This is a genomic window from Methylobacterium sp. Gmos1 (genome assembly GCF_053764715.1).
In genome coordinates, this window is record NZ_JBSNCC010000001.1 from 1 (window position 1) to 57,671 (window position 57,671).

Genomic DNA, 57,671 nt, shown 5'->3' on the forward strand with positions numbered 1-57,671 from the left:
GCCGGCTGGTCAAGGATTACGAGCGCTACGCCAGCACATTGGCGGGCCTCCACATGGTTGCCTTCGTCTGCGATATGCTCAGCAAAATCGAACGTACAATAATCAGTTCATAACACGCTCTAGACGTGCGCACCGGTTTCGATCTCGTGAGATCGTCGCGGTGCCGGTGCGCTGAGCGCTCGCTCCCGGCCGGCCCCTGGGCTCACCCGTCCGCCGGCTTGATGAACTTGGCCTTGCCCTTGAACGACCACGGGCCCTCCAGTTGGTGCTCGGCGCAGAATGCATCGACCGCACGGCCGACCCCGGGGAATTTTCCGCCGAGGCGGTCGTAATCGTCGGCGATGAACAGGCCGCCGGGGCGCAGGACCGGCCACCACGCCCGGAGATCCGCCGCCACCGAGGCCTCCTCGTGGCCGGCATCGAGGTGGATCACGTCGGCGGTTACCCCGCGCAGGCGCATCAGCTCGGCGGCGTTCACCGAATCGAGCGGCAACGGCACGATCCGGTCGGCCATGCCCTCGCGCAGGACGTTGGCGAGGAAGGTGCGGTAGAGGCTCGGATAGCCGTTCTCCGTCGCGAGCTCCGAGAACAGCCCGGGATCGGCCCAGTGATCGACGGCGCCGAGCCAGGTATCGACCGCGATCACCGTGCCGGGAACGCCGCCCGCTTCCATCGTCCGGGCGAGGTGGAGCGCGCTCGCGCCCTTCCAGGTGCCGATCTCGACGACCACGCCGGGGCGCCACTCCTGCACCGCCTCGTCGAGATAGGGGTGGACGCTGCGCCAGCCCTGGAGGTCGAGGGGGCGCAAGTCTCCTGGCGGATCCGCGAACGGGTCGCGCCCGTGCCACAGCGCGTCGATGATGGTCTGGCGGGTCATGAGGCGGCTCGGGCTGCGGGGGATGGAAGGCGTGCGCCGGCGCGGGCCTCGGCGTAGAGGGCTTCGCAGGCATCGAGCCAGCGGTCGCGGGTGAACAGGCGCAGGACCCGCTCGCGCGGGACGAGGCGCGGGACGGCCAGCGCCGCCGGGATCGCCTCGGCGAGGGCCGCGGCATCCGCGGATCGAACCAGGCGGCCGGCCTCGCCGACGACCTCCGGCATCGCGCCCCGGTCGAAGCCGGCGACCGGCAGACCGCAGGCCATCGCTTCGACCGCCGAAAGGCCGAACGGCTCGTCCCAGCACGGGGTGGACAGGAAGACCGAGGCGCGCCCGAGCTCGGCGGCGAGCGCCGGTCCGGGCAGGTGGCCGCCGTAGCGGATCGATCCGCCGAGCAACGGGACGATCGCGCCCGCCCAGTAGTCCGGCTCCTCGACCGGGCCGAACAGGGTCAGGGGCAGGCCGGCGCGGCGCGCCGCCGCGATCGCCAGATGGGTGCCCTTCACGCGAGCCATGCGCCCGCTCCACACGGCGGAGCCGTCGCCGCGCCCGCTCCAGGGCCAGGCGGCGGGATCGATGCCGTTATGCAGGACGGAGGCCTCCGGCGGGGCGCCGTCGGGCCACCAGGCCCGCAGATGCGCGGCCGAGGTCGCGGTGAGGCGGTGGGTCGGGCCCGGGCTGTCGTGCACGAACCAGCGCAGAGCGTCGTAGGGCGGCGCGTGCAGCGAGGTGACGGTGGGGATCGTTTCCGTGCGTCGCCGCTCCAGCGGCAGGCGGCTCAGGGAGTTGTTGTGCAGGACGTCGAAGCCGCCGGCCGCGATCCGGTCGCAGGCGGCGTCGACATGCGCCCTCAGCCCCGGGTCGTTCCGGTGCTCCAGCCCCGGAAAGCGCGCCTCGTGGTGGACCGGACTTGCCGGATCGAGGGTGAAGCGCGGGTCGCTGTCGCCGGAGGCGAACAGCACGACCTCGTGCCCCCGCGCGGTCAGCCCCGCCGCGAGGTGCCAGCAATACGCCTCCAGGCCGCCCGCGAAGGGCGGCGCGATCGGGTGGCGCAGGTGGGCGAGGAGCGCGATCCTCACGCCGGCACGGCCGCGTCGCGGGCCTCGATGGCGCGGATGACGGAGGCCGAGTTGGTGTAGGGCTGGTGGCCCTGCTGGCCGGTGAGCGCGAGGTCGTCGGCGTCGGGACGGCGCAGGATGCGGATCGGCCGGTCCGGGGTGTCGTCGATCAGCCCCATCACCCGGAAGGCGTGGAGCCAGTGCCCCATGGTGCGGTAGCCCCACTTGGCCTCGAACAATTCGGCGTTGCGCACGACGCTGTCGAGGTGGTGGACCGGCGGCATGTGGTGCGGGTGGTACTGGTGATAGGCGAGCCCGCCTTTCATCCAGGCGATCGGCAGGCCGCCCTGGTCGAGGGCCTTGCCGAAGTCGGTGTCCTCGCCGCCGTAGCCGGTATAGCGCTCGTCGAAGCCGCCGCTGGCGAGGAAGGTGGCGCGCCGGATCGCGAAGTTGAGCGACCAGAAGCAGCGGTAGTCGCGGCAGATCTCGATTCCCGCGGCCGGGGGCCCGCGGCGGTCGGAATGCTTCTCCGCGACGTCTGCCAATCCCTCGTAGGTCCAGTCACCCGTTGCTGCGTGCTCGGGCAGGTGCAGCACCTCGCCCATCAGCAGGCCGTCGAGGGCCGCGAGCCCCGCCGCGTAATCGGCGACGAGGCCGGGTGCGGGAATGCAGTCGACGTCGAGGAAGACGATCGACTCGCCGCTCGCCGCCGCGACGCCGCGGTTGCGCGCGGCGGCGAGCGGCAGCGCCGCGCCCGGCACCCGGATCTGGCGCACCGGGAACGAGGCCTGCGGCAGGTCGTAGAGGTCGTCCTGCATCACCGCGACGATGAACTCGACGGGCGGGATCGTCTGGCGCTCCAGGCCGCGCAGGACGTTGGCCAGGTGGGCCGGCCGGCCCTTGGCCAGGGTCACGACGGAAACGGTGGACATGCGGGCTCCGGGCTCCGGCAAGGGGCAAAGGAGGAGAGGGAGGGTTCAGCCGGCCGCGACGACGCGCAGCGGGGCGCCGGAGCACGGCTCGGCCGCGCGGCCATCGGACACTGCACCGGCATCGTGCCAGAGGTCGTCGGTCAGCCCTTCGAGCCAGCCGGCGGCGCGGGCGGCGGCGTCCGGCGCGTAGAGGCTCCGCAGGGCCGCCCCGTCGAGGGCGCGGGCACGGGCCAAGAGGTCGCGCCAGCCCTCGAGGTCGCCGGGCCAGACGGGGGCCTGGACCGCCGCGCCGAGGCGCACCAGAGCCTCGGCCTTGCGGGTCTGCTCGCCGAAATAGCGCCATTCCGGCATCACGATCAGGCGACCGCCGACGCGGGCGACCTCGTGCACCGTGTTGTCGCCGGCCGAGGCCACCACGATGTCGGCCGCCGCCAGGTACTCGGTGACCGAGGGCACCCAGCCCAGTTCGCGCAGGTTGGAGAAGTCGGTTTCGTGGCCCTCGCGGTGGGTCGGCCCGAGGGTCAGCCACAGGGCGTCGGGCGCGGCGCGGGCCGCGACCGTGAGCGGCGCGTAGGGCGTGCCGCTGCCCCCGCCGCCGGTGACCGCGACGACGATCTCGCGGTCGGGATCGAGGCCGAGCCTCGTCCGCGCCTCGGCCCGGTCCGGCACCCGGTCGATGCTGGTGCACAACCCGCCGCTGTAGAACGTTCTGGCGCGCAGGCGCGCGGGGTAGTCGTCCTGCTCGAGCCTCGCGTCGAACGGCGCCAGCATCCCGACGCAGGCCTCGTAGGACCCGACATGGCCGATATCCTGGCGGTCGCCGTGCATGCGGATCTGCACCGCCGGCACGCTGGCGATGCGCGACAGAAGCGCGATCTCGGCCGAGACGTCGACGACGAACAGGCCGATGCCGCGCTCATCCAGGTGGTCGAGGATCTGGCGCATCGTCCGGCGCATCTCAGGTAGCCCGAGGGGAACGCAGTGCATCACCTGCGGCGTCGGCTCGGCGTGGAGGCGCGGGGTCGGCACCGCCGCGCCGATCATGTTCGGCAGGGCCACGATCTCGACGTCGCGGGAGAACCCCTCGAACAGGTGCGGGCCCGCGGTCAGCACCGAGACCGGGCGGTCGCGGGCGAACTCGGCCGCCACCGCCATCGTGCGGTTGGCGTGCCCCCGCCCCTGGTGGTGGACGAAGAACGCGATCGGCTTCTTCATGGGATCTCTCAGGAGAACAGGGCGTCGGGCCGCAAGGCGGCGGCGATCTCGGGCGCGGTCGGCGGGCGGACGAGGCGGATCGCGTCGGCGCCCTCGTCCCAGTCGATCAGCCCGGCATCGCGGAACTGGCCGAGCCAGTAGGTCATGCACCAGCGCCCGTGCCGGGCCCGGAAGCGCGCCGCGTTGGCGAGGATCGGTGCGAAGTGCTGCAAGGGCGGCACGTGGACCGGATGGTGCTGGTGGTAGGCCCGCGCCCCCGCGACCCAGAAGACCGGCAGGCCGCTGCCGGCGAGGCGGGCGGCCAGATCCGTCTCCTCGCCGCCATAGCCCGCATAGGCCTCGTCCATGCCGCCGACCGCGCCCCAGGCCCGCGCCGGCAGCGCGAAGGACAGGCCCCAGAGCTGGCCGGGATCGGGCTCGGGGCGGATCCCGGCCTTCGGGATCGGGGGCCGCGCCGGGTGGACGCGGCCGAGCCGGTCGAACTCCGCCTCGTCGCACGCGGCGGCGCCGGGGGGCAGGTACAGGACCTCGCCGAGGAACAGGCCGTCGGTCCGCGCGGCGGCCCGCGCGTAGGCCGCGACGAGGCCGGTGCCCGGGATGCAATCGACGTCGAGGAAGACCAGGAGGTCGCCGGACGCGGCCTCCGCCGCCCGGTTGCGGGCGGCGGCGAGCGGCATCGGCTCGCCCGGCACGTGCAGGTGGCGGACCGGGCAGCCGGGATCGGGCAGGTCGGGGGCGGGTTCGGCCTGCATCCAGGCGATCACCAGCTCGCGCGGAGGCGCGGTCTGGCGGGCGAGGCCGCGCATCAGGTTGCGCAGCCGGTCCTCCCGGCCGCGCACCAGGGTGAGCACGCTCGTCGCGGCGGCAGGGTCAGCCCGCATGGGAATCCACGGGCTGGGCGTGGGCCCGGCGGAAATGCCCCACGCCCTCGATGATCCCGCGGGCATGCGAGGCCCGGGCGACGTAGGAGTGCCGGAGCGCCGCGTGGCCGGCGAGGTCGTCGGAATAATTCGCCACGATGATCGACTGGGCGCGGGCGCGCAGCATCTCGACGTCGTTGCCCGAATCCCCGGCCACGAACAGGGCCCGCTCGGGCAGGCCGTAGAGGGCGCGGACGTGGTCGACGGCGGTGCCCTTCGAGGCCCGCTCCGGCAGGACGTCGAGGTAGCGGCCGTGGCTGTGGATCACGCTGGCGCGCAAGCCCATGCCGGCGAGGCGGGCCCGCACCGCCTGAGCCGCCGCCGCGTCGCCGAAATAGCTCAGCTTGAACGCGCGCTGCTCGAGCGGGCCCTGGATCTCGAGCCCGTCGAGGCCGGCGAGCGCGGCGCGCAACTGCTCCCGCTCCCAGCCGGCGGCGATGGCGCCGCGCCAGGCGGCATCCGCCGTGTAGGTCACGCCGTTCGCGTCGAGGTGGTAGATCTCGGAGCCGACCGAGGTGATCATCACCTGCGGCCGCGGGCTGTCCTGCTGCTCCAGCACCGCCATCGCGCTGTGGAACGAGCGCCCGGTCGCGACCCCGAAGGCCAGCCCGGCCTGCCGGCTGCGCCAGCGTCGGAAGGTCTCGAGAGCCGCCGCGCAGCCGACGAGCGTGTTGTCGATGTCGCAGATTAGGAGCTGGCGCGGCGCCCGCAGCGGCGGCACGGGGGTGCGCAGCGCCCGCAGCAGGGCGTGGTAGCGCGCCGCGTGCCGGTCCCAGTCGTAGGCGGCCGCCGCCCGCGCGCCGCCGGCGACGCAGGCCGCGTAGAAGGCCGGATCGTCGAGGATGCGGGTGCAGGCCGCCGCGATGGCGCCGGGGTCGCGCGGATCGACCAGGAGGCCGTTGCCGCAGGTCTCGACGATGTCGTTGGGGCCGCCGCTGTCGGTCGCGACGAGCGGCAGGCCGGCGGCGGAGGCTTCCAGCAGGGTCAGGCCGAAGGGCTCGTTGAGGGCCGGGTTGACGAACAGGCCGCCGCGCACCCGGGCATGGGCGTAGAGCGCCGGCACGTCCTCGGGCCGGTGGGTCTTCGGATAGGCGACGCGGCCGTAGAGGTCGTGGCGGTCGATCAGCACCAGGAGGTCGCGCATCGTCGCGGCCATGTCGCCGTCGAGGGCGTCGATGTCCTCCCGGGTGCCGGCGACGAGGACGAGGTTTGCCCGCGCCTGCAGCCCAGGGCTCTCGCCGTAGGCCCGCACCAGGGCGGCGAGGTTCTTGCGCGCCACCGGGCGGGCGAGCGCCAGCAGCACCGGCTTGCCGGGCTCGCGCAGGAAGCGCGCGATGGTGGCGTCGACCCGCGAGTCGGGCCGGCTGTCGGCGAAGCGGGCGAGGTCGCTGCCCGGCGGCAGCACCCGCACCCGGCCCGGGTCGTAGGCCGCGTACCCCGCATACTGCACCTCGGCCTCGTCGCGCGAGGAGGCGACGACGAGGCTGGCGCGGGCGAGCGCCGCCTCCTCGGTGGCGATCCGGCGGGCGAGATCGGGGTTCTCCGCCCCCTCCCCCAGCATCGCCGCCTTGACCCGGCCGAGGGAATGGGCGGTGAACACGAACGGGATGCCCAGGCGCGCCTCGACGATCGCCGCCACCGCGGCGGCATCGGCGTAGTGGGCGTGGACCAGGTCGGGCGCCTGCGCTTGCGCGGCGATCCAGGCGATCAGGCTCTCGGCGAAGCTCGCGACCTCGGCGTGCATCTCCTCCTTGGTGCGGTAGCCCGGCGACGCGCTCGCCAGCCGCACGAGCGCGACCTTGTCGCCGAGGCGCTCTTCGGGCACGGCGTAATCGGGCCCGGCCGGACCGTCGAACCGGCGCGTGGCCACCACGATCCGGTCGATCCCGGGATCCTGCGCCGAGGCGGCGACGAGGTCGAGCAGGTAGCGGATATGGCCGCCGGTATCGGCGGTGAGCCCGTAGACGACGTCCCGGCCGCGCAGGCAGCCCTGCAGGGCGACGTGAAGAACGAACATCAGGCTGCTGCCGCAGCGGAATATCCCGAAGGACAGGACGATTCAGGTGAGGTATAGTCTGTGATCCGCGTCGCCCAAATCGCCCCGAACATCTTTCCCATTCCCCCGGAGCATCACGGCGGCACGGAGCGGGTCATCCACGACCTCAGCACGGCGCTGCGAAGCTTGGGCGTGGAGGTAACGCTGTTCGCCCCTTCGGACAGTGCGACACACTTACCCCGTATTGGTAACTATCCGAGCCTCGCGGCGCTGGAGCGTCGCTACGGCAGCGTCGCGCCGGGCGTGCCGGCGGCGCTGGACGCCCTCCAGCTCGAGGCCCTGCGCCGGCACCTCGACGCGTTCGACATCGTCCACGGCCACGGCGAGTTCGCCCACGCCGCGCTGCTGGGCGAGCGCCGGCGCCGCAGCCTGACGACGATCCACTGGCGGGTCGACGAGCTCGACCGGGCCCTGTTCTTCGAAGGCTTCCCGGACCTGCCGGTGGCGGCGATCTCGGCGGCGCAAGGTGCCGGCATCCCGGCCGCGAACCGGGCCGGCATCGTGCATCACGGCATCGACCGGAACCGCTACGCCGCGTCGCTGGCGCCGGGATCGCACCTCGCCTTCCTCGGCCGGATGACCGACCAGAAGCGGCCCGACACCGCGATCCGGGTGGCGCGGGCCGCCGGCTTTCCGATCCGGCTCGGCGGCACGATCGACGTCGGCAACCCGGGCTACTTCGACCGCGCGGTCCGCCCGCTGCTCGCCGACGACGCGGTCTATCTCGGGCCGGTCGACGACGCGGCCAAGGGCGCGCTCCTGCGCGGGGCCGCCGCGCTGCTGTTCCCGATCGACTGGCCGGAGCCGTTCGGCCTGGTGATGATCGAGGCGATGGCCTGCGGCACGCCCGTGATCGCCTGGAACCGCGGCTCGGTGCCGGAGATCGTCGAGGACGGGGTGACGGGTTTCGTGGTGTCCTCGGAGGACGAGGCCGTGGCGGCGCTCGCCCGGATCGGGGAGATCGACCGGGCGGGGGTGCGCCGCCGGTTCGAGGAGCGGTTCACCGCCGAGCGCATGGCGCGGGACTACCTCGCCCTCTACCGGCGCCTGCTGGCCGCCTGATGCGCACCGCCCTCCTCGCCTGGGACTATCCGCCGGCCCCGAGCGGCCTCTCGACTGCGGCACGGGAGATCGCCGAGAGCCTGGCGGAGGCGGGCGCCGACGTGACGGTGTTCACCCTCGACCGCAGCGGCACCGGGTCGATCGGAGGGGTCACGGTGGCGGGCCTCGCCCTGCCGCCGGCGGGCGGCCTCGCCGCTCTGCGCCGCTGGGGCTCGGTCGGCCACCTCGCCGCGCCGCTCGCCTTTCGCCGCGCGGTGCTCGCCGCCCATGCCCGCGCGCCGTTCGACGTGGTCGAGGCGACGAACTGGTACGCGCCGGGCTCGCTCCTCGCCGGGCGCCCGGACCTGCCGCTGGTGACCCGCTCCTCGACCCCCGCGGCCTTCACCCGCGGGGCACCGCCTTCCCTGCGCGACCGCCTCGACGGGGCGACCGCCGACGCCCTCGAACGGCGCCAGGCGCGCGGGAGCGCCGGCCTCATCGCCAACACCGCGGCGCACGAGGCGGTGATCGCGCGGGCCTACCGCCTCCCGGGCCGCCGGCCCGCCGCGGTGATCGGCCTCAGCCTGCCGCCGGAGATCGCCGCGAGCGCCCGCGACGCGCCCTACCCGGCGGCGGAGGCGCCGGTGCGTCTCCTGTTCGTCGGGCGGGCGGAATCGCGAAAAGGCTTCGACGCCATGCTCGCCGCCGTCGCGCTCCTCGCCGCGGAGCAGGAGCGGGGCGAGGTGCCGCCGTTCCGGCTCGACCTCGTCGGGGTGCCGCCGGGCGACCTGCCGGCGGACCTGCCCGCGGCGGCGATGCGCCGCCTCCGGGCCCGCGGCCGGATCGACGCCGGGGCGCTGGCCGCGGCCTATGCCGGGGCCCATGCGGTGCTCGCGCCCTCGCGCTACGAGAGCTTCGGCCTCGTCTACCAGGAGGCCCTGGCCTATGGCCGGCCGGTGGTGGCCTGCGCCGAGGATGCCAGCGCCCGCGCCTTCGTCGGCCTGCCCGGGGCCGGGCCGCTCGCGGGCGCCGCCACCGGGCCGGCGCTCGCCGAGGCCCTGCGCCCGCTGCTGCGCGATCCCGGCCTGCGCCGGGCCTATCGCGCCCGCGCCCTCGCGGCGGCCGGGCGCTTCACCCGGTCGAGCCTGGGGCGTGAGACGCTCGACCTGTACCGGCGGGCGATCGCAGCAACCGGTCCTTACGCCCGGTAGGGCCGCAGCAGCGCCTCCTCCTCCTCGATGCGCCCGCGCCCCGGATCGAGCGCCTCGTAGGTCCGCGAGCGCGTCCGGACGTGGTCGCGGCTCAGGGCGTGGTCGATCGCGCCGTGGAGGGCGATGAAGCTGCGGCGCCAGCCGCCGTCGAGGACCGGGCGCTCGTGGACGCGGCCGGCGTAGCGCACGGTCGTCCGGTTCAGCCGGTACTGCACGTCCGGGTAGACGTCCGACAGGATCCCGTCGACGCGGTTGCGCCGTGGCAGCCCGACCGAGACGACGTCGCCGTCCTCGGCGAGCGCCGCGAGCGCCGGCAGGAGCCGGCCGGCCTCGGGGGCAAGCGTCTCGTCGGCGTCGAGCTGCAGCATCCAGGCGTGGCGCGCCAGGTCCTGGAGGGCGTTGCGCTGCCCGGCGAAATCGCCCGAAAGCGGGCGGGCGGCCACCCGCACTGCGCCGTCCGCGAAGCCCGCGACTGCGACCGCGCGGGGCGGCGCGGCCGCGCCGTCGAGGAGGATCGCGACGTCGTCGGTCCAGGCCGCCGGCCGTGCGAGGCCGGCCAGCACCCCGTCGAGCTCGGCCGGGCGGCAGAGGAGGCCGAGGGAGACCGGGGGACCCGCCGCGAGGTCGTAGAGCTGCGCTCGCGCCGCAAGCGGGCTGTGCGGCGCCAGGAGCGCGGCGCGGTCCTCCGGCCCGCAGGGCAGGACGCCGCGGCCGAGGCGGGTCGCGGCGATGCGCAGGGTGTAGAGGTCGAGGCCGTAGGGGGCGTCGAGATCGGGCACGAAGGTGGGGGCGGCGAGGCGGCGCCCGAGGTCGCGCCAGCACGCCGCCGGATCCGCGTCCCGCTCCGTCAGGACGCCGCAGGACCCGCAGGCCAACGGGAAGGCGCGCTCGCGCCCCGGGGAATCGGCCAGGCGGCGGTCGCTCGGCACCGGCATGGCGGCGGCGCAGACGAAGCAGCGGTGCGATGATACGAATTCCGGAAGGGATCTTCCGGAGTTCGTATCATCAGCCCGCGCGGCGCCTGAGCGAAGCCGATTTCTGTATCGCGAAGCGATCAATCGGAAACCATATGAGATCGTGAGGGGCATCGCTCAGAGGTTCCCTACCGGTCGGGGCTGGTCGCGCGGGCCGGGCGCCATACTTCCGGGGTCCATCCGACGAACCCGCTCGTCGGTCTCCCTGCATCGAGACATCTGCCGCGCGTGCCCGACGCCGTCGACCCCCTCCGCGCGGCCTGGGCCGGCCTGCCCGACCTCGGCACGGTCGCCGTCGTCGGCAACGCGCCCGGGACCGAGGCGACCGCATCCGACGCGGCTGCGACCGTCCTGCGCTTCAACAACGCCCCGGGCTTCGGCGGCCGGGGCGGGTCGCGCGTCACGCATCTCGCCCTGGTCAACCGCGGCGGGCAGATGCGCGAGTGGCTCGCCGATCCGGGCTTCCTCGACCGCCCGGTGGTGCGGCAGGCCGAGGCCTTCGTGCTGCCCTTCCCGATGCTGCCGGAGGCGCAGAACCGGCCCGAGCCGATCTGCTTCACCCGCGGGGCGCTGGCGCTGCTGCGCCCGCTCGGCCGGCCGGTCCACGTCCTGCCGGAAGCCCTCCACGACGAGGCCCGGCGCGTGCTCGGGGCCCGCGCCGGCGGCCGGCCGAACCCGAGCACCGGCTTCCTCCTGGCGCTCGCGCTCGTCCTCGGCCGCCCGGCGGGCGCTCCCGCCATCGAGGCCCACGGCTTCGGCTTCGCCGGCTGGCCCGGCCACCCCTGGGCGGCCGAGCGCGCCTGGTTCGACGAGGCCGCGGTGGCCGGCCGGCTGCGCCTGCACCCTCCCCCGACCGACGGATGAATCCCCCCATGGCAACCCTGATCACCGTCCTGCGGAGCGGTGGCCGCTACGACGCATCGTGGGTCGCGCGCCTCGCCCACGGGGTGCGGCGCCACGCGCCGGCCTTCGGGCGGATCCTCTGCCTCACCGACCTGCCGCTCGCCGTCGCGGGCGTCGAGCGGGTGCCGCTGCGGCACGACTGGCCGGCCTGGTGGGCGAAGATGGAGGCGTTCCGCCCCGGCCTCGCCGACGGGACGGTGCTCCTGTGCGACCTCGACACCGTCCTGACCGGGCCGGCCGACGCGCTGGCCGAGCCGGGTCTCGCGGCGATGGAGGATTACTTCCACAAGGGGCGCGTCTCGAGCGCGCTGCTGCGCTGGCACGGCGACGCGCTGGCCCCGCTCTACGCCGCGTTCGCGGCCGAGCCCGGGCGCTGGATGGAGCCGGGCTCCTGCGGCCCGGTCCCGAACGCGGTCCACGGCGACCAGGTCGTCATCGACCACCTGCTCGCCCGCCGGGAGCAGAGGCCGGCCTTCTTCCAGCACCGGTATCCGGACCTGCTCGACTTCTACGACCCGCGCCGCGACGCGCACGGCCCGGTCGTGATCTTCATCGGCGAGGCGAAGCCGGACAAAGCCCGCGGCAGGGTGCACGCGGCCTGGGCCAGAGAGGCAGGACCCGCCCCGTCGCGGCCGGAGCGGTGACGGGCCGTCAGCCCTCGGCCGCCCGCAGCGAGCGGGCGCAGGCCGACAGGATCGCCTTGGCGTGATCGGGGTACTTGGCGTGCTCGGGATAGTCGTCCTGCAGCACGGCCTCGAGGGTGCCGACGGTGTCGGCGAGCAGCGCCTCGCCGTCGGCGATGCCCTGCTTGTGCAGCGCCACCGCGAGCGCGGTCGCCAGGGTGGCGAAGGCCACGCCCACATCCTGATCGGTCATGAGGGAGATTTCCGTCGGCGAGGAGGGCAGAGGCAAGAGGATGATGGTGGGCGCGACAGGGATCGAACCTGTGACCCCTACGATGTCAACGTAGTGCTCTCCCGCTGAGCTACGCGCCCATCCGGCTCGCCCGGCGCAACGCTGCCCGGAAGCCTGGTTCGGCACTCCTCGCGAGCGAGGGGCCGTCACTTTCTCTTTCATCCAACCCGGACCAACCGGTCCGGCGCCGCTCCGGGGAGACGAGCTCCCGACATCCGGAGGGGCGATGGTGGGCGCGACAGGGATCGAACCTGTGACCCCTACGATGTCAACGTAGTGCTCTCCCGCTGAGCTACGCGCCCTCGGCGCCGCCGTGTCGCGGCCCCGGTGTGAGAGGGCGTATAGAGGCAGTTGCGGCGGGTGACAAGCGGGTTCCTTCGCCGGCTCCGGCGCAACGCAGTTTTCCATTCCCGCCCCTCGACGGCGCCGGCCCGGCGGGCCGACCATGCCCCGGCAACGGAGGCGGGCGAATCACATGGATCCGATGCGGGAGCACGCGGCGCGGATCTTCTGGGGCAAGGCCCGGCCCGGCCCGGGGGCGATCCACCCCACTCACCCGGCCTGGGCGCACGGCCTCGACGTGGCGGCGGCCGGCCGGGCGCTGCTGCGGGCGCGGCCCCGGGCGGCCCGGGCCCTGGCGGCGGGGCTCGGCCTCGAGGTTCCGGCCTTCGAGGCCCTGTGGCTGCATCTCCTGGCCCTGCACGACATCGGCAAGTTCTCGCACCTGTTCCAGGCCAAGGTGCCGGCGCATCGCCCCGCCCACCTGCCGCCGCCGGGGATCCCCGATCCCGGCCACCCGGCAGCGGGCCTGCGCCTCGTCGGCGGCCTCCTGATGGACCGGACCGCGCCGTCCGGCCTGATGCGGGGCTGGAGCGCGGCCCCGCGCAACCGGCTGCTCCAGCCGATCTTCGGCCATCACGGCCGCCCGGTGGCGATGTCGGAGAGCTGGCAGCCGGAGGATTGGCGCCCGCTCTTCCCGCCGGCCTCGGCGGCGGCCGCCCTCGCCTACTGGCGGGCGGTCGAGGCGCTGCTGCCGGCGCCGGAGGTGCCCGCGCCGCGGGCCGCCGCGGCGGCGCAGGCGAGCTGGCTGCTGGCCGGGCTGACCGCGCTCGCCGACTGGATCGGCTCCAACCAGGCCTGGTTTCCCTACGCCGCGCCGGAGGCGGACCTTACCGCCTACTGGGACGAGGCCGGCCGTCGGGCCGAGGCGGCCCTGCGCGAGGCCGGCCTGGTGCCGGCGCCGCCCGGCCCGCGCCTCGCCTTCGCCGAGCTGACCGGCCTCTCCCATCCGCCGACCGCGATCCAGGCCTGGGCCGGGACGGTCGCCCTGCCGGACGGGCCGCTCCTGATCCTGATCGAGGACGTGACCGGGGGCGGCAAGACCGAGGCGGCGCTGACCCTCGCCCACCGGCTGCTCGCCGCCGGCCGGGCCGACGGGCTCTACTTGGCGCTGCCGACCACCGCGACCGCCAACGCCATGGTCGACCGGCTCCTCCCCCTCGCCGACCGGCTCTACGCCGCCGGCGCCCGTCCGTCCCTGGCGCTCGCCCACGGCCGGGCCGGCCTGCACCCGCGCTTTCGCGCCGCCGCCGAGGGGTTCTCGGTGCCCGAGCCCGGGGCCGCGCAGGGTGAAGAGGCAGAGCTGGGCGAGGAGGCAGACCTGGGCGAGGAGGCGGAATCGGGCGCGGTCGCGTCGGCCTGGCTCGCCGGCGAGAGCCGCCGGGCGCTGCTGGCCGATCTCGGCGTCGGCACCATCGACCAGGCGGTGCTGGCGGTGCTGCCGAACCGCTACGGCACGGTCCGCCTCGCCGGCCTCGCCGGCAAGGTGCTGATCGTCGACGAGGCCCACGCCTACGACGCCTACATGGGCGCCGAGCTCGCCCGCCTCGTCGCCTTCCACGCCGCGGGCGGCGGCACCACCCTGGTCCTGTCGGCCACCCTGCCCGCCGCGGCGAAGGCCGAGCTGGTGGCGAACTGGCGCCGCGGCGCCGGCGCGGCCGGAGCGGTGCTCACGAAGGCCGACTACCCCCTCGCCACCCTGCTCGCTCCCGGGCAGGACCCGGTGGAGGAGCCCCTCGACGCCCGCGAGGACCTCCGCCGCACCCTCGCGGTCACCCGCCTGCCGGACCGGGACGCCGCCCTCGCGCGGATCCGCGCTGCGGCCGCCGCCGGGGCCTGCATCGCCTGGATCCGCAACAGCGTCGACGACGCGGTCGAGGGCGCGGCCGCCTTGCGGGCGGCGGGCCTCGATCCCGACCTCTTCCACGCCCGCTTCGCCATGGGCGACCGCCTCGCGGTCGAGGCGCGGGTTCTGGCCCGCTTCGGCAAGGCCTCGAGGCCGGCCGAGCGGCGCGGCCGGGTGCTGGTCGCGACCCAGGTCGCCGAGAGCTCCCTCGACCTCGATTTCGACCTCGTGGTCACCGATCTCGCGCCGATCGATTCGGTGCTCCAGCGCGCCGGCCGCCTGTGGCGCCACACCGGCCGCGAGCGGCCGATCCCCGGCCCGGAACTCGTCGTGGTCTCGCCCGATCCGGCCGGCACGGTGGCCGCCGGCTGGGCCGCCTCCGCCTTTCCCCGCGCCTCGTACGTCTACCGCGACCACGCGATCCTGTGGCGCACCGCCCGGGAGCTGGCGGCCCGCCCCGCCTTCCGCGTGCCGCAGGACGTGCGCCCAGCGATCGAGGCGGTGTTTGCCGCCGACGAGTCCGACATCCCCGAGGCGCTGCTGCGGATCCACTTCGACGCCGTCGGCCGCGCCGGCGCCGAGCGCGCCGCCGCCCGCGGCGCGCTGCTCGATGCTGCCGCCGGCTACTGGCCCGACCAGGCCTGGCCCGACGAAGGCCGGGTGCCGACCCGCCTCGCCGAGGAGAGCCGCACGGTGCGCCTCGCCCGGGTCGAGGACGGCCGGCTGGTGCCCTGGCACCGCGACCCCGACCCCCGCCTGGCCTGGGCCCTCTCCGAGGTCACGGTGGCGTCGCGCAAGCTGCGCGGCCACCTCGCCCCCGCTCCGCGCTGGAACGATGCCGTCGCGGCGGCCCGGGCCAACTGGAGCCGCTTCGACGACGCCGTGATCCTGCTGCCCCTGGAGCCCGGGCCGGACGACGCCCGGCAGGGGATCCTGGTGGCGGAGGATGGCGGGTCCCTCGTCCTGACCTACGGGACGCGGCTCGGCCTGATGCTCTGAGCCGGGCCGCGCCGGACCCTGGCGCCCGGCGCCGATCCGGGGCATCGTCGCGCCTGTTCCGGACGCCGAGTCGGGCCGGCGGAACGGAGCGGAAACGTCGGTAGGTTCTTTGACATCGTCAAACGCGAGGCGGATCAACCGCTTCCAGAAGGAGTGTTCCCCGCAGGCGCGGGGATGAACCGACCGCCGCGGACGACGAGGCTCGGCCGCTTGGGTGTTCCCCGCAGGCGCGGGGATGAACCGAGGGCGGCAACCTTGCTGTTGCCGCCGAGAGCGTGTTCCCCGCAGGCGCGGGGATGAACCGCTCCAGGCTGAGTTCGAGATGGAGCGCCAGCAGTGTTCCCCGCAGGCGCGGGGATGAACCGGCCTTGTGCGGCGTTCCCGGCCACGACGCCGGGTGTTCCCCGCAGGCGCGGGGATGAACCGGCGCTCGTGGCGAACGCGACCTTCCGCATCAGGTGTTCCCCGCAGGCGCGGGGATGAACCGCGCGCCAACCGTGGCGATGTCGGCCGCGGTCTGTGTTCCCCGCAGGCGCGGGGATGAACCGCACTCCATCACCTGATCCTTGTAGGTGTGGCCGTGTTCCCCGCAGGCGCGGGGATGAACCGATCATGTCGGCTGTCAGGCTGTGTGAGAGAACGTGTTCCCCGCAGGCGCGGGGATGAACCGTTCTTGGCAAAACAGGGAAACTCTATGCCCCTGTGTTCCCCGCAGGCGCGGGGATGAACCGGGCGTGGTGCGAAGCATGAGAGCCCGATCGACGTGTTCCCCGCAGGCGCGGGGATGAACCGAACCCCGCCGCGATCGGTTCGACCGCGTGGGAGTGTTCCCCGCAGGCGCGGGGATGAACCGAACCTCGGCCTCTATCAGGCCGCGGTACAGCCGTGTTCCCCGCAGGCGCGGGGATGAACCGCAGTGCGGGTTGTTGTTACCATTCCAGTAGGCGTGTTCCCCGCAGGCGCGGGGATGAACCGGCCGTTACGACGACCCTAGCCCACCCTTCCGGCGTGTTCCCCGCAGGCGTGGGGATGAACCGGGTGCCGGCAAGACCAACAAGACTGCCGAGCTGTGTTCCCCGCAGGCGCGGGGATGAACCGGAGTGGACGTTCGACGAGGTCCGCGCCCAGGCGTGTTCCCCGCAGGCGCGGGGATGAACCTTGGAATCAGGAGATGCACCTTCGGGTGGGGGTGTGTTCCCCGCAGGCGCGGGGATGAACCGTTCGCGGCGTGGATCGGAGTTCCGCTTAAGACGTGGCGCCAGTGGGGGCCTGGGGAGCATCAGGCCCAATCCGGCGGTCAACGCGATCCTGACACTGCTCGCCCGGGAGCCGGTGGCGACGCGCCGAAGCCTCGGCTCGGCGGCTTGAGTGGGGGCGCCATGGCCGGCGGTCGGCTTCATCTTCGGGCAAAGGATGGGTGTGAGTTCTTGGCCGCTCGACATGCAGCGAGACAGGAGTATGATGCGGCCGCCCGTAAGGAGTGTTCCCCGCAGGCGCGGGGATGAACCAAGATGGTGCAAGCCGCTAGGACGGGTGTGTTCCCCGCAGGCGCGGGGATTGAAGAGATGTTGGAACCCGCTCGGTCGGGTTTAAAAAGGTCGTTGACTCTGTCTACGAGGTAGTCTCTGATACACATCAGCCGGCAGAGAGGTTGCCCCCTGCCGGCTGGTGGTAAGGTCCGATCAAAGAAGCCGCCTCGGAGGCAGCGAAAGGAGGTCTGGGCATGTGGCTCATGACCCAAGCCAGAAGAGCCTGATTTGTCGGCTCGGACGCGCGGGACTGCACTCCCGAGCGTCCTCTTTTTTACACAAACCTAGACTCGCCGAAAAGGGGCTTTTGCACCTTCCGTTGGGTCGTGGGTTATGCAACCGTTACCTGAGCCGACTCCAGAACGATTCGCCCAGGGAGTGCCGTGGTCCCGCCCTTCTCCCTCCTGACCGAGGCCTGGATCCCTGTCCTGCGGGCGGACGGCACGCCGGACCTGATCCGGCCGGCCGCCATCACCGACGACATCGACGGCAACCCGGTCGTCGCGCCGGCCTGGGGCCGGGCGGATTTCGACGCGGCGACGCGGGAGTTCTGGATCGGGCTCCTGGCGGCGGCCTGCGGCGCCCGGGCGGACGAGGACGCGTGGCCGGCCTGGTTCGAGGCGCCGCCGACCCCCGCCGACCTGGACGCGGCCTTCGCCCCCCTCGCCCGCGCCTTCGTGCTCGACGGCGACGGGCCGCGCTTCGGGCAGGATCTCGAGGAGATCGCCGGCGAGACCGTGCCGGTGTCGCAATTGCTGATCGAGGCGCCGGGCGCCAACACGGTGAAGCGCAACCTCGACCATTTCGTCCGCCGCGGCGGGGTCGAGACCCTGTCGCGGGCCGGGGCCGCCATGGCGCTGTTCACGCTCCAGACCTACGCGCCCTCGGGCGGGGCCGGCCACCGCGTCTCGGTGCGCGGCGGCGGTCCCCTGACCACCCTGCTGATCCCGGGCGCCAAGGTGATCCCGGGCGCGAAGGACCGCACGGCGCCGGTGCCGCTGTGGCGCAGCCTGTGGCTCGCGGTGCCCTGCCGGGCGGACGGGCCGCCCGTGCCCGAGCGGGTGTTTCCCTGGCTCGCCCTCACCCGCGTCTCGGACAAGGGCCGGACGACCACGGAGAGCGACGTCGATCCGCTCCAGGCCTTCTGGGGCATGCCGCGGCGCATCCGCCTCGTCGTCGAGGCCAATCCCGAGGGGCGCCCCTGCGACCTTACCGGCCGCGTCGACCCGCTGGTGGTGCGCCACTACCGCACGCGGCCGCACGGCACGAGCTATGCCGGCTTCGTGCATCCGCTCTCGCCGCACTATCAGACCAAGGCAGGCGAGCCCTGGCTGCCCCTGCACGGCCAGCCCGGCCGCATCGGCTACCGCCACTGGGTCGGCCTCGTCGTCGGCGAGCAGGGGGATAAGACCGCGCGCGTGCCGGCCGCGTCGGTGCATGACGGCATCAAGCGCCTCCAGAACCAGGACGATCCCGCGGCCCGCCTCGGCACCCGCCTGATCGCCGCCGGCTACGACATGGACAACATGAAGGCGCGGGACTTCGTCGAGAGCGAGATGCCGCTGCACCTCGTCGGCGCGGCGGAGTTCCGGCCCTACGACGAGACCGTGCGCCGGATGGTGCGGGGCGCCTTCGACGCCGAGTTCATCCTGCGCGTGTCGCTGAAGCAGGCCCTGGCGATCGACAAGGGCGGCCTCCTCGATCTCGGCCGCGGGCGCTTCTGGGAGCGGACGGAGGCGGCGTTCGGCAGAACCCTGGGAGAGCTGGCGACAGCCCTGCCGGGGGCGGGCCTTGCCGCCGACACCCCCCACGCGCCGACGCTCGAAGCCTGGCTCGGCCACCTGCGCGAGGCCGCGACGGCGGTGTTCGCCGGGCTCGTGCCGGTCGAGGACCTCACGGATCTCCGTCCGAGCGTCGCGGCGGAGCGCGTCAAGGCGCAGATCGGCCTCGACTGGGCGATGCGCGGCTACGGCAAGCTCGGCCGGACCTTGTTCGACGCCCTCGGCCTGACGCCGCCCGAGGCCAGGCCCAAGGGCGCCAAGCCCGACCAGGATCCCCAGGGCGGCAAGACGACTACCGGCAAGACGACGGGCAAGACCGGAACCGGGGGCAGGAAGGCCAAGGGAGGCCACGGATGAGCGCAGGGGATGGGAGCGCGTCGGGCCCGGGCCGGCGTCCGCCGGTCGATCCGGACGACATCCGGGAGATCCACCGCGACCGGCGCTGGAAGATCCGGCGCTGGTGGGAGCGCCTGCCGCCGGGCCATAACGGGATCGAGGCGTGGCGCCTGTTCGACCGCGGCGCCCTCGCGCGCCTGCGCCGCGCCGCGACGCCCCTCGACGTCCTCGACGAGGCGGTGGTGTTCCACCTCCATGACGCCCTCGGCTACGGGCGCCGGCACGCCGCCGACACCCTGGTGCCGGTGGCGGTCGCGGCCTGCGTGCTCGCCCGCCTCGCCGCCGACAACCCGGCGCGCCCCCTCGCCGCCGTCCTCGGACCGCCCTACGGCGAGGCGAACGCCCAGCCCCTGCTCTCGCCCCTGCGGCTCAAGCGCCTGACCGCCGCCCGCGATCCCGACGACCTGCTGCGCCAGATGCGCCGCGCCGTCGACCTCGCCGGCGACCGCCCGGTCGACGTCGCCGGCCTCGGCGAGACGATCCTCGACTGGCTGCATCCGGAGCGCGGCGACCGGGCCCGGGCGACCTTCGCCTTCGAGTACCACGCCGCCGCCCACCGGCCCCCCGGCCGGGCGCCCGAGCCCGCGAGCCCCCCGGCCGCCTGACGCCCCCTCTCCCCCAGAGCCCGCCATGACCACCTTCGTGCAGCTGCACCTCCTCACCGCCTACCCGCCCGCCAACCTCAACCGCGACGACACCGGCCGGCCGAAGACCGCGCGGTTCGGCAACGTCGACCGGCTGCGGGTGTCCTCGCAGGCGCTCAAGCGGGCCTGGCGCACCTCCCCCGCCTTCAAGGCGGCGCTGGAGGGCCATCTCGGCGAGCGCACCCAGCGCCTCGGCGAGGAGATCGAGGCGCATCTCCTGACGCAGGGCGTGGCGGAAGGCTCCGCCCGCAAGGCGGCCCGCGAGGTCGCCGACGTGTTCGGCAAGATCAAGGGCGAGGGCGAGAAATATCCGACCCGGATCGAGCAGCTCGCCTTCGTGTCGGCCGACGAGCGCCGGGACGCCCTGGCCCTCGCCGAGAGGATCGCCGGCGGCGAGAGCGTCGATCTGACCAAGACCCCGCTGCTGCGGCCCGTCGACGGCGCGGTCGACATCGGCATGTTCGGCCGCATGCTGGCCGACGACCCGGACTTCAACCGCGAGGCGGCGGTGCAGGTCGCCCACGCCGTCACCACGCACCGGGCGGTGGTCGAGGACGACTACTACACGGCCATCGACGACCTGAAGACGCCGGCCGAGGATGCGGGCGCGGGCTTCGTCGGCGAGGCGGGGTTCGGCGCCGGCACCTTCTACCTCTATCTCTGCATCGACCGCGACCTGCTGGCCCGCAACCTCGGCGGCGACGCCGACCTCGCCAGGCGCGGCCTCGCGGCGCTGATCCACGCCGCCGCGACGGTGGGGCCGAAGGGCAAGCAGGCGAGCTTCGCCAGCCGGGCGCTGGCGAGCTACGGCCTCGTCGAGGTCTCCGACGGGGCGCCCCACACCCTGGCCTCGGCATTCCTGAAGCCCGTCGGCGGCGAGGACGTGCTCGCCGGCTCGGTCGCCGCCTTCGAGGCGACGCGCAACGGGTTCCGCGCGGCCTACGACCTGCCGGAGAGCCGGCGCGACAGGGATCCCGGGGGCTGGCGCGGCAACGACGATCCCTGGCCGGTCTTCAACGTGCTCACCGGCGAGGGCAGCCTCAAGCGCCTGATCGCCTACGCGACGCGCTGATGCCCGCCGGCCTCGCCTTCACGCTCTACGCGCCGCTCGCGGCGCTGGGCGACCTCGCGGTGGGGGAGCGCCGCGGCGGCTTCGACCGGCCGGGGCGCTCGGCGGTCCTCGGCCTCGTCGCGGCGGCCCTCGGCTACGACCGGGCCGCCGAGGCCGAGCACGCTGCCCTCGACGCCGGCTACGGCCTCGTCCAGCGCGTGCGGCGCGCCGGCCGCCTGATGACCGACTACCACACCGTCCAGGCGCCGCCGGCCGAGCGCAAATCCGCCTGGGCCACCCGCCGCGAAGCCCTGGACCGGCCCTCGCACCGGCTCAACACCCTGCTGTCGAGCCGCGACTACCGCGAGGATCTGTGGGTGGAGGTGGGGCTGGTGCATCTCCGCGACGCCGAGGGCCCTCCCCCCGAGAAAATCGCCGAGGCCCTGCGGCGGCCGGCCTACACGCTCTATCTCGGCCGCAAGTCCTGTCCCCTCGGCCGCCCGCCGGCGCCCCGCTGCCTCGGTGCGGTGACGAGTCTGGCCGCCCTCCTCGACCTCGCGGGCGAGCCGACGCGCCTGATGGCCGGGCCATACCCGTTCGAGCCGCTGCGGCTGTGGGAGGAGTGGGACGACGCCACGGTCTACGCCGATGCCGCGCTCGAAGGCCTGCTCGCCCCCGACTACGAGGCCCGCCGGATCGAGCGCCGCCGCGACCGGGTGACGAGCCGGGTGCGCCGGCAATTCGGCCTGCGCGACGAGATCGTCGCCACCCGCATCCCCGAGCCGGAGGCCGCCCGGTGAGCCTCTTCCTCAGCCGCGTGCGCCTGCGCCACGCCCCCGACACCGCCGCTCTCGCCCGCCTGCTGCTCCCGGAGGACGACGACGCCCGCATCGCCGCCGGCCACCGGCTGATCTGGTCGCTGTTCGCCGACCATCCCGACCGCGAGCGCGACTTCCTCTGGCGGGAGGATGGCGGCTCGGCCTGGCAGCGCACCACCTTCCTGGTGCTGTCGGCCCGCGAACCGATGGGCGGCGGCGGCCTGTTCGAGGTCGAGTCGAAGCCCTTCGCGCCCGACCTGTCGGCGGGGCAAGTTCTGCGCTTCCGCCTGCGGGCATCGCCGTCCTTCAGCGTCCCGTCGGAGACGAAGGGCGAGCGGGGCCAACGGGTCGATCCGGTCTGGCACCGCCTGAAGACTCACCAGCCACCGCTCAAGGAGATGCCGCTCGACGACCGGCGGAGCTTGCGGCTCAAGATCGAGCGCGAGGTCATCGGCGACTGGCTCACCCGTCAAGGCGAAAAATCCGGCTTCCGCCCGGTGACCTTGCCCGATCCCGAGGGTGTCGCGCGGCCGGTGCTGACCATCGACGGCGACCTCCAGCGCCGCCTGCCCTACGACGCCAAGCGCCTGCGCGAGACGCCGCGGCGCACGCCGCCGAAGGACGATGCCTGGCGCAAGTACCCGGCGGTCGCCTTCACCACCTTCGACCTCGAGGGCGAGATCGTGGTCGAGGATCCGGCGAAGTTCCTCGCCCAGCTCCCCAGGGGGTTCGGCCGCGCCAAGGCGTTCGGCTGCGGCCTGATGCTGATCCGCCGGCCGTGAGCGCCTCCGCCCTCCCGGGCCTTCCCCCGCCGAAGCCGATCCCGATCCGCGACCGCGCCTCGCTGGTCTTCATCGAGAAGGGCCGGCTCGACGTGCTCGACGGCGCCTTCGTGGTGGTGGACGAGCGCGGGGTGCGCACGCAGATCCCGGTCGGCGGCCTAGTCTGCCTGATGCTGGAGCCCGGCACCCGGGTCAGCCACGCGGCGGTGGGGCTCGCGGCCCGGGCCGGGACGCTGCTGGTCTGGTGCGGCGAGGGGGGCGTGCGGCTCTACGCGGCCGGCCAGCCCGGCGGCGCCCGCTCCGACCGGCTGCTCTGGCAGGCCCGCCTCGCCCTCGACGAGTCGGCCCGGCTCAAGGTGGTGCGGCGCATGTTCGCCGTGCGCTTTCACGAGGAGGCGCCCGAGCGCCGCTCCGTCGACCAGCTGCGCGGCATCGAGGGCGCGCGCGTGCGCCGCTTCTACGAGATCCAGGCGCAGCAGCACGGGGTGGAGTGGCGCCGCCGCGCCTACGACCGCGGAGACTGGGACGCCGCCGACATCCCCAACCGCTGCCTCTCGGCCGCCACCGCCTGCCTGCACGGTCTCGCCGAGGCCGCGATCCTCGCCGCCGGCTACGCGCCGGCCATCGGCTTCCTGCATTCGGGCCGGCCGCTCTCCTTCGTCTACGACATCGCCGACCTGTTCAAGTTCGAGACCGTGGTGCCAGTGGCGTTCAAGGTCGCGGGCCGTGTCGCCAAGGGCCAGCCGCTCCAGGGTTCGGTCGAGGGGGTGGTGCGGCGCGAGTGCCGCGACATCTTCCGCAAGACGAAGCTCCTGGAGCGGCTGATTCCCAGCATCGAGGATGTGCTCGTCGCCGGCGGCCTGCCGCCCCCGGGCGAGCCCGCCGACGCGCAGCCCCCCGCCTTCACCGAGGCGCCCTCCGGCGACGGAGGCCATCGCGGATGAGGCGGAGGCCATCGCAGACGAGGATGGTGCGCGGATGATGGTCGTGGTGGTCGAGAACGCGCCGCCTCGCCTGCGCGGCCGCCTCGCGGTCTGGCTCGTCGAGGTGCGGGCCGGGGTCTATGTCGGACAGTATTCCCGCCGCACCCGCGAGCGGATCTGGGCCGAGGTGCAGTCCGCCATCGGCGAGGGCAACGGCGTCATCGCCTGGACCGCCCAGACCGACATCGGCTACGCCTTCGATACCTGCGGCCGGAACCGCCGCATGCCGGTCGATCTCGACGGCCTCCCCCTGGTGTCGTTCCACCCCGACGAGACGCCGCTCTGACCGGGGCCGGAACGGAGCGGAAACGTCGGTGCGTTCTTTGACATCGTGAAACGTGAAGCGTATCAAGCACTTCTAGGAAGAGTGTTCCCCGCAGGCGCGGGGATGAACCGCCCCCGGATCGCCAGTGGCTCGGCTCCGACACGTGTTCCCCGCAGGCGCGGGGATGAACCGATCGCGTGGGAGGTGTTCCAGGACAACCTGGGGTGTTCCCCGCAGGCGCGGGGATGAACCGAACCCGCGCCGCCTCGCCGCGCTGATGGGAGGGTGTTCCCCGCAGGCGCGGGGATGAACCGGGCTCGGACAAGGTCTTCGACGCCGGAACCGCGTGTTCCCCGCAGGCGCGGGGATGAACCGCCGGCCGTCTCAGTCAAAGCCGCGGCAATGTCGTGTTCCCCGCAGGCGCGGGGATGAACCGGAGCACGATTTCCGCACCGTCGTGCTCGACAGGTGTTCCCCGCAGGCGCGGGGATGAACCGGTGACACCTTGGCCGAGATGCAGGCTGCGACCGTGTTCCCCGCAGGCGCGGGGATGAACCGGATCTGGTAGATGCGCTTTTTGGCGCCGGAGAGTGTTCCCCGCAGGCGCGGGGATGAACCGCCATTCCTGGACCTTCTGAGGGGTTAGCTTCAGTGTTCCCCGCAGGCGCGGGGATGAACCGCTGGTCTGTGCCGGTCGGCTTGATCTGACTGCGTGTTCCCCGCAGGCGCGGGGATGAACCGCATCCGTCTGAGGGCGCCTCTCCCACGATGACGTGTTCCCCGCAGGCGCGGGGATGAACCGTCCTACGCCGCAACGCTAACGCCCTGGGCTGAGTGTTCCCCGCAGGCGCGGGGATGAACCGCGCGGTTACATGACCGTGATGCTTCAGGGCGCGTGTTCCCCGCAGGCGCGGGGATGAACCGTTTCCACTGGCCGTCGGTATCAATGCCGAGGTGTGTTCCCCGCAGGCGCGGGGATGAACCGATCGACGCCGTTCATGGACGAGGCCACGGTGTGTGTTCCCCGCAGGCGCGGGGATGAACCGGTCGTGACCCCGCTCAACCTGTGGGCAATGGAGTGTTCCCCGCAGGCGCGGGGATGAACCGAGCGGGGTCGTTCGCTAGCGTCGCCTCGAACAGTGTTCCCCGCAGGCGCGGGGATGAACCGACTAGGCTCTGCCCTCACCGGAGGTACCTTTCGTGTTCCCCGCAGGCGCGGGGATGAACCGATTGATGCGTCTCTCGCTGGCAAGCACCCGCTGTGTTCCCCGCAGGCGCGGGGATGAACCGATTGATGCGTCTCTCGCTGGCAAGCACCCGCTGTGTTCCCCGCAGGCGCGGGGATGAACCGCAGGTCGTGCCGCGCGACGAGCACCGCCAACGGTGTTCCCCGCAGGCGCGGGGATGAACCGGTGGTGCGAGCGGATCACCGGTTACGCGGGGGGTGTTCCCCGCAGGCGCGGGGATGAACCGCTCAACGCACTGGAGAAGACGCCGGCCGTCCGGTGTTCCCCGCAGGCGCGGGGATGAACCGGGGCTCGTCGCCGCCGGTAATTGGGTGGAGCGGTGTTCCCCGCAGGCGCGGGGATGAACCGATCATTGGCAATGCCAATGGAAACGCCGGTGCGTGTTCCCCGCAGGCGCGGGGATGAACCGTCGTCGCCCTCGATCTGGGCGTTGGTCAGATCGTGTTCCCCGCAGGCGCGGGGATGGACCTTGCCAGCCGCGCCGCCCCCCTGCTACACGCTCGCCCCGAGCGATCGATCTAACCAGTTGATTTAATTGACAATGACGACCGTCCGCCGAGACGGCCGCCCGAGGCGCGAGGACAGGTGACCGCCCAGACCCCTTCTCCCGCCACGCCCCCCCACGCCCCCTTGCGCGCCGCGCTCCGCCTCGGGCGCGGGCGCGAAGTCGCGCGGGACTTCGCCCGCCTGCGGCTCGAGTTCGGGGCGGAAGGCCTGCGCCTCGACGTGGCCGATCTCGGGCTCGGCGGGCGCTGGGTGAGCATCGCCTTCAAGGACGAGAACCACGGTGCGTTCAGCCGGGTCGAGCTGACCGCGATCGTCGACGGGCCGGAGGGGCCGCAGTGCACCAGCCTGTCCGAGCGCGCCTTCGGCCACGGGCGCTTCACCTGGCTCGGGCGGCTGCCCGCCGGCACCACGGCGCTGACGCTGACGCCGATGCTCGGCGAGGCGGCGCTGAGCATCGCCGAGTTCACCGTCACGGTGCGGAGCCGGCTTGCCCTCGTCGGCCGGGCGGCCCTGCGCCGGCCGGCTCTCACCGCCGAGGCCCTGATGTGGCGCGCGGTCGGCAAGCGGGTGCGCTCGCAGCACCGCCTCGCCCGCGCCCTCGTGCCCCCGGGGCTCACCGGCTACGACACCTGGGTCCGCCACTTCGACACGCTGAGCGAGGCCGACCGCGCCCGCATCGGCGCCGAGGTGGCGCAGTGGCGCGACCCCCCGCTGATCTCGGTGGTGATGCCGGTCTACAATCCGGGCCCGAAGGTGCTGGAGGAGGCCCTGCGCTCGGTGCGCGACCAGCTCTACCCGCACTGGGAGCTGTGCATCGCCGACGACGCCTCGACCGATCCGGCGGTGCCGCGCCTGCTCGCCCGGGCGGCGGCCGAGGATCCCCGCATCCGCGTCGTGCGCCGGCCCGAGAACGGCCACATCGCGGCGGCCACCAACACCGCGCTCTCGCTCGCGCGCGGGGCCTACGTCGCCTTCATGGACCACGACGACGTGGTGCCGGCCCACGCCCTCTACGAGGTGGCCAAGGCGCTCCGGCGCGAGCCCGACCTCGATCTCATCTACAGCGACGAGGACAAGATCGACGCCGACGGGCGGCGCTTCGAGCCGCACTTCAAGGGCGACTGGAACCCGGAACTCCTCTACGGCCAGAACTACCTCAACCATCTGACCGTGGTGCGCCGCAGCCTCGTCGAGGCGGTGGGGGGCCTGCGGGTCGGCTTCGAGGGCAGCCAGGACCACGACCTGCTCCTGCGGCTGAGCGACCGGCTCGATCCCGCCCGGGTGCGCCACCTGCCGGTGATCCTCTACCACTGGCGCACCGCGATCGGCTCCGGCACGTTCTCGGACGCGTTCCTGGCTCGCGCCGAGGCGGCGCGGCTGCGGGCGCTGGAGGAACTGGTGGCGCGCCGCGGCTGGCCGCACCGGGTCGAGCGCGGCCCGCTCGGCTTCAACCGGCTGGTGCGCGCCCTGCCCGATCCGGCGCCGCGCGTCTCGGTCGTCATCCCGACGAAGGACCGGGCCGAGTTGCTGCGCGTCGTCCTCGACGGGCTCCTCACCCGCACCGACTATCCCGACATCGAGGTCGTGGTGGTGGACAACGGCAGCACCGAGCCCGCGGCCCGGACGCTGCTGGAGGAGGCGGGTGCCGACAGGCGGGTGCGGGTGCTGTCGCGGCCGGGGCCCTTCAACTTCTCGGGGCTGTCGAACGACGGCGCGGCGGCGGCGAGCGGGCCGCTCCTCCTGTTCCTCAACAACGACATCGAGGTGCGCGAGCCGGGCTGGCTGTCCGAGATGGCCTCGATCGCCGTCGAGCCGGCGGTGGGGGCGGTCGGCGCCAAGCTGTCCTATCCGGACGGCACGCTCCAGCACGGCGGCGTGGTGCTCGGCGTCGGCGGCGTCGCCGGCCACAGCCACCCGGATATCGGGCCCGACGATCCGGGGTATTTCGGCCGCATGGTGATTGCGCAGGAGGTCTCGGCGGTCACCGGGGCCTGCCTGATGATCCGGCGGGAGGTGTTCGAGGCGGTCGGCCGCTTCGATGCCGCGCACCTGGCGGTGGCCTTCAACGACATCGATTTGTGCCTGCGGGTGCGCAAGGCCGGCTACAGCGTGATCTGGACGCCGCACGCCGCCCTGACCCACCACGAATCGAAGAGCCGCGGCAAGGAGGACACGCCGGAGAAGCGCGCCCGCTTCGAGGCCGAGGTCGCCACCATGACCGAGCGCTGGGGCCCGGAGCTGCGCAACGACCCCTATTACAACCCCAACCTCGCCCGGGCGAAGGCGCTGTTCCGCCTGTGGTGACGGCACGCCCGTTGCCCGTTTTGCACCGCAACGCTACAGCGATGCCCGCGGGCGCCGGGCCGCGCCGCTGCCGAGAGGACGTGAGATGCGCGTTGCGATGGTAGGGGCGGGCTATGTCGGCCTGGTCTCGGGAGCCTGCTTCGCCGATTTCGGCCACACCGTCGTGTGCGTCGACACCGCGCCGGAGAAGATTGCCGCCCTCAACGAGGGCAGCATCCCGATCTTCGAGCCCGGCCTCGACACGCTGGTGGCCGAGAACGTGCGCCAGGGCCGCCTCTCCTTCACCACCGACCTCGCCCGTGCCGTCGCCGGCGCCGACGCGGTGTTCATCGCCGTCGGCACCCCGTCGCGCCGCGGCGACGGCTTTGCCGACCTGACCTACGTCCACCAGGCCGCCCGCGACATCGCCGGCGCCGTCACCGGACCGACCGTCGTCGTCACCAAGTCCACCGTGCCCGTCGGCACCGGCGACGAGGTCGAGCGCATCGTCCGCGAGGCCCGCCCCGACATCGCCATCGGCGTCGCCTCCAACCCCGAGTTCCTGCGCGAGGGCGCGGCGATCTCCGACTTCAAGCGCCCCGACCGCATCGTCATCGGCGCCGACGATCCCCGGGCCGCCCAGGTGGTGAGCGAGCTCTACCGCCCGCTCTACCTCAACCAGGCCCCGATCCTGGTCACGTCCCGCCGCACCGCCGAGCTGACCAAGTACGCGGCGAACGCGTTCCTCGCCACCAAGATCACCTTCATCAACGAGATCGCCGACCTGTGCGAGCAGGTCGGCGCCGACGTGCAGGAGGTCGCCCGCGGCATCGGGCTCGACAACCGGATCGGGCGCAAGTTCCTGCATGCCGGCCCCGGCTACGGCGGCTCGTGCTTTCCGAAGGACACGCTGGCGCTGGTCAAGACGGCGCAGGATGCAGGCAGCCCGGTGCGCCTCGTCGAGACGGTGGTGGCGGTCAACGACCAGCGCAAGCGCGCGATGGCCCGCAAGGTGGTGGCGGCCTGCGGCGGGAGCGTGCGGGGCAAGCGGATCGCGGTGCTGGGCCTGACGTTCAAGCCGAACACCGACGACATGCGCGACGCGCCCTCGCTCTCGATCATCGCGGGCCTTCAGGATGCGGGCGCGACGGTGGTGGCCTACGACCCGGAAGGGGTGGAACAGGCGCGCTCCCTCCTGACGAAGGTGGACTACGCGGCCGATCCCTATGCCTGCGCGGGGGGCGCGCACGCTCTCGTGATCGTGACCGAGTGGGACGCGTTCCGGGCGCTCGACCTCAAGCGCCTGCACGCCGCCATGGCCGAGCCGGTCATGGTCGACCTGCGCAACGTCTACCGGCCGGAGGATGTGCGCCGGCACGGCTTTTCCTATGCCAGCATCGGGCGGCCATGACCGGTCGTGACGCCCGGTCGTGACGCCCGGGACGACGCCGTCCCGGGCACCGGACCGGGTGCCGCGCGCCCGAGACTTCTTCGACGCCAGACATTCTTCGACGCCAGACGCCACGATCGCCGGGAGCCAGCCGATGCAGACCTTCTTCGTCGAGATCAAGTGCCGCCTGGGCAAGACCTACACCGTGGCGAGCGCGCTCGCCGATCGCGAGATCGCCTCCGAGATCTATTCCACCGCCGGTCATTACGACGTGCTGGCGAAGTTCCACGTCGATGACGGGGTCGATATCGGGCATTTCGTGGCCGAGCACGTGCAGACCATCGCGGACATCCAGGATACCCGCACCATCATCACCTTCAAGGCGTTCTGACCGCGGCCGCGCGCCGGGGCCGCGTCCCGGGCCGGTCTGCCGCATTGCGACCCGATTCATCGGGTCTAACCGTTCGGGCGCGCCCCGGCCCGGCCTGGACCGCGCGTCAAGCTCAACCGGACGGTCTGTGAGGCCCGCAATTCTTTCGGATGACAATGTTGTGTCGCATGCTTGGGCGTTGTGCCTGGTCATGGGGCAGGCTTTGACTGAGGAAGGGATGTCACACCTAGGCCAAGTCTTGCTTCTTCGGGATGGGTCATGCCGTTCCGGGGTTGGCGCGGCGCGGGCGTCATACTATGGATTGGGTTGAATGCCCGGGTGCGGCGCCGCCGCCTCCGGTCCTCCGTAAAAGAGCGTGTGCGAATCGAACGTGACACAGCGTCCTGACATCGCGATCATCGGTCGGGCCTGCCGGCTTCCGGGCGCCTCTGGCGTCGACAGCCTGTGGCAGATGCTCATCGAGGGACGGTGCGCCGTCTCGCGCATCCCGGAGGACCGCTGGTCCCTCGAGCGCATGGGCCACCCCCGGGCGCAGGAGCGCGGCAAGAGCTACACCTGGGCCGCCGGCGTCATCGACGATCCCTGGTCGTTCGATCCCTCCGTGTTCGGCATCTCGCCCCGCGAGGCCGAGCAGATGGATCCGCAGCAGCGCCTGCTGCTGGAACTGACCTGGGAAGCCCTGGAGAGCGCGGGCCTGCGGCCGTCGGCGGTGGCCGGCAGCCCGATCGGCGTGTTCGTGGGCGCCTCCTCGCTCGATTACGGCAACCTGCGGGTGCTCGACACCGCGTCGGGCGACGCCTACGCGGCGACCGGCAACACGCTGTCGATCCTCTCGAACCGCATCTCCTACATCTTCGACCTGAAGGGGCCCAGCTTCACCCTCGACACGGCCTGCTCGTCGTCCCTCGTCGCCCTCGACGCCGCGGTGTCGGCGATCGCCTCGGGGCGGATCGACACGGCGGTGGTGGCGGGCGTCAACCTGCTGGTCAGCCCGTTCAACTTCGTGTCGTTCTCCAACGCCTCGATGCTGTCGCGCACCGGCCTGTGCCAGGCCTTCTCGGCCAGCGCCGACGGCTACGTGCGCGCCGAGGGCGGCGTCGTCCTGGTGCTGCAATCGGCGCGGGCCGCCGCCCGCAACGGCGCGACGGTCCGCGGCGTGATCGCGGCCTCGAAGGTGAATTCGGACGGGCGCACCACCGGCATCTCGCTTCCCTCGGGCTATGCTCAAGGCGCGCTGCTGGAGGAGATCTACCGCGAGGCCGGCGTTTCCCTCGACTCGATCGCCTTCATGGAGGCCCACGGCACCGGCACCCCGGTCGGCGATCCGATCGAGGCCGGCGCCATCGGCAACAAGCTCGGCCGCGGCCGGTCCACGCCGCTGCCGATCGGCTCGATCAAGACCAATATTGGCCATACCGAGCCGGTCTCGGGGCTGGCCGGTTTGCTCAAGGCCAGCCTGGCGCTCGAGCACGACCTGCTGCCGCCCTCGCTGCACAGCGCCGAGCTCAACCCGGCGATCCCGTTCGACGAGCTGAACCTCGCGGTCAACCGTGAGTTGCGGCCCCTGCCCCGCACCGGCCAGGAGCGCTTCGCCGGCGTGAACTCGTTCGGCTTCGGCGGCACCAACGCCCACGTAATCCTGACCGACCCGGCGCCGGTCGCGGCTTCGGCACCGTCGGCCGAGCCGGCGCCCGAGGTTCTGCTGGTCTCGGCCCAGACCAGGGCGGCGCTCGCCGACCTCGCCCAGGACTACGCCGCCCGCCTCGACGGGGCCGACGCGGCCGAGATCGCCCGCGTCGCGGCCGCCGCCGCGCATCGCCGCGAACGCCTGCCGGTCCGCGCCGCGATTCCGCTGCGCGATCTGGAGGCCGAGGGCGTGGCCGACGTGCTGCGCAGCCTCGCCGAGGGCGAGGAGACGCAAGCTGCGGTCGTCGCCACCGCGGTCGAGCGCGCCGGCGGCGTCGCCTTCGTGTATTCGGGCAACGGCAGCCAGTGGGCCGGCATGGGCCGCGACGCCTACGCCCTCAACCCGATCTTCCGCGCCCGCTTCGACGAGGCCGACGCCCTGTTCCGGCCGCTCGCCGGCTGGTCGCTGAAGGACGCGCTGTTCGCCGACGACCTGGAGGAGCGCCTCGCCCTCACCAGCGTGTCGCAGCCGCTGATCTTCGCGATCGAGACCGCCTCGACCGCGGCGCTGAAGGCCGTGGGCCTCGCCCCGACCGCGATCGTCGGCCACTCGGTCGGCGAGATCGGCGCGGCGGAGGCCGCCGGCATCCTGACGCTCGAGCAGGCGGTGAAGGTCATCTTCTACCGCTCGAAGCACCAGGAGGCGACCCGCGGTCTCGGCACCATGGCGGTGCTGCTCGCCCCCGTCGAGGAGGTGGAGGCCTTCCTCGCCGACTACCCCGAGCTCGACATCGCCGCCTACAACAGCCCGAAGGCCGTGACGGTGGCGGGCCCGGTGGCGGTCATCGACGCCGCCATGAAGGCGCTCGCGCGCAAGCGCCGCCGCGGCCGCAAGCTCGACCTCGACTACGCCTTCCACGGCCGGCTGATGAACCCGATCGAGGCGCCGCTGCGGCGCGACCTCGCCGGGCTCAAGCCCTCCGCCGGCAACGTGCCGCTCGCCTCGACGGTGACCGGCGACGTGCTCGACGGCACCGCCTTCGACGCCGGCTACTGGTGGCGCAACATCCGTGAGCCGGTGCGGTTCAGCGCGGCGGTCCAGGCCGCGGCGCAAGCCGGCGCCCGGGTCTTCGTCGAGGTCGGCCCGCGCCCGACCCTGCTGCCGCATATCGGCGACTGCCTGGAGCCCCTCGGCCTCGACGGCGCCACCGTCGGCGTGCTGCCGAAGAAGACGCTCTCGGCCGATCCCTTCCGGCGCGCGCTGGCGGCGGCGCTCGCCGCCGGGGCCGCGGTCGACGAGGACGTGGCCTTCGGCCCCGAGCCGGCCGGGGCCGTGGCGCTGCCGCACTATCCCTGGCAGCGCAAGGTGTTCCGCCTGCCGGAGACCGCCGAGACGGTGAACCCGGCGAGCGCCCGGCCCTACCACCCGCTGATCGGCGCCCGTCAGGGCTCGGACGGGCTGGAATGGCTGGCCCACCTCGACGTCGCGACGGTGCCCGAGCTCGACGACCACCGCATCGACGGCCAGGCGATCCTGCCCGGCGCGGGCTTTGCCGAGATGGCGCTCGCGGTCGGCCGCGAGATCGTGCGCTCGGAGAGCGTGACGCTCGCCGATCTCGAGATCCAGCAGCCGATGGTCTTCGCCGAGGACGCGGTGCGCGAGGTGCTGTCCCGGTTCTCGCCCGGTGCCAACCTGGTCCAGATCCTGTCCCGGCCGCGCCTGAGCCAGGCGCCCTGGCAGCTGCACGCTGTCGCCAAGCTGGTCGAGGGCGAGACGCCGCCGCCGGCCCGCCTCACCGGCCGCGACGCGGCCGCCCTGCCCTCCGAGACGACGATCGAGGGCGAGGCGCTCTACGCCCGCGCCCGGGCGTCGGGCCTCGGCTTCGGCCCGTCCTTCCGCCAGGTCGCCCGCTCGGCCCGTCTCGACGAGGCCACCATCGTTTCCGACCTCGTGCCCGCCGAGGCTGGCACCCGCTACGGGCTGGCTCCGGCCCGCCTCGATTCCTGCTTCCACGGGTTGATCCTGCTCTTCGCCGACCTCCTCGGCGAGGCGGCGAGCCGGGCCTACGTGCCGATCCGCTTCGGCGAGATTCGGCTCGTGCGTCCTGGCGCGGCGATCGCCCGGGCGGTGATCCGCACGAGGCGCTGCAACGAGCGCAGCATCCTGGCCGACTTCACCTTGGTCGACGAGGCCGGCGAGGTCATCGCCACCCTGCGCGAGGGCCGGTTCCAGGCCCTGCGCATGAAGGCGGGCAACGACCTCGACGCCTTCGCGATCCGCCAGTTCACCGAGCTCGCCACCGAGCCGACCGCGATCGCCCTCGAGCCGCAGCCCGCGGTCGCCGCGCTGGTGCGCCGGCAGGCAGGCGCGGTCACGGCCAAGGGTGAGGCTGCTCTCGGCGCCGGCCACATGCTGCTCGAGGGCTGGGCGACCTCGCTCGCCGACCGGCTCGCCCGGGGGCTGGCGGTCGGCGGCGTCGTCGACGTCGCGGCCTCGCGCCGGCTGCCGGCGGCGCTTCGTCCCTGGCTCGTCAACCAGCTCCTGGCGCTGGAAGTCAGCGGGCTCGCGGAGGCGGCCGGCGACGGGCGCTGGCGCCTGCGCGCCGACGTGACGCTGCCCGAGCCCGACGAGATCATGCGCTGGATCGCGGCGGACCATCCCGAGCTGTCGGCGGAGCTGCTGCTCTGCGCCGATCTCGGCGCCGTGGTGTCGCGCATCCTCGCCGGGTCGCTGAGCGACGCGCCCTCGCTGCCGCAGGCGGCCCTCGACGCGTTCTCACTCCGCGGCGCCACGGTGCGGGCGTCCGCCGACGCGGTGATGCGGCTCCTCTCCGACAGCGCCGCTTCGCTGCCGCGAGACCGGGCGCTTCGCCTGCTCCAGGTCGGGTTCGGGCCGCTCTCGGCCCAGGTCGCGACCTTCGCCGGCCTGCACGAGGCGCGCCTCACGGTGTTCGAGGCCGACCGGCGCCTCGCCGAGCGCGCCCGCCTCGCCCTGCCCGCCGGCATCACCATCGTCGAGGATCCGGCGACCCTGGGGCTTGCCGCCTTCGACGCGGTGCTGGCGAGCGACGTGCTCCACCGCGCCTCGCGCGACCTCCTCACCCCGCTCGCGGCCTCGCTCGCCGCCGGCGGCCTGTTCGCGGCGGTCGAGCCCGGCGCCTCGCTGTTCCGCGACATGGTGTTCGGCCTCAACGCCGGCTGGTTCGAGATCGCCGGCGACGTGCCGGTCGGGCGCCTCGACGACGTCGCGGCCTGGCAGCGCTCGTTGAGTGCCGTCGGCCTCGTCAAGGTCGCGGCCGACCGCGCCGTCACCCGCAACGGCAACGACTTGCTGCTGCTGGCGGAAGCCCCGCCGCGGCCGAAGGCCGCCGCCGGCCAGACCTTCGCCTTCGTGATCGGCTCGGAGGACGAGTTCGCGGCTGAGACCGCCTCGTCGCTGGCGACCCTCTTGGTCGCGAGCGGGGTGCACGTCTCGATCATCCTCGATTCCGAGGCCTCGCTGCGCGAGCTGGAGCGCGAGACGCCCGACACGGTGGTCTACCTCGCCGGCGCCTTCAACCGCGGCGGCGAGCCGGCCGAGCGGCTGCGCGAGCGCTGCCTCGGGCTCAAGCGCTGCGTCGAGCATCTCGGCAGCCGGCCGACCCGGCTCTGGGTCGTCTGCCCCGGCGCCACCCGCGACCGCGGCGGGCTCGCCTGCGGCGTCGAGGCCGGCGTCTGGGCCTTCACCCGGACCCTCGCCAACGAGGTGGCGTCCCTCGACGTGCGCCGCATCGACCTCTCGACGGCGATACCTTCGAAGCGCGCCGCCGAGCGCCTGCGCGACCTGATCCTGTCCGGCACGCCCGAGACCGAGATCGTGGTCGACGACGACCGCACCCGGGTGGTGCGGTTCTCGCAGGGCGCGCGGCCGGCCCGCCGCTCCGGTCCGGCGGCGCCCGCTGCGCGGCTGGAGCGCAGCACCACCGGCGGCCTCAACGAGATGCACTGGGGCCCGGCCGAGCGCGTCGCGCCCGGCCCAGGCCAGCTCGAGATCGCGGTCGAGGCCACCGGCCTCAACTTCCGCGACGTGCTCTGGGCCCTGTCGATGCTGCCCGAGGAGATCCTCGAGGACGGCTTCGCCGGCCCGCGGCTCGGCCTCGAATGCGCCGGCCGCGTCGCCGCGGTGGGGGCGGGCGTGACCGCCTTCAAGCCCGGCGACCGGGTGGTGGCCTTCGCCCAGTCCGGCTTCTCGACCTACATCGTGGTGCCCGAGATGGTCGTGGCGGCCGCTCCCGAGGGGCTGTCGTCGGAGGCCGCCGCCACCACGCCGGTGGCGTTCCTCACCGCCTATTACGGCCTCGTGACGCTGGCCCGCCTCAAGGCCGGCGAGTGGGTGCTGGTCCATGGCGGCGCCGGCGGCGTCGGCCTCGCGGCGCTCCAGATCGCCCGGATGCGCGGCGCCCGGGTCATCGCCACCGCGGGCTCGAACGAGAAGCGGGCGCTGGTCAAGGCGCTCGGCGCCGAGCACGTGCTCGATTCCCGCTCGCTCGCCTTCGTCGACGACATCCGCCGCATCACCGGCGACGGCGTCGACGTGGTGCTCAACAGCCTGTTCGGCGAGGCGATGGAGCGCAGCCTCAACGCGCTGAAGCCCTTCGGGCGCTTCGTCGAGCTGGGCAAGCGCGACTACGTCGCCAACACCCATATCGGCCTGCGGCCGTTCCGCCGGAACCTGTCCTACTTCGGCGTCGACCTCGACCAGCTGCTCCAGTTCCAGCCCGACGAGGGCAAGCGGCTGTTCCGCGAGGTGATGGCTCTGTTCACCGACGGCAGCCTGAAGGCGCTGCCCTACCAGCCCTTCGCGGCCGAAGAGGTCTCGGACGCGTTCCGGCTGATGCAGCAATCGGGTCACGTCGGAAAGATCGTGATCGCGCCGCCGAAGGCCGGCTCGATCCCGGCCGAGACGACGAAGCCGTTCGTGGTGGCACCCGACCGCGTCCACCTCGTCACCGGGGGTCTCGGGGGCTTCGGCATCGAGGCGGCGCGCTGGCTCGCCGATCGCGGCGCGCGCCACATCGCGCTCGTCGGCCGCAAGGCGCCGACCGGCGAGGCGGCGCTCTCGGCCATCGCCGATCTCACCGCCCGCGGCGTGAAGGTCCAGGTGGAATCCTGCGACATCACCGACCGCGCCGCGGTGCAGCGCCTGATCGCCCGGGTGGAGGCCAAGGGCCCCACGCTCGCCGGCATCATCCACGGCGCGATGGTGCTCCAGGACGGCCTGATCGCGAACCTCGATCCGGCGGCGCTGGAGGCGGTGATCGCCCCCAAGGTGATCGGTGCCGGGCACCTCGACGCGCTCACCCGCGACCGGGCGCTCGACTACTTCGTGCTGTTCTCCTCGGCCACGACCTTCATCGGCAATCCGGGCCAGGGCTCCTACGTCGCCGCCAACGGCTTCATGGAGGGCCTCGCCCGCCAGCGCCGCCGCCTCGGGCTGCCGGCCCTGGCGGTGGCCTGGGGCGCCATCGGCGACGTCGGCGTGCTCGCCCGCAACAAGGCGGTCATGGAGACGCTGGCGGGCCGCGTCGGCGTGACCCCGGTCGATGCCCGCAAGTCCCTCGACCTGATGGCCGAGGCGCTGGGCGTGCAGGGCGCGGCGCCCGACGACGCGGTGATCGCGATCGCGGCGATGCACTGGGGCAAGGCGCGTGAGCGCCTCGCCACCCTGCGCTCCCCGAGCTACGCCAGCCTCGGCTCCGAGCAGCAGGTGGAGGCCGGCGCTCAGGTCGCGATCAGCATCCCGGGGTTGCTGCGCGCCCACGACCTCGACGACGTCCGCAAGACCGTGGCGGACGCCATCGTCGAGGACATCGCCCGCATCCTGCGCCTGCCGAAGGACGACATCAGCCGGGTGCGGCAGCTCTCGGAGATCGGCCTCGACTCGCTGATGGGCGTCGAGCTCGGCGCGAGCCTGCAGGAGCGCTTTGGCCTCGACGCGCCGCCGTCGGGCGTGTCGAGCGGCCAGACCGTGACCGAACTCGCCGACACCCTGATCCAGTCGGTGGCGGCCCCGGTCGACGAGGGCGCGGCGGCGGTGCTGAGCCTGTCGCAGCGCCATGGCGGCGTGGACTCGGCCGATGCCGCGACGCTTCAGTCCCTCCAGGTGCTGGTCGAGCAGAACAGCCAGGACATCAAGGTCATCAATTCATGAGCAGCGGACCCTCCAACGGCGCGGGCGGGCGCGAGGCCCTGGCGGGCTTCGTCGCCGCCCGCCTCGGCAAGGCTCCCGTCCGTCCGGCGCCGGCCCGTCCGGCGCCCAAGCCCGCCCTGGCCCAGGCCCAGAGCTTCGACAGCCTGCCGGCCTACAAGGAACTGAAGCTCCAGCGCTCCGCGGCCGACCTGATCGGCCTCGGCAACCCGTTCTTTCGCGTCCACGACGCCAAGGCCGGCGCCACGACGCGGATCGACGGGCGCACCTTCACCAATTTCTCGTCCTACGATTATCTCGGCCTCAACGGCCATCCCGAGGTGAACGCGGCGGCGCAGGACGCGCTCTCCACCTACGGGACCTCGTCCTCGGCAAGCCGCATCGTCGCCGGCGAGCGCCCGGGGCACCTCACCCTCGAGAAGGCCATCGCGGCGCATTACGGCACCGAGGCCTGCGTGGTGATGGTGAGCGGGCATGCCACCAACGTGGCGACCATCGCGGCCCTGCTGGAACCCGGCGACGTGATCTACCACGACGCGCTGATCCACAACTCGGTGGTCACCGGTGCGCAGCTCTCGGGGGCCCAGCGCCGCAGCTTCGCGCACAACGACCTCCAGGCCCTCGAATCGCTGCTGCACGCGACGCGCCACGAGCACCGCCGGGCACTGATCGTGATCGAGGGCCTCTACAGCATGGACGGGGACGCCCCCGACCTCGCCGGGGTCGTCGCCCTCAAGGAGCGCTACGGCGCCTGGCTGATGGTCGACGACGCCCACGGTCTCGGCGTGCTCGGTCAGGACGGCCATGGCCTGCACGAGCATTGCGACGTGCCTCCCGGCAGCGTCGACATCTGGATGGGCACGCTGTCGAAGACGCTGTCCTCCTGCGGCGGCTACGTCGCGGGCGCCGGAGCGCTGGTCGAGCTCCTGAAATGCACCGCCGGCGGCTTCGTCTACTCGGTCGGCCTGTCGCCGCCGCTCGCCGCCGCCGCCACGGCGTCGCTGGCCCTGATGCGGCGCGAGCCCGAGCGGGTGGCGCGGCTTCGCCGCAACGGCGCCCTGTTCCTCGCTACCGCCCGCGAGCGCGGCCTCGACACCGGCACCAGCCTCGGCCTCGCCGTGGTCCCGGTGATCCTCGGCGACTCGCTCAAGGCCGTGACCCTGTCCGACCGGCTGTTCAAGCGCGGCATCAACGTGCAGCCGATCATCCACCCCGCGGTGCCGGAGCGCTCCTCGCGCCTGCGCTTCTTCATCACCTCCGAGCACACCCCCGAGCAGATCCGCGAGACCGTGACGGTGCTCGCCGACGAGCTCGACGAGCTGAACCAGGGTGGCTCGCTGGTCGAGCGGCTGATGTCGCGGCGGGCGTGAGGATATCTCCCCGCCACCCCGGAGCCGCGCAGCGGAGCCTGGGGTGGACCTGCAAGTGATCTTCTTTCTCCCATCCCCAACTTCAGGATGAGGTCGTTGATGGGGTGAATGCTGTGCCGTAGTCCCGGAAGGTGTTCACGGCCTGAGCGACAGGCTCAACGCCTCCCGCAGGTCCCCCGCATCGACGATCTTCCTGCCCCGCCGCTTCAGGTCGCGCAGCTGCGCCGGCGTCGGGAAGCCGCAATAGGGCAGGACCGGGACGCTGCGCCCCTCCGGCAGCGCGCCGGCGCGATCGGCCTCGGCCAGCACCTCCTCCAGCAGCGGCCGCCCGGCCTCGTGCAGCAGCACCGCGGCTCGCGAGGCGGTGACGCCCTCGGGCAGCGCCACCGGCGCCTGCGCCAGGATCCCGCCGGCATCGATCGCCGGCGCGAGCCGGTGCACCGTGACGCCGAACTCGGGCCTGTCCTCCAAGAGCGCGTGCAGGGTCGGCACCGGGCCGCGATGGCGCGGCAGCAGCGAGGGGTGGACGTTGAGCCCGCCCTTCGGCGCCGCCGCGAGGGTCGCGGCGTCGAAGATCTGGTCGAAGTGGAACGACAGGATCAGCTCCGCCCCGTGCTCCCGCAGGTGTCCGGTCGTCTCCGGCCCGTTCACGTCGGTGATGGTGGCGTGCGGCAGCCCGAGGCGCCGGCACAGGGTGCGCAACGGCGTCGCCTCCGGCACGTCGCGGCTGCCGGCAAGCGCCTGCGTCGCCGGCGCGAGGCCGCGCGCGAGGTCCGGCAGGCCGAAATTCACCGCGAGATAGGGTAGGAAGCCCGCGCCCGAGCGCGCGAGGTGGCGGCGCACCTGGCCCGTCAGCCCGCCGGTGCTCGGCCGCTCGGGGTCGGACAGGCCGACGAAGGCGATGTCCGCGGCGTGGTCGGCGACGAAGCGGCGCACCGCCCGGGCATTGGGCAGGGCTTCGAGGGTGAACAGGGCGATCCGCACCGGACTTGACCCCTCCATGATCTGGGTTAGCGATCCGGGATCAGCGCTGCTGGCGCTCGCTCATCCGGAAGCTGAAGCCTCGCATGCCGAGGCGGCGCCAGGATTCCGGGATCAATCCGGCACCGCGTGCCGCAGCGGCGAGCGCCGCCGGGAAGGCGACCACCGCCTCGTCGCGGGAAAGGCCCTTGGCGATCCGCTTGGCGGCCGCCTCGGCGCTCATCTCGAGCGGGCGCCAGCCCTCGTAATCGGCCCCCATCGCTGTCTTCACGTAGCCCGGGCAGACCACGTTCATCCGCACGCCTTTCGGCGCCAGCTTCTCGCGGAGCGCCAGGCCGTGGGCGAGCAGGGCCGCCTTGGTGCCGCTATAGGCCGGGGCGTCGGGCAGCGGCGCGTAGGCCGCGAGCGAGGAGATCAGCGCGATCTGGCCCCTGCCCCGCGCCGCCATCAGGGCGACCGCCGGCAGCGCCACGTTGAGCGCGCCCATCAGGTTCACATCATAGACCAGGAAGGCGGTCTCCTCGGTCTCGAGACCGCCCTCCGGATGGCCGCCGTTGACGCCCGCATTGGCGATCACGAGGTCGAGGCCGAGCCGCACCGAGACGTCGTCGATCCAGGCCCGCACGCCGTCCCGGTCGCGCACGTCGAGGGCCCGGGTCTCGACCGCGGCGCCCTTGCGCCGGCAGGCCTCCGCCACCGCCTCCAGGCGCTCGGGCCCGCGGGCGTTCAGGACCAAGGTGGTGCCGGGGGCGGCGTAATGCTGCGCCAGGGCCGCGCCGATGCCGCTCGATGCGCCGGTGATCAGGATGACGGGCAAGGGCGGTTCTCCCGAGGTGACCGGAACGCGGCGGCACGGCCCGCGCCTGTAGCACGGCGCTCCCGTCGCGGCGCGAAAAATCCGGTAGTGGCGGGATTTGCAAAACTCGGATCGATTGTAAGGAAGGCCGGTGCAGGACAGGGCGCGGCCCGGCTCGGTCGCCCCGCGCGCGGGGTGCGTGCTTGACGGGGCCGGGGTGATGTGGAACGGCCCCTGCTCCGGGTCGCAGGGCCGGGGCGGCACGGTCCGCAGTGAGTGAGAGGCGGATGGATCGCGGCAAGCTGAAGCGGTTGTGGCCCCGGATGCCGTCGGAGTCGGAGGGGCCCGGTCCCCGCCGCTCGCGACGCCTGGGCAGCGAGCCGACCTCGCGGCGTGTGCGCCTGAGCGACCGCTGGGACGAGGGCTTCCTGCGCCTCGGCGACCCCCGTCCCGAGCGCTCCTTGAGCTACATCATCGACGGTCTCGGCATCCATTACGACGCCACAGCACCGAGCGAGCTCGAAGTCATGCTCGAGGAGGGCGGCTGGGAATCGGACGACCTCCTCGCCCGCGCCCGGGCCGGCATCGCGCGCCTGCGCGAGGGACGGCTCAGCCTCGACAACGATCCGCGCCGCCGCGACCTGCCGGCGAAGGGGGACGCGTCGCGCCGGCGCGTGGTGGTCGTTGACCAGGCGGTCGGCGACCCGACGGTGGGGTTCGGCCTCGCCGGCGCCAGCTCGTTCGCGGCGATGCTGGCCGCCGCGGCCGCCGACGCGCCCGAGGCCGAGCGCCTGGTGGTGATGGATCCGGCGGCGAAGGTGGGTCGGCGCGGCCACATCGACGCGGCGGCGGCGGAAGCCGCCGGCGCCCGCCTGGTCGTCGACCCCGTCACCGCCTGGTCGGTGGCCGAGGGGTGCGACCGCGTCTACGTCGTCTCGGCCCATGCCGGCTTCGAGGCGGCACTCGCCGGCACGCCGGTGACCTGCTTCGGCCTGCCCTTCTACGCCGGCTGGGGCTTCACCGACGACCGGCTGCACCTGCCGCGCCGCACCCGCCGGCGGAAGGCCGCGGACGTCTTCGCTGCCGCCTACCTGGTCTGCTCGCGTTACTTCGATCCCTATACGGGTGCGCCGATCCGGTTCGAGGACGCGGCGGCGATCCTCGACCTCGTCGCCTCGCGCTGGCGCGAGAACGCCGTGGCGACCCTCTGCGTCGGCTTCTCGGCCTGGAAGCGGGACTGGATCACCAAGACCCTGTCGGCGCCCGGCTACCGCCCGGTGGTGCGCCGGGGCGACGCCCCCGTGACGGCGGGCGAGCTGGCGGAGGTCCGGCGCGTCGTGACCTGGGCCAGCCGGATGCCGCCCGGAACCGAGGCGGCCTGCCGCGCGGCGGGCGTGCCGCTCCTGCGGATGGAGGACGGCTTCCTGCGCTCGATCGGCCTCGGGGTCGCCCTGCGGCCGGGCGCCTCTCACGTCCTCGACGCCTCCGGCGTGTACTACGACGCCACGGGTCCGAGCGACCTCGAGCGCCTGCTCGAGACCGGGACGTTTCCGGCCGATCTCCTCGCCCGGGCGGCCGCTCTGCGCGAGGCGGTGGTCGCCGCGCGGGTGAGCAAGTACAATGTCGGCAGCAACGCGATGCCGGCGATGCCGCGGCCTGGCCCGGTGGTGCTGGTCGCCGGCCAGGTCGAGAACGACGCCTCGATCCGTCTCGGCAACGCCACGGTCTCGGGCAACGCCGCGCTCCTGCGGCTGGCCCGCGAGCGCAACCCCGGCGCCGTGATCGCCTTCAAGCCGCATCCGGACGTCGAGGCGGGCCTGCGCCCCGGCTGGGTGCCGCCGGACGAGCTGGCCGCCCATGCCGACGTGGTGCTGCGCGACGTCTCGGCGATCGACGCGATCGAGGCGGCGGACCGGGTCGAGGTCGCGACCTCGCTGATCGGCTTCGAGGCGCTGTTGCGCGGCAAGGCCGTGACCACCCACGGCCTGCCCTTCTACGCCGGCTGGGGCCTGACCGACGACCCGGGCTCGCCCCGCCGCACCCGCCGCCTGACGCTCGACGAGCTGGTCGCCGCCGCCCTGATCCTCTACCCGCGCTACGTCGACCCGCGCACCGGCCTGCCCTGCCCGCCCGAGGTGCTCGTGCAGCGCCTCGCCGAGGGCGACCCGGAGCTGGCGCGCCGCGCCCTCACGCCCGAGGCCGTGCTCAAGCAGGTCTGGTCGGTGGTCTGGCGCCGCGTGCTGCGGCGGGGGTGAGGGTCGTCAGGTCCGGGCCGGCGCGTCGATGGCGACGGCGCCGACCGGACGCCAGGGCGCGCCGCGGCCGGTCAGGCGGCGCTGGATGTCCTGCACCCCGAGGTAGAGATCCAGCTCCCGCCCGCGCAGGCCCGGCAGCGCCTTGGGGTCGAGACCGGTCCAGGGCAGGAACGGGTTGCGGCGGATAGTCGTGTGCACCGTGACCCGGGTGCTCGCCCGCAGGCTCGGGGCGCGGGCGTGGAAGCCGAACGTGTCGGCGATGACCAGGGTGTTGCCCGGCACCGCCACCCGCACCGGCGGCCCGTAGCCGAGCCCGGCCAGATCGGCTTCAGCGATCCGGAACGAGCCGGCGGCGTGGTGGCCGTTGGCGGCGGCGCGCGCCGCGATGCTCTGCGCCCGCTCCCAGGTCAGGCGCTCCGGCGTCAGCCGGTGCGAGCCCGGCACGTAGGTGAACGGTCCATCCTCCTCGGAGACGTCGTGCAGGAAGAACCAGCCCTTGGTGGTGGCGTGGAAGGTGTCGGCGTGGAGCGCGGTCTGCGGGTCGTCCGGCCCGTCGGGCTCGGCCAGCACCGTCTGGAGGTAGGTGACCGGCTCGCCGGCGCGCGAGGCGGCGTAGTGGGTCAGGGCCCGCAAGGCAGGGTGTTCGACCAGCGCCCGCAGGCGCGGCAGCTGCGCCAGCGCCCGCCCGCCGAGGGGCACCATCCGCTGCACCGCTTGGCCCTGGCGCAGCTCCCGCGCCTCGAACGAGCGGCCGTAGATCTCGGCCGTCAGCGCCGCGAAGGCGTCCGGGTCGAGGAAATCGTGCTTGATCACGATGCCGTCGCGGTCGAAGGCGGCGCGGTCGGCCGGGTCGAGGCGATCGGCCAGTCGGGCGCGCCGCAGCTCGGTCATGCGGGCGGCGAGCCGCACCCGCCCGGCATGGAGGCCGAGCCGGTTCAGGGCCGGGCTGCCGAGGATCGGGTTCTTGGCGAAGGACTTGTCGGCTCCGGCGATGCCCGCGAGCCAGAGCGGCGCCCGGACGGCCGTACCGAGGATCCGCCCCGCGCCGCGGGCGAGCGACGGGGCGGCGGGCGAGGTGGGGATGGGCGGCATCGGGGAGGATCCTTCTCCGGCCCATGCAAGCGGCCGCGCTCACCGCCCGCGTCGTCACGCGATGCGAGCCGTCTTGCCGCCGGGGCCATCCGGGCGTTCGAGAATTCCGTCCGGCCGATTTCCTGCAATGGCGCAGCAACACGCGGCCCGACGATGGACAATGCACCGTTCTTCGCGACGGTTCGCGCCGTCAGATCAGCACGGACAACGTCGATCTGGCTTTAACTTATGAAAATTCCAGTATTTCACGACGCAAGGGCAGGACGCACAAACGAAAACGGGGCCGTTTCCGGCCCCGTTGCGATCGTCGATCCGATGTGATGTCGCGCGGTCAGGCGTTCTGCAGCGCCTCGATGCCCGGCAGGTCGTCGCCGGCGTCAGGCGTCGCGCGGGCCCGGGAGCGGACCTCGAGCCAGGCGCCCTGCGTGAGGTCGAGGCGGGAGGCCGTCGCCTCCACGGCGGCAGCCAGGCCCTCGCCCTTGTAGTAGACGCCGCGGATCTGGATGTTGGCGACGATCGCCTTGATGAAGGCGTCCCACAGGTCGCGCCGGGGCGGCTCGGCCTTCGTCCAGAACGTCTCCAGCGCGCCCTGGTAGGTCAGGCCCTGGATGTCGTAGATCGCGGCACCGAGCGTCATGGTCGGCTTGGCGGCGCGCATCGACCACAGGCCGACGGTGCTGTTGACCGTGACGACGCCGCGGCAGCCCTCCAGCATCGCCCCGAGATCGCCGCCGTCGACGAAGTCGACCCGGTCGGAGACGCCCCACTTCACCGCCGAACGGCGCACGATGCGTGCCCAGTTGCGGATGCCGGGATCGAGGGGATGGATCTTGACGAGCAGGCGCGACCCGGCCGGCGCGTGCTCGGAGAAGGAGCGGACCACCGCGTGGATCGGCGTCTTCAGATCGAAGAACGGCGAATAGGCGCGCAGCTGGAAGTCGTTCTCCATCTGCAGCGGCAGCACGTAGTAGGTCGTGCCGGCCTCGCGCAGGCGGCGCACCAGGGCATCGCCCCGCGGGCCGGTGCGCTTGGCGCGCAGGATGTGCAGGCCGGTACCGAGATAGACCAGGGCCGGATGGTGCACCTGGTGCGACTTGTAGCCGGGAAAGAGCCACCAGAGCCAGTTGCTCATCAGGTGGTAGCCCATGTCCCACACGGCCTGGAGCCAGAAGCTGTCGCGATAGCGCGGCACCAGGTCGGGCTCGGGCGCCTTGGCGGCGAGCGCCAGCACGGCCTCGGGGTCCTTCGGGAAGCAGCTGTCGCCCGACATGCCGTCGCGCTCCAGCGTGATCCAGTCCGGCCGCAGGTAGCCGAAATCCGTCACCGTGACGTTGAGGCCGCGGGCCTTGGCGGCAGCGATCGCGACCTTGTGGTAGTAGCGCTGCTCGCCGAGCAGCATCAGGTCGGTCACGCCCTCGCGGTCGATCAGGTCGGCGATGAAGGCCGGCCAGGTCTCGCGGGTGCCGCGGAAATTCACGCCGCCGGCGCGGCGCCAGAACAGCCAGTCGCCGAAGCAGAGATTGACCCGCAGGCAGCGGTGGCCCCGCGCCTCCAGGGCGTCGGCGACCCGGGCGAAATACGGCGTGACCGGACCCTGCAGGAACAGGAAGACCTGGCGGGCGCCCGGGCGGGCGGCCTGGCGGGCCGGATCGACGTTTCGCGCGGGATCAGCTCTCACGGGCATACCTCGAGTCTGGGCAGGAGCCGGCGGCCGGTCGCCCGGCGGGATCCTGCGGCGGTCAAGGCCCGAGCAGGCTGGAGCCAGCCTGTCCGGGACGGACGATTCGGGGCGCGCGAGAGCCGCGCGCGAGCCGCTGACGACGCGGACAGTACCGGCCGATCCGGGGCGAACAATGGCAATTCTGCAACAGTCGGGGAAAATCGCAGTGCCATCGTCGCGCGGGGCGGGGTGGCGCCGTCGCGATCGTCCGACGGACGACCGCCGCCATAAGGCCTGCGATCTGGGCAGGAACGTGGACGGATCGGGTTTATTCCCGGGATTCACACGACCTCCCCCGCCGCGCCCGCCCCCGCCCCATCGCGGGAGCCGTTACCGCCACGCTCGCGACGCATTTGCGGCCGAGTTGCCACGGCGCGCGTCGTGCGGCGTGGGCCCGGTGCAACACCGGCGCCGCTTGTGCGCGCTCTGCGCCCCGTTCATCGCTCCCGAGCACCCGAGATGGTAGGAAGGGGCGACGAAGCGTGGCCGCGTCACGGCCGCGCCGGCGCGCGTCCGTCTCGGATGGGCGTCGCGATCGGCGACGGATGCCGGCGTGCCGGCATCGACGGAGTGGAAGACCGAAGCGGGCCGTCGCGGACGGTCCGGCTGGTTTCGGAGGGTGGTGCATGGTGCGCGTCGGTATGCCAGCGGTCCTGGCGGCTGCCTGCCTCATCGGGGGGTGCAGCAGCTTCCTGCCCGCGGCCGGTCCGACGGCGAGCGCGGTCGTGGAGGGCGCCGACGTCGCGACCGATCAGGGCCTGCTCGCCCGCTACGAACTCGTCGACGTCGACGCCGCGGTGGTCGAGGCGCTGCGCGGCCGCCCGCTCGACAGCCTGCTGTCCTCCTTCGGCGACCGCCGCCCCTCGGTGCAGCCGGTGATCGGTGTCGGCGACGCCATCACGGTGACGATCTGGGAGGCCGGCAGCGGCGGCCTGTTCTCCGCCCCCATGATGGGGGGCCTCTCCACCGGCTCGAAATCCTCCAGCATCCCCGAGCAGATCGTGGCCCGGGACGGCACGATCTCGGTGCCGTATGCCGGCCGCATCAAGGTCGCGGGCCGGCGCGCCCCGGACGTGCAGACCCAGATCGAGCAGGAACTCGCCGGCAAGGCGATCCAGCCGCAGGTGCTCGTCACCGTCAACTCGCCGCTCAGCACCAGCGTCACGGTGCTGGGCGAAGCGGCGGCGGCCGGTGGCGGCGCCCGCCTGGCGGCGGCCCGCGGCGGCCCGGTCTCCAACCTCGGCGGCGGCCGCGTGCCGCTGACCGAGAAGGGCGACCGCCTGCTCGACGTCATCGCCACCGCGGGCGGCGTCGCGGCACCGGTGAACGAGACCTTCGTGCGGCTGTCGCGCGGCGCGACCACCGCGACGGTGCCGCTCACCGCGGTGGTCTCCAACCCGCGCGAAAACATCTTCCTGCGCCCGGGCGACACCCTGACCCTGGTGCGCGACCCCCAGACCTTCCTGGCCGTCGGCGCGACGGGGGCGAATTACGAGATCCCGTTCTCGGCCGAGGGCATCACGCTCGCCCAGGCGCTCGCCAAGTCCGGGGGCCTGCGCGACTTCCAGGCCGACCCGGCCGGCGTGTTCATCTTCCGGTTCGAGCCGGCCTCGGTGGTGCGCCGCCTGCGCCCGGGCAGCCCGCTCCTGTCCTCGAACTTCGTGCCGGTGGTCTACCGGATCAACATGCGCGACCCCAACAGCCTGTTCGTCTCCCAGGCGTTCCGGATGCGCAACCGCGACCTCGTCTACGTCTCGAACGCGCCCTTCACCGAGGTCCAGAAGGTGCTCAGCGTGTTCTCGACCGTCACCGCGCCGCTCTCCTCCGGCGCCTCGCTGTACTCGGCGACCCGGTAGTCCCGGAAGAATGCGGAAACGAGAACGGGCCCCGCGGAGCCCGTTTTTTATTGCCTTGAGGGGCGGATCGGGGCGGGGTGAACGACCCCGCCCCACTCGGCTCAGCGGCTGAACTTCTTGTACTTGATCCGGTGCGGGATGGTGGAATCGACGCCCAGGCGCCGCTTCTTGTCCGCCTCGTAATCGGCGAAGTTGCCCTCGAACCACTCGACGTGGCTGTCGCCCTCGAAGGCGAGGATGTGGGTCGCGATGCGGTCGAGGAACCAGCGATCGTGGCTGATGATCACCGCGCAGCCGGCGTAATCCTCCAGCGCCTCCTCCAGCGCGCGCAGGGTGTCGACATCAAGGTCGTTGGTCGGCTCGTCGAGCAGCAGCACGTTGGCGCCGCTCTTCAGGATCTTGGCGAGGTGGACGCGGTTGCGCTCGCCGCCCGACAGCACCCCGACCTTCTTCTGCTGGTCCGAGCCCTTGAAGTTGAAGGCGCCGCAATAGGCTCTGCTGTTGATCTCGCGCTTGCCGAGATAGAGGATGTCGTTGCCGCCCGAGATCTCCTGCCAGACGGTCGCGTCGGGGTTGAGCGCGTCGCGGGACTGGTCGACGTAGCCGAGCTTGACGCTCTCGCCGACGCGGATCGCGCCCTTGTCGGGGGTCTCCAGGCCGTTGATCATCCGGAACAGGGTGGTCTTGCCGGCGCCGTTCGGGCCGATCACCCCGACGATGCCGCCCGGCGGCAGCTTGAACGACAGGTCGTCGATCAGCAGCCGGTCGCCGAAGGCCTTCTCGAGGTGGTCGAACTCGATGACGTTGTTGCCGAGCCGCTCGGCGATCGGGATGACGATCTGCGCGGTCGAGGGCCCTTTCTCCTGCGACTTCGCCACGAGATCCTCGTAGCGGGCGATACGGGCCTTGGACTTGGCCTGCCGGGCCTTCGGCGAGGCCGACACCCATTCCTGCTCGCGCTCGATGGTGCGCTGGCGCGATTCCTCCTCGCGGCCCTCCTGGGCGAGGCGCTTCTGCTTCTGGACCAGCCAGGACGAGTAGTTGCCCTCGTAGGGGATGCCCCGGCCGCGGTCGAGCTCGAGGATCCAGCTCGTGACGTTGTCGAGGAAGTAGCGGTCGTGGGTGACGATCAGGATCGCGCCCGGATAGGAGCGCAGGTGGCCTTCGAGCCAGCCGACGGTCTCGGCGTCGAGGTGGTTGGTCGGCTCGTCGAGGAGCAGGAGCTCGGGCTGCCAGAGGAGCAGCCGGCACAGCGCGACGCGGCGGCGCTCGCCGCCCGAGAGGGTGGCCACGGCCACGTCGTCGCCCGGGCAGCGGAGCGCATCCATCGCCTGGTCGACCTTGGAATCGAGATCCCACAGGCCCTTGGCCTCGATCTCGTCCTGGAGGCGGGTCATCTCGTCCGCCGTCTCCTCGGAGTAGTTCATCGCGAGCTCGTTGTAGCGATCGAGGATCGCCTGGGACTCGGCGACGCCCTCCATCACGTTCTCGCGGACCGTCTTGTCGGGGTCGAGCTGCGGCTCCTGCGGCAGGTAGCCGACCCGCGCGCCCTCGGCCACGAACCCGTCGCCGTTGAACTCGGTGTCGATGCCGGCCATGATGCGCAGAAGCGTCGACTTGCCGGCGCCGTTGACGCCGAGCACGCCGATCTTGGCATCCGGGTAGAAGGACAGGTGCACGTTGTCGAGCACCTTCTTGCCGCTGGAATAGGTCTTGGTCAGACCCCGCATGTGGTAGATGAATTCACGGGCCATGGGCTGGTCCTTCCGGGGTTTCTGTCGCGCGATCCTGGCCGGATTCGGGCCGGCTCCCGGGAGACGATCGTGACCGCCGGGCGCCGGCGCGGGCGGCCGCGCGTGGGAATGGGGAGTGCTCCCGCGCTTACCAGGGCCGCCGGGGGGGTGCAAGGCGGCCCGCGGGCGCCCTCACCCGAACGGGTTCCTGACCTCCTGCGTCGCCACCCGGACCTCGTCCGCCCGCTCGGGCAGGTCGGGCTGATCCTCCAGCGCCGCCACGATCGCCGCGAGGGTCGTCGCGAGCGCTCGCGCCCGCTCCAGGCTCTCCCGGTCGCGGGCGAGGTCGAGCGAGCCGTGGAGCGCGATCCGGGTGCGGCCGTTCTCCAGGGTCAGGCCGCCGAGGGTCTGGACCGCGGCGTCGTCGGCGAAGGGGACGAAGGCGGGCTTCGCGTGCGCGGGCATCGGGGGTCTCGTTCAGAACAGCGAGCGGAGGAAGTCGCGCCAGGCGCGGCGGGCGGCGCGGCGCAGCTCGGCCGCGAGCCAGTCGAGGAAGCCCGGCTCGCGGCGGCTGCGCGGGCCGCCGGCATATTCGTCGCGCCGCGGCTCGGGCAGCGCCATGGTGCGCCGGCGCACGGCATCCGGCAGGTCCGGGAAGGCGACGATGCCGCCGATCCCCGCGAGTTGGTCGAGGGAGACCGCCTCCCAGGCCTCGCCCGGGGCGTTGCGGGCGAGGTAGACCCCCGCCTCGCCCCTGTTGGCGTCGTAGACCGCCTTGAACAGTCGGGTCGGGATCAGCACCCGGCCGCGCAGCGACTGCACGCTCGTGCCCTCGAACAGCGGTCCGGTGACGACGAACAGGTCGCCGCGCTCGACCGCGAGCGCCCGTACGCTGCTCTCGATCCCGGCCCAGAGCCGGCGGTTGTCGTCCGGATTCTGCGGCACGATGTTGGCAAGGCTGAAGGATTCCGCCTGCGCGCTCGGGGTCGGCATGTCGCCCGACGGCGCCATGTGGCCCCGGTCCCAGCCGCTGCCGGCGTAATCCGAGAGTTCGGAGCGCGTCGTCTCCGGCAGCCCTTCCTCCTCGTGGAAGGCGTCGACCCGGTCGACCCGGCGGGCGGCCTCGATCCGGGCGGCGGTGAGGTGCTCGGCGGCGTAGAGCGGCGTGCGCGACAGGCCCGAGAACAGGACCGCGAAGGCCTGGTAGCACAGGAGCGTGGTGTCGGCGGAGAGGCGCGGATTGGTCAGCGTCGGCGGCGTGCCGCCGGCGAAGTGCTCCGGGCAGGTGCGCGCGAGCCCCGGCCCGGGCCAGGCGGCCGTCAGGACCAGCAGCAGGGCGGCGCCGGCCGGCAGCCTCGGAGGGCGGATGTCGGCGACGCGGATCACGCGCAGATCCGGACCCGCCGCGGGCCCTCCGGCGTCGGACGCAGGCGCCAGGTGCAGACGGGGATCCGTCGCCGCGCGACGGTGTCGCAGGTGCGGTCGGCGGGCCGGCAGGCCGGCAGATGCGGCAGCCAGGCGGGATCGAGAGCGGGATAGAGCGGCGTTGCCCTTGCCGGGCCGGGCGAGGCCAGGAGGCCGATCGCCCCCAGCAGAAGGCCGAGGACGAGCCCGCGCGCCGGTATCGACCGTTCCATCTGACCTCCGTCGGGGGCGTATTGCCGAGACCGCCGGGCGGTCACGTCGTGCTCAAGCATCCTAGCGCAGTCCGGCGCAGCTGTCGCCGCACCACGAAGGATTCACGCCGGGTTCAGGATGTTCTTCGGAGTTGTTAGGCCACACACAGCCGCAACCGAGACGGTCGCGCGCCGTGCCATGGCGCGATCGGCCGCTTGCGGTATAACGGCCGCCATCAGCGGGGACTCCCGGCCGCGAGGCTTCAGGTGGGGTCCGCCCTCGAATGAGCGAGTGTCACGACTTGTCCGATCTGGTTCTCCCCCTCCTCGACCGCGTCCGCGAGCCGGCGGATCTCCGCCAGCTGCCCGAGAGCGACCTGACCCAGCTCGCCGCCGAGCTGCGCGCCGAGACCATCGACGCCGTCTCCGTCACCGGCGGCCATCTCGGCGCGGGCCTCGGCGTCGTCGAGCTCACCGTCGCCCTGCACTACGTCTTCAACACCCCCGACGACCGCATCATCTGGGACGTCGGCCACCAGGCCTATCCCCACAAGATCCTCACCGGACGCCGCGACCGCATCCGCACCCTGCGCCAGGGCGGCGGACTCTCAGGCTTCACCAAGCGCTCCGAGAGCCCCTACGATCCCTTCGGCGCGGCCCACTCCTCCACCTCGATCTCCGCCGGCCTCGGCATGGCCATCGGCCGCGACCTCTCGGACGCCGCCGCGAAGGCCCGCGGCGAGACGCCCCCGCGCCGCAACGTGGTCGCCGTCATCGGCGACGGCTCGATCTCGGCCGGCATGGCCTACGAGGCGATGAACAATGCCGGCGCGCTCAAGAGCCGCCTCATCGTCATCCTCAACGACAACGACATGTCGATCGCGCCGCCCGTCGGCGCCATGTCGTCCTACCTCGCCAAGCTCGTCTCGGGCGACACCTACCGCTCGCTGCGCGACACCGCCAAGCAGTTCGGGCGCCTGCTGCCGAAGGCGATCTACGACACCGCGGCCCGCGCCGAGGAGTACGCCCGCGGCATGCTCGCCGGCGGCGGCACGATGTTCGAGGAGCTCGGCTTCCACTACGTCGGGCCGATCGACGGCCACAACCTCGACCACCTGCTGCCCGTGCTCAAGAACGTGCGCGACGCGCCCGAGGGCCCGGTGCTGGTCCACGTCGTGACCCAGAAGGGCAAGGGCTACGCCCCGGCCGAGGCCGCGGCCGACCGCGGCCACGCGGTGGTGAAGTTCGACGTGATCTCGGGCAAGCAGACGAAGGCCAAGCCGAACGCCCCGGCCTACACCCGGGTGTTCGGCGAGAGCCTGATCAAGGCGGCGGATGCCGACGAGAAGGTGGTGGCGATCACCGCCGCGATGCCGTCGGGCACCGGCGTGGATCTCTTCGCCAAGGTGCACCCGGAGCGGACCTTCGACGTCGGCATCGCCGAGCAGCACGCGGTGACCTTCGCGGGCGGCCTGGCGACGGAAGGGTTCCGGCCGTTCTGCGCGATCTACTCGACGTTCCTGCAGCGCGGCTACGACCAGCTGGTGCACGACGTGGCGCTGCAGAACCTGCCGGTGCGCTTCGCCCTCGACCGGGCCGGGCTGGTGGGGGCCGACGGCGCGACGCATGCGGGCGCGTTCGACCTGGCCTACCTGTGCTGCCTGCCGAACATGACGGTGATGGCGGCGGCTGACGAAGCCGAGCTGGTGCACATGGTGGCCACCGCCCACGCGCACGATTCGGGTCCGATCGCGTTCCGCTATCCCCGCGGCGAGGGTGTCGGCGTCGAGCTGCCGGAGCAGGGCGAGGTTCTGCCGATCGGCAAGGGCCGGGTGATCCGTCGTCCGGAAGGCGCGCGGGTGGCGCTCTTGAGCCTCGGCACGCGTCTGGCGGAGGCCTTGAAGGCGGCGGAGCGGCTGGAGGCGGCCGGGATCGGCGTGACGGTGGCGGATGCGCGGTTCGCCAAGCCGCTGGACGAGGCGCTGATCCTGGACCTCGCGGCGAGCCACGAGGTTCTGATCACCCTGGAAGAGGGGTCGGTGGGCGGCTTCGGGGCGATGGTGCTGCATCTGCTCGCGTCGCGCGGTGCGCTGGACGAGGGCAAGGTGCGGGTTCGCACGCTGACGCTGCCGGACACCTACCAGGAGCACGACACGCCGGAGCGGATGTACGCGGAAGCCGGGCTCGACGCGGCCTCGATCGTCAACGTCGTCGAGGCGACCCTGCCGGCGCGCGGAGCCGCGGCCGAGCGGGGCGGACGCCTGCGCCTCGCCTGAGAGCCCGCATCCGGGGCGCGGATCGTCCCGGAGGCAGGATGCTGATGCGCGGGCGGCACGGTCGCCCGCGATCGATCGCCCGTGCCTTGCGGGCCTGACGCCGGGCTGGCAGAAGCGGCCCGGCTTCCCGACTTGTCACACTGCCGGAGACCGGGCCCGCCGCCCGAGCCGCCGAGAAGGAACGCATGACCGAGGCCCCGCACCGCAGCCCATCGACGCCGTCCGGCCCCGGATTCGAGCCCGGCCCGGTGCTGATCACCGGCGCCAGCGGCTTCCTGGGCCCGGCGCTGGTCGACGTGTTTCGCGCCGCCGGCTTCCCGGTGCGGGTGCTGGTCCGCGCGACGAGCCCGCGCACCAACCTGACCTGGCCCGACGTCGAGATCGTCGAGGGCGACATGCGCGACCCCGAGGCGGCGGCGGCCGGGATGCGCGGCATGCGCTACCTCGTCCACGCCGCGGCCGACTACAGGCTCTGGGCGCCGGACCCGGAAGAGATCGTGCGCACCAACCGCGAGGGCACCCGGGCCCTGATGCGGGCGGCGCTCGACGCCGGGGTCGAGCGGGTGGTCTATACGTCGAGCGTCGCCACCATCAAGCCGCATGACGACGGCACGCCCGCCGACGAGACCCGGCCGCTGACGCCCGAGACCGCCATCGGCGCCTACAAGCGCAGCAAGGTGGTGGCCGAGCGGGTGGTCGAGGAGATGGTCGCCCGCGAGGGGCTGCCGGCGGTGATCGTCAACCCCTCGACCCCGATCGGCCCGCGCGACGTCAAGCCGACCCCGACCGGGCGGATCATCGTCGAGGCGGCGAACGGCAAGATGCCGGCCTTCGTCGATACCGGCCTCAATCTCGTCCACGTCGACGACGTGGCGAAGGGCCATCTCTTGGCCCTGCACAGGGGCCGCATCGGCGAGCGCTACATCTTGGGGGGAGAGGACGTGCTCCTGTCGCGCATGCTCGCCGACATCGCCGGCCTCGTCGGGCGAAAGCCCCCGACCGTGCGGCTGCCGCGGGCGGCGGTCTATCCGGTGGCCTTCGTGTCTGAGCTCGCCGCGCGCATCACCGGCAAGGCGCCGCTCGCCACCATCGACGGTATCCGGATGTCGCGCTACCGCATGTTCTTCTCCGACGCCAAGGCGCGGGCCGAGCTCGGCTACGCGGCCCGGCCCTACCGCGACGGCCTGTCCGACGCCGTCGCCTGGTTCCGTCAGGCTGGATACATCCGATGACCACCGCCACCGAGGCGCGCTCCGGCAAGGGGCACCGCGACGAGAACTTCCCGGTCGCCTCGCACCTGATCCATCCGCGCCACCGCGGCCCGATCCTCGACTTCTACTACTTCGTCCGCGCCGGCGACGACGTCGCCGACAATGCCGGCCTGTCGCCGGAGGGCAAGATCGCGCTCCTCGACGGGCTCGCCGACGCGCTGACGGGCAGGGGCCCCGACGACCCGGAGGCCGCCCCGTTGCGCCGCTCGCTCGCCGAGCGCGGATTGCCTCCGCGCCACGCGCTCGAACTCCTCGACGCGTTCCGGATGGACGCGCACAAGTCGCGCTACGAGAACTGGGACGAGCTGGCGCATTACTGCCGCTACTCCGCGGTGCCGGTCGGCCGCTTCGTCCTCGACGTCCACGGCGAGGATCCGGGCCGCACCTGGCCCACCTCCGACGCGATCTGCACCGCGCTCCAGGTGATCAACCACCTCCAGGATTGCGCCAAGGATTATCGGAGCGTCGACCGGGTCTACCTGCCGCGGGAGACCCTGGAGAAGCACGGCGCCCGCATCGAGGATCTGGGTGCCGAGCGCGCCACCCCGGCTTTGCGCGCCGTGATCCGGGAACTGGCGCAGCGCTGCCTCGACCTCCTCGAGGAAGGCCGGCCCCTGCCGGATCTCATCGACGACACGCGGCTTTCCATGGAGATCGCGGCGATCCACCGCCTCGCGGTGCTGCTCGCCCGCGGCCTCCTGGTGCGCGATCCGCTGAGCGAGAAGGTCCACCACGGCAAGGCCGCCTTCGCGCTGACGGCGCTCGGTGCCGCCGCCTCTGCCCTCGCCCGGCGGCCGTTCCGCCGCCGCCTCCACCCGGCCCTGCGGGGAGCCCGCCCGTGACCGCCCTCGCCTCCCAGCCCGCCTCGCCGGTCGAGACCTCGACCAAGGCCCCGGCCCTGCCGGCCGCCGGCTCGTCGTTCTACACCGCCATGCGGCTGCTGCCGGCCGAGCAGCGCGACGCGATGTACGCGGTCTACGCCTTCTGCCGCGCCGTCGACGACGTCGCCGACGACGGTGGCGCCCGCGAGGTGCGCGCCGCCGAGCTCGACCGCTGGCGCGCCGACATCGACGCGCTCTATGCCGGCCGGCCGGTGCCGCGCACGCAACCCCTCGTCGGTCCGGTGCGCCAGTTCGGCCTGCGGCGCGAGGATTTCCAGGCGGTGATCGACGGCATGGCGATGGACGCCGAGGCCGACATCGTCGCCCCCGATTCCGCGACCCTCGACCTCTATTGCGACCGGGTGGCGAGCGCCGTCGGCCGGCTCTCGGTCAGGATCTTCGGGCTGCCCGAGGAGCCCGGGATCAGGCTCGCCCACCATCTTGGCCGGGCGCTCCAGCTCACCAACATCCTGCGCGACATCGACGAGGATGCCGAGCGCGGCCGGCTCTACCTGCCGGCCGAGCCGCTGGCGGCGATCGGGCTGAAAAATCCCACCCCGGAGACGGCGCTGGCGCATCCGCGCCTCGGGGAAGTCTGCGCCCGGCTCCTCGACGAGGCGCAAGGCCATTACGACGCGTCCTGGGCGATCATGAACCGCGAGTCGCGCCGGGCCACCAAGGCGCCGCGGATCATGGGCGCGGCCTACCACCTGATCCTCGTCGGCCTGCGCAAGCGCGGCTGGGCGGCGCCCCGCGCGCGGGTGAAGCCCGGCAAGCTCGCGCTGATCGGCGTCCTCCTGCGTCAGGCGATCGTCTGATGGGTACGGTTCATGTCCTCGGCGCCGGCCTTGCCGGCCTCTCGGCCGCGCTGCGCCTCGCCAAGAGCGGCCGGCACGTCGTGGTGCACGAGGCGGCCAAGCAGGCCGGTGGGCGCTGCCGCTCCTACTTCGACCCGGCCCTCGGCCTGACGATCGACAACGGCAACCACCTGCTCCTGTCGGGCAACCGCGACGCCCTCGACTTCCTGAAGCTCGCCGGCGCACCCGACGGCGTGCTCGCCGGGCCGGACGAGGCCGCCTTCGCCTTCGCCGACCTCGCCACGGGCGAGCGCTGGACCCTGCGGCCGAATGCCGGGCGCCTGCCGTGGTGGGTGCTCGACGCCCGCCGCAGGGTGCCGGGCAGCCGCGCCCGCGACTACCTCGCGCCGTTGGGGATCTTCCGCGGCGCCTCGAAGGCGGCGACGATCGGCGAGAGCATGGCCTGCGAGGGGCTGCTCTGGGACCGGTTGTGGCGCCCGGTGCTGCTCGCCGCCCTCAACACCGAGCCGCAGGAGAGCGATGCGGGGCTCGCCGCCACGATCCTGCGCGAGACCCTCGGCGCCGGCGGCCGGGCCTGCCGGCCGCTTGTGGCCGTCGAGGGCCTGTCGGCGGCCTTCGTCGATCCCGCGCTCAAGGCCCTCGCCGGGGCGGGCGCCGAGATGCGCTTCGGTCGCCGCCTGCGCGGGCTCGGGATCGAGAACGGGCGGCTCGCCCAGCTCGACTTCTCGGACGGTCCGGAGGAACTCGGACCCGACGATGCGGCGGTGCTGGCCCTGCCTCCTTGGGTCGCCGCCGACCTGATGCCGGGCTTGGATACGCCGCAGAGCCACCGCTCGATCGTCAACGCCCATTTCGCCCTGCCGCCGAAGCCGGGGGCGCCGCTGCTGCTCGGCGTCGTCGGCGGCGTGACCGAGTGGCTGTTCTCCTACCCCGACCGGCTCTCGGTGACGATCAGCGGCGCCGACCGCCTGCTCGACGTGCCGCGCGAGGAGCTCGCCCGCACGATCTGGGACGAGGTCTCGCGGCTGTCGGGCTTTTCCGGCGAGCCGCTGCCGCGCTGGCAGATCGTCAAGGAGAAGCGCGCCACCTTCGCGGCGACGCCGGCCGAGGCCGCCCGCCGGCCCGGTGCGCGCACGCCCATCGCCAACCTGACCCTGGCGGGAGACTGGACCGCGACCGGGCTGCCCTCGACCATCGAGGGGGCGATCCGGTCCGGGGCGACGGCGGCGCAGGTCCTGGCCGGCGCCGGTGCTCGCACCGGCGGCAACGCTGCGTTGCGCGGAGCCGCTTGACGCCGGGGCCCGGTTTCGGGAACAGCGTGGGCGTATGCGGCGTTTTGTGCGCTGCGAAATCGAATCGGGATGGCATCATGGGCGGCGAGGCGGAGCCGCCCTCGCACGAGGAAGGCAGAGACACCGTGGGCAAGGTCGAGACGCTGCAACGCAAGAGCACGCAGGACATCACCCTCGACGAGGTCGAGCGGCGGGTGTCGGCCGCGTCCCGGGCGCTGACGCAGCTGGCGCATGCCGACGGCCACTGGTGCTTCGAGCTCGAGGCGGACGCCACCATCCCGTCCGAGTACATCCTCTACCACCACTTCCGCGCGTCGATCCCGCCGCGGGAGCTGGAGGAGAAGATCGCCGTCTACCTGCGCCGGACGCAGAGCCCGCTGCATCACGGCTGGGCCCTCGTCCACGAGGGGCCGCTCGACATCAGCGCCACCGTCAAGGCGTACTTCGCGCTCAAGATGATCGGCGATTCCGTCGATGCGCCGCATATGCGCAAGGCCCGCGAGGCGATCCTGCAGCGCGGGGGCGCGGCCCACGCCAACGTCTTCACCCGC

41 protein-coding genes, 2 tRNA genes, 1 pseudogene and 2 CRISPR repeat arrays (1 of these 46 running past the window's edge) are annotated in these 57,671 nt (G+C 73.1%); of the genes and pseudogenes, 26 read left to right on the forward strand and 18 right to left on the reverse strand.

From position 1 onward, the window contains the following. Window positions 1–113: pseudogene (locus ACS5PV_RS00005) on the forward strand (IS5/IS1182 family transposase); the annotation flags it as partial. 89 nt (window positions 114–202) lie between these two features. On the opposite strand, the gene ACS5PV_RS00010 reads toward ACS5PV_RS00005, so the two are convergent. The 6 genes from ACS5PV_RS00010 to ACS5PV_RS00035 are packed head-to-tail and all read right to left on the reverse strand — an operon-like array spanning window position 203 to window position 7,016. Further along, entirely contained in the window at window positions 203–877 is a 675-nt protein-coding gene (locus ACS5PV_RS00010) for a class I SAM-dependent methyltransferase (protein ID WP_455393341.1), read from the reverse strand. Then, window positions 874–1,953, reverse strand: coding sequence for a glycosyltransferase (locus tag ACS5PV_RS00015; protein ID WP_455393342.1), 1,080 nt, complete (start codon window positions 1,951–1,953; stop codon window positions 874–876). Before ACS5PV_RS00015 ends, ACS5PV_RS00010 begins: the two co-directional genes overlap by 4 nt. Beyond that, on the reverse strand, window positions 1,950–2,864 hold the full coding sequence (locus ACS5PV_RS00020; protein WP_455393343.1) for a galactosyltransferase-related protein: 915 nt from the start codon (window positions 2,862–2,864) through the stop codon (window positions 1,950–1,952). The genes ACS5PV_RS00015 and ACS5PV_RS00020 overlap by 4 nt, the downstream gene beginning before the upstream one ends. A gap of 45 nt (window positions 2,865–2,909) precedes the next feature. Beyond that, the gene (locus tag ACS5PV_RS00025) at window positions 2,910–4,079 is read right to left on the reverse strand and encodes a glycosyltransferase (RefSeq protein ID WP_455393344.1); all 1,170 of its coding nucleotides are present in this window, start codon (window positions 4,077–4,079) and stop codon (window positions 2,910–2,912) included. An 8-nt stretch (window positions 4,080–4,087) separates the two neighbouring features. Continuing rightward, a complete protein-coding gene (locus ACS5PV_RS00030) occupies window positions 4,088–4,960 on the reverse strand; it encodes a glycosyltransferase family 2 protein (RefSeq protein WP_455393345.1) in 873 nt (290 codons plus the stop codon). Next, window positions 4,950–7,016: an HAD-IIB family hydrolase gene (locus ACS5PV_RS00035; RefSeq protein WP_455393346.1), complete on the reverse strand. Its 2,067-nt coding sequence runs from the start codon at window positions 7,014–7,016 to the stop codon at window positions 4,950–4,952. Before ACS5PV_RS00035 ends, ACS5PV_RS00030 begins: the two co-directional genes overlap by 11 nt. Window positions 7,017–7,076: 60 nt before the next feature. On the opposite strand from ACS5PV_RS00035, the gene ACS5PV_RS00040 reads away from it, so the two are divergent. Together ACS5PV_RS00040 and ACS5PV_RS00045 are read left to right on the forward strand one after the other, a co-directional pair. Further along, window positions 7,077–8,117 carry a glycosyltransferase family 4 protein gene (locus tag ACS5PV_RS00040; protein WP_455393347.1) on the forward strand — a complete coding sequence of 347 codons (1,041 nt, stop codon included), beginning with the start codon at window positions 7,077–7,079 and terminating at the stop codon, window positions 8,115–8,117. Continuing rightward, window positions 8,117–9,307: a glycosyltransferase family 4 protein gene (locus tag ACS5PV_RS00045; RefSeq protein WP_455393348.1), complete on the forward strand. Its 1,191-nt coding sequence runs from the start codon at window positions 8,117–8,119 to the stop codon at window positions 9,305–9,307. Before ACS5PV_RS00040 ends, ACS5PV_RS00045 begins: the two co-directional genes overlap by 1 nt. Here the strand turns inward: ACS5PV_RS00045 and ACS5PV_RS00050 are convergent. After that, the gene (locus ACS5PV_RS00050) at window positions 9,295–10,242 is read right to left on the reverse strand and encodes a hypothetical protein (RefSeq protein WP_455393349.1); all 948 of its coding nucleotides are present in this window, start codon (window positions 10,240–10,242) and stop codon (window positions 9,295–9,297) included. The genes ACS5PV_RS00045 and ACS5PV_RS00050 overlap by 13 nt on opposite strands. Window positions 10,243–10,551: 309 nt before the next feature. Between ACS5PV_RS00050 and ACS5PV_RS00055 the strand changes: the two genes are divergently transcribed. Together ACS5PV_RS00055 and ACS5PV_RS00060 are read left to right on the forward strand one after the other, a co-directional pair. After that, window positions 10,552–11,145: a hypothetical protein gene (locus tag ACS5PV_RS00055; RefSeq protein ID WP_455393870.1), complete on the forward strand. Its 594-nt coding sequence runs from the start codon at window positions 10,552–10,554 to the stop codon at window positions 11,143–11,145. An 8-nt stretch (window positions 11,146–11,153) separates the two neighbouring features. Continuing rightward, complete coding sequence (locus ACS5PV_RS00060) at window positions 11,154–11,828, forward strand: hypothetical protein (protein WP_455393350.1); 675 nt, start codon at window positions 11,154–11,156, stop codon at window positions 11,826–11,828. A 7-nt stretch (window positions 11,829–11,835) separates the two neighbouring features. On the opposite strand, the gene ACS5PV_RS00065 is transcribed toward ACS5PV_RS00060, so the two are convergent. From ACS5PV_RS00065 to ACS5PV_RS00075, 3 genes are all read right to left on the reverse strand, one after another. Continuing rightward, the gene (locus ACS5PV_RS00065) at window positions 11,836–12,060 is read right to left on the reverse strand and encodes a hypothetical protein (protein ID WP_455393351.1); all 225 of its coding nucleotides are present in this window, start codon (window positions 12,058–12,060) and stop codon (window positions 11,836–11,838) included. Between the two features lie 44 nt (window positions 12,061–12,104). After that, window positions 12,105–12,179 (reverse strand) — tRNA-Val (locus ACS5PV_RS00070). Between the two features lie 147 nt (window positions 12,180–12,326). Then, window positions 12,327–12,401, reverse strand: a tRNA-Val gene (locus tag ACS5PV_RS00075). 173 nt (window positions 12,402–12,574) lie between these two features. Here ACS5PV_RS00075 and cas3 point away from each other — a divergent pair. The 13 genes from cas3 (at window position 12,575) to ACS5PV_RS00140 (ending at window position 38,533) form a co-directional block, all read left to right on the forward strand. After that, the gene (gene cas3, locus ACS5PV_RS00080; protein WP_455393352.1) at window positions 12,575–15,283 is read left to right on the forward strand and encodes a CRISPR-associated helicase Cas3'; all 2,709 of its coding nucleotides are present in this window, start codon (window positions 12,575–12,577) and stop codon (window positions 15,281–15,283) included. Between the two features lie 153 nt (window positions 15,284–15,436). Beyond that, window positions 15,437–16,504: direct repeats of the CRISPR family, unit length 29 nt; unit sequence GTGTTCCCCGCAGGCGCGGGGATGAACCG. Between the two features lie 691 nt (window positions 16,505–17,195). Further along, window positions 17,196–18,950 (forward strand): type I-E CRISPR-associated protein Cse1/CasA, encoded by a 1,755-nt coding sequence (casA, locus tag ACS5PV_RS00085; RefSeq protein ID WP_455393353.1) that lies wholly within the window; start codon window positions 17,196–17,198, stop codon window positions 18,948–18,950. Beyond that, window positions 18,947–19,594: a type I-E CRISPR-associated protein Cse2/CasB gene (gene casB / locus ACS5PV_RS00090; RefSeq protein ID WP_455393354.1), complete on the forward strand. Its 648-nt coding sequence runs from the start codon at window positions 18,947–18,949 to the stop codon at window positions 19,592–19,594. The genes casA and casB overlap by 4 nt, the downstream gene beginning before the upstream one ends. A gap of 25 nt (window positions 19,595–19,619) precedes the next feature. After that, window positions 19,620–20,705: a type I-E CRISPR-associated protein Cas7/Cse4/CasC gene (gene cas7e, locus ACS5PV_RS00095; RefSeq protein WP_455393355.1), complete on the forward strand. Its 1,086-nt coding sequence runs from the start codon at window positions 19,620–19,622 to the stop codon at window positions 20,703–20,705. After that, entirely contained in the window at window positions 20,705–21,484 is a 780-nt protein-coding gene (gene cas5e, locus ACS5PV_RS00100; RefSeq protein WP_455393356.1) for a type I-E CRISPR-associated protein Cas5/CasD, read from the forward strand. The genes cas7e and cas5e overlap by 1 nt, the downstream gene beginning before the upstream one ends. Continuing rightward, window positions 21,481–22,284 carry a type I-E CRISPR-associated protein Cas6/Cse3/CasE gene (gene cas6e / locus ACS5PV_RS00105; RefSeq protein WP_455393357.1) on the forward strand — a complete coding sequence of 268 codons (804 nt, stop codon included), beginning with the start codon at window positions 21,481–21,483 and terminating at the stop codon, window positions 22,282–22,284. Before cas5e ends, cas6e begins: the two co-directional genes overlap by 4 nt. Beyond that, complete coding sequence (gene cas1e, locus ACS5PV_RS00110; protein WP_455393358.1) at window positions 22,281–23,228, forward strand: type I-E CRISPR-associated endonuclease Cas1e; 948 nt, start codon at window positions 22,281–22,283, stop codon at window positions 23,226–23,228. The genes cas6e and cas1e overlap by 4 nt, the downstream gene beginning before the upstream one ends. Window positions 23,229–23,262: 34 nt before the next feature. Then, window positions 23,263–23,553, forward strand: a complete 291-nt coding sequence (cas2e, locus tag ACS5PV_RS00115) for a type I-E CRISPR-associated endoribonuclease Cas2e (protein ID WP_455393359.1) — start codon at window positions 23,263–23,265, stop codon at window positions 23,551–23,553. Window positions 23,554–23,634: 81 nt separating this feature from the next. Beyond that, a CRISPR array of direct repeats spans window positions 23,635–25,249; the repeat unit is 29 nt; unit sequence GTGTTCCCCGCAGGCGCGGGGATGAACCG. 217 nt (window positions 25,250–25,466) lie between these two features. Further along, on the forward strand, window positions 25,467–27,590 hold the full coding sequence (locus ACS5PV_RS00120; protein ID WP_455393871.1) for a glycosyltransferase family 2 protein: 2,124 nt from the start codon (window positions 25,467–25,469) through the stop codon (window positions 27,588–27,590). Between the two features lie 85 nt (window positions 27,591–27,675). Further along, window positions 27,676–28,980, forward strand: a complete 1,305-nt coding sequence (locus ACS5PV_RS00125) for a UDP-glucose dehydrogenase family protein (RefSeq protein WP_455393360.1) — start codon at window positions 27,676–27,678, stop codon at window positions 28,978–28,980. A 133-nt stretch (window positions 28,981–29,113) separates the two neighbouring features. Continuing rightward, window positions 29,114–29,350, forward strand: coding sequence for an Lrp/AsnC ligand binding domain-containing protein (locus ACS5PV_RS00130; RefSeq protein WP_048426071.1), 237 nt, complete (start codon window positions 29,114–29,116; stop codon window positions 29,348–29,350). 370 nt (window positions 29,351–29,720) lie between these two features. Next, a complete protein-coding gene (locus ACS5PV_RS00135; RefSeq protein ID WP_455393361.1) occupies window positions 29,721–37,166 on the forward strand; it encodes an SDR family NAD(P)-dependent oxidoreductase in 7,446 nt (2,481 codons plus the stop codon). Continuing rightward, complete coding sequence (locus tag ACS5PV_RS00140) at window positions 37,163–38,533, forward strand: aminotransferase class I/II-fold pyridoxal phosphate-dependent enzyme (RefSeq protein ID WP_455393362.1); 1,371 nt, start codon at window positions 37,163–37,165, stop codon at window positions 38,531–38,533. Before ACS5PV_RS00135 ends, ACS5PV_RS00140 begins: the two co-directional genes overlap by 4 nt. Window positions 38,534–38,668: 135 nt before the next feature. Here the strand turns inward: ACS5PV_RS00140 and ACS5PV_RS00145 are convergent, their stop codons facing one another. Together ACS5PV_RS00145 and ACS5PV_RS00150 are read right to left on the reverse strand one after the other, a co-directional pair. Further along, window positions 38,669–39,535: a formyltransferase family protein gene (locus ACS5PV_RS00145; protein WP_455393363.1), complete on the reverse strand. Its 867-nt coding sequence runs from the start codon at window positions 39,533–39,535 to the stop codon at window positions 38,669–38,671. A 22-nt stretch (window positions 39,536–39,557) separates the two neighbouring features. Continuing rightward, window positions 39,558–40,331, reverse strand: coding sequence for an SDR family NAD(P)-dependent oxidoreductase (locus ACS5PV_RS00150; RefSeq protein WP_455393364.1), 774 nt, complete (start codon window positions 40,329–40,331; stop codon window positions 39,558–39,560). 266 nt (window positions 40,332–40,597) lie between these two features. On the opposite strand from ACS5PV_RS00150, the gene ACS5PV_RS00155 reads away from it, so the two are divergent. Then, window positions 40,598–42,565, forward strand: coding sequence for a capsular polysaccharide biosynthesis protein (locus ACS5PV_RS00155; protein ID WP_455393365.1), 1,968 nt, complete (start codon window positions 40,598–40,600; stop codon window positions 42,563–42,565). Window positions 42,566–42,571: 6 nt separating this feature from the next. Here ACS5PV_RS00155 and ACS5PV_RS00160 read toward each other — a convergent pair whose 3' ends face one another. Next, the gene (locus ACS5PV_RS00160) at window positions 42,572–43,657 is read right to left on the reverse strand and encodes a phytanoyl-CoA dioxygenase family protein (RefSeq protein ID WP_455393366.1); all 1,086 of its coding nucleotides are present in this window, start codon (window positions 43,655–43,657) and stop codon (window positions 42,572–42,574) included. Window positions 43,658–43,988: 331 nt separating this feature from the next. After that, complete coding sequence (locus tag ACS5PV_RS00165) at window positions 43,989–45,335, reverse strand: capsule biosynthesis protein (protein WP_455393367.1); 1,347 nt, start codon at window positions 45,333–45,335, stop codon at window positions 43,989–43,991. 668 nt (window positions 45,336–46,003) lie between these two features. Here ACS5PV_RS00165 and ACS5PV_RS00170 point away from each other — a divergent pair. Beyond that, window positions 46,004–47,233 carry a polysaccharide biosynthesis/export family protein gene (locus ACS5PV_RS00170; RefSeq protein WP_455393368.1) on the forward strand — a complete coding sequence of 410 codons (1,230 nt, stop codon included), beginning with the start codon at window positions 46,004–46,006 and terminating at the stop codon, window positions 47,231–47,233. Window positions 47,234–47,334: 101 nt separating this feature from the next. On the opposite strand, the gene ettA is transcribed toward ACS5PV_RS00170, so the two are convergent. From ettA to ACS5PV_RS00190, 4 genes are all read right to left on the reverse strand, one after another. Continuing rightward, entirely contained in the window at window positions 47,335–48,987 is a 1,653-nt protein-coding gene (ettA, locus tag ACS5PV_RS00175) for an energy-dependent translational throttle protein EttA (RefSeq protein WP_455393369.1), read from the reverse strand. A 171-nt stretch (window positions 48,988–49,158) separates the two neighbouring features. Beyond that, entirely contained in the window at window positions 49,159–49,431 is a 273-nt protein-coding gene (locus tag ACS5PV_RS00180; RefSeq protein ID WP_455393370.1) for a hypothetical protein, read from the reverse strand. Between the two features lie 12 nt (window positions 49,432–49,443). Continuing rightward, a complete protein-coding gene (locus tag ACS5PV_RS00185; protein WP_455393371.1) occupies window positions 49,444–50,352 on the reverse strand; it encodes a DNA/RNA non-specific endonuclease in 909 nt (302 codons plus the stop codon). After that, complete coding sequence (locus ACS5PV_RS00190) at window positions 50,349–50,603, reverse strand: hypothetical protein (RefSeq protein WP_455393372.1); 255 nt, start codon at window positions 50,601–50,603, stop codon at window positions 50,349–50,351. The genes ACS5PV_RS00185 and ACS5PV_RS00190 overlap by 4 nt, the downstream gene beginning before the upstream one ends. Before the next feature lie 281 nt (window positions 50,604–50,884). Here ACS5PV_RS00190 and dxs point away from each other — a divergent pair, with 281 nt between their 5' ends. From dxs to shc, 6 genes are all read left to right on the forward strand, one after another. Continuing rightward, window positions 50,885–52,858, forward strand: coding sequence for a 1-deoxy-D-xylulose-5-phosphate synthase (gene dxs / locus ACS5PV_RS00195; RefSeq protein ID WP_455393373.1), 1,974 nt, complete (start codon window positions 50,885–50,887; stop codon window positions 52,856–52,858). Window positions 52,859–53,043: 185 nt separating this feature from the next. Beyond that, window positions 53,044–54,090: a hopanoid-associated sugar epimerase gene (gene hpnA / locus ACS5PV_RS00200; RefSeq protein WP_455393374.1), complete on the forward strand. Its 1,047-nt coding sequence runs from the start codon at window positions 53,044–53,046 to the stop codon at window positions 54,088–54,090. Next, window positions 54,087–54,971: a squalene synthase HpnC gene (gene hpnC / locus ACS5PV_RS00205; protein ID WP_455393375.1), complete on the forward strand. Its 885-nt coding sequence runs from the start codon at window positions 54,087–54,089 to the stop codon at window positions 54,969–54,971. Before hpnA ends, hpnC begins: the two co-directional genes overlap by 4 nt. Then, the gene (hpnD, locus tag ACS5PV_RS00210; protein WP_455393376.1) at window positions 54,968–55,828 is read left to right on the forward strand and encodes a presqualene diphosphate synthase HpnD; all 861 of its coding nucleotides are present in this window, start codon (window positions 54,968–54,970) and stop codon (window positions 55,826–55,828) included. The genes hpnC and hpnD overlap by 4 nt, the downstream gene beginning before the upstream one ends. Next, window positions 55,825–57,120 (forward strand): hydroxysqualene dehydroxylase HpnE, encoded by a 1,296-nt coding sequence (gene hpnE, locus ACS5PV_RS00215; RefSeq protein WP_455393872.1) that lies wholly within the window; start codon window positions 55,825–55,827, stop codon window positions 57,118–57,120. The genes hpnD and hpnE overlap by 4 nt, the downstream gene beginning before the upstream one ends. Before the next feature lie 77 nt (window positions 57,121–57,197). Continuing rightward, a protein-coding gene (gene shc / locus ACS5PV_RS00220) for a squalene--hopene cyclase (RefSeq protein WP_455393377.1) crosses the window boundary here: on the forward strand, window positions 57,198–57,671 show its start. 1,566 nt of this gene lie beyond the right edge of the window; only the first 474 of its 2,040 coding nucleotides appear in the window; it begins with the start codon at window positions 57,198–57,200; its stop codon lies beyond the right edge, outside the window.

Bases quoted from the DNA above. Each gene is read 5' to 3' on its own strand.
- ACS5PV_RS00010 (WP_455393341.1), bottom strand. From the start codon at position 877: ATGACCCGCCAGACCATCATCGACGCGCTGTGGCACGGGCGCGACCCG.
- ACS5PV_RS00020 (WP_455393343.1), bottom strand. From the start codon at position 2,864: ATGTCCACCGTTTCCGTCGTGACCCTGGCCAAGGGCCGGCCGGCCCAC.
- ACS5PV_RS00025 (WP_455393344.1), bottom strand. From the start codon at position 4,079: ATGAAGAAGCCGATCGCGTTCTTCGTCCACCACCAGGGGCGGGGGCAC.
- ACS5PV_RS00030 (WP_455393345.1), bottom strand. From the start codon at position 4,960: ATGCGGGCTGACCCTGCCGCCGCGACGAGCGTGCTCACCCTGGTGCGC.
- ACS5PV_RS00035 (WP_455393346.1), bottom strand. From the start codon at position 7,016: ATGTTCGTTCTTCACGTCGCCCTGCAGGGCTGCCTGCGCGGCCGGGAC.
- ACS5PV_RS00045 (WP_455393348.1), top strand. From the start codon at position 8,117: ATGCGCACCGCCCTCCTCGCCTGGGACTATCCGCCGGCCCCGAGCGGC.
- ACS5PV_RS00050 (WP_455393349.1), bottom strand. From the start codon at position 10,242: ATGCCGGTGCCGAGCGACCGCCGCCTGGCCGATTCCCCGGGGCGCGAG.
- ACS5PV_RS00060 (WP_455393350.1), top strand. From the start codon at position 11,154: ATGGCAACCCTGATCACCGTCCTGCGGAGCGGTGGCCGCTACGACGCA.
- ACS5PV_RS00065 (WP_455393351.1), bottom strand. From the start codon at position 12,060: ATGACCGATCAGGATGTGGGCGTGGCCTTCGCCACCCTGGCGACCGCG.
- cas3 (WP_455393352.1), top strand. From the start codon at position 12,575: ATGGATCCGATGCGGGAGCACGCGGCGCGGATCTTCTGGGGCAAGGCC.
- casB (WP_455393354.1), top strand. From the start codon at position 18,947: ATGAGCGCAGGGGATGGGAGCGCGTCGGGCCCGGGCCGGCGTCCGCCG.
- cas7e (WP_455393355.1), top strand. From the start codon at position 19,620: ATGACCACCTTCGTGCAGCTGCACCTCCTCACCGCCTACCCGCCCGCC.
- cas5e (WP_455393356.1), top strand. From the start codon at position 20,705: ATGCCCGCCGGCCTCGCCTTCACGCTCTACGCGCCGCTCGCGGCGCTG.
- cas2e (WP_455393359.1), top strand. From the start codon at position 23,263: ATGATGGTCGTGGTGGTCGAGAACGCGCCGCCTCGCCTGCGCGGCCGC.
- ACS5PV_RS00125 (WP_455393360.1), top strand. From the start codon at position 27,676: ATGCGCGTTGCGATGGTAGGGGCGGGCTATGTCGGCCTGGTCTCGGGA.
- ACS5PV_RS00130 (WP_048426071.1), top strand. From the start codon at position 29,114: ATGCAGACCTTCTTCGTCGAGATCAAGTGCCGCCTGGGCAAGACCTAC.
- ACS5PV_RS00140 (WP_455393362.1), top strand. From the start codon at position 37,163: ATGAGCAGCGGACCCTCCAACGGCGCGGGCGGGCGCGAGGCCCTGGCG.
- ACS5PV_RS00145 (WP_455393363.1), bottom strand. From the start codon at position 39,535: ATGGAGGGGTCAAGTCCGGTGCGGATCGCCCTGTTCACCCTCGAAGCC.
- ACS5PV_RS00155 (WP_455393365.1), top strand. From the start codon at position 40,598: ATGGATCGCGGCAAGCTGAAGCGGTTGTGGCCCCGGATGCCGTCGGAG.
- ACS5PV_RS00160 (WP_455393366.1), bottom strand. From the start codon at position 43,657: ATGCCGCCCATCCCCACCTCGCCCGCCGCCCCGTCGCTCGCCCGCGGC.
- ACS5PV_RS00170 (WP_455393368.1), top strand. From the start codon at position 46,004: ATGGTGCGCGTCGGTATGCCAGCGGTCCTGGCGGCTGCCTGCCTCATC.
- ettA (WP_455393369.1), bottom strand. From the start codon at position 48,987: ATGGCCCGTGAATTCATCTACCACATGCGGGGTCTGACCAAGACCTAT.
- ACS5PV_RS00180 (WP_455393370.1), bottom strand. From the start codon at position 49,431: ATGCCCGCGCACGCGAAGCCCGCCTTCGTCCCCTTCGCCGACGACGCC.
- ACS5PV_RS00190 (WP_455393372.1), bottom strand. From the start codon at position 50,603: ATGGAACGGTCGATACCGGCGCGCGGGCTCGTCCTCGGCCTTCTGCTG.
- hpnA (WP_455393374.1), top strand. From the start codon at position 53,044: ATGACCGAGGCCCCGCACCGCAGCCCATCGACGCCGTCCGGCCCCGGA.
- hpnC (WP_455393375.1), top strand. From the start codon at position 54,087: ATGACCACCGCCACCGAGGCGCGCTCCGGCAAGGGGCACCGCGACGAG.